This is a genomic window from Agromyces sp. GL_144 (assembly GCF_057834305.1).
The window spans coordinates 4,151,133-4,208,803 of the sequence record NZ_CM174399.1 but is presented as its reverse complement, the minus strand read 5'-3'; the positions used below and the strand labels follow the sequence as shown (position 1 = coordinate 4,208,803).

At 68.8% G+C, this 57,671-nt stretch carries 47 protein-coding genes, 1 tRNA gene and 1 other annotated feature (2 of these 49 cut by a window edge); of the genes, 38 read left to right on the top strand and 10 right to left on the bottom strand.

The window, feature by feature from the left end; all coding sequences use genetic code 11:
- From AC3IPY_RS19350 to AC3IPY_RS19300, 11 genes are all read left to right on the top strand, one after another.
- On the top strand, positions 1-402 hold the 3' end of the coding sequence (locus AC3IPY_RS19350; protein ID WP_489185907.1) for a metal ABC transporter permease. It extends 558 nt beyond the left edge of the window; the window shows 402 of its 960 coding nt (coding positions 559-960); its start codon lies off the left edge, out of view; the stop codon is at positions 400-402.
- Positions 399-1,241 carry a metal ABC transporter permease gene (locus AC3IPY_RS19345; RefSeq protein WP_489185906.1) on the top strand — a complete coding sequence of 281 codons (843 nt, stop codon included), beginning with the start codon at positions 399-401 and terminating at the stop codon, positions 1,239-1,241. Before AC3IPY_RS19350 ends, AC3IPY_RS19345 begins: the two co-directional genes overlap by 4 nt.
- Positions 1,238-1,642 carry a Fur family transcriptional regulator gene (locus tag AC3IPY_RS19340; protein WP_489185905.1) on the top strand — a complete coding sequence of 135 codons (405 nt, stop codon included), beginning with the start codon at positions 1,238-1,240 and terminating at the stop codon, positions 1,640-1,642. Before AC3IPY_RS19345 ends, AC3IPY_RS19340 begins: the two co-directional genes overlap by 4 nt.
- A 329-nt stretch (positions 1,643-1,971) precedes the next feature.
- On the top strand, positions 1,972-3,471 hold the full coding sequence (locus tag AC3IPY_RS19335; RefSeq protein WP_489185904.1) for a quaternary amine ABC transporter ATP-binding protein: 1,500 nt from the start codon (positions 1,972-1,974) through the stop codon (positions 3,469-3,471).
- On the top strand, positions 3,468-4,427 hold the full coding sequence (locus AC3IPY_RS19330; RefSeq protein WP_489185903.1) for an ABC transporter permease: 960 nt from the start codon (positions 3,468-3,470) through the stop codon (positions 4,425-4,427). The genes AC3IPY_RS19335 and AC3IPY_RS19330 overlap by 4 nt, the downstream gene beginning before the upstream one ends.
- 138 nt (positions 4,428-4,565) lie before the next feature.
- Positions 4,566-5,462 (top strand): glycine betaine ABC transporter substrate-binding protein, encoded by an 897-nt coding sequence (locus AC3IPY_RS19325; protein ID WP_489185902.1) that lies wholly within the window; start codon positions 4,566-4,568, stop codon positions 5,460-5,462.
- Between the two features lie 262 nt (positions 5,463-5,724).
- Complete coding sequence (gene rpmB, locus AC3IPY_RS19320; RefSeq protein WP_489185901.1) at positions 5,725-5,961, top strand: 50S ribosomal protein L28; 237 nt, start codon at positions 5,725-5,727, stop codon at positions 5,959-5,961.
- Complete coding sequence (gene rpmG, locus AC3IPY_RS19315) at positions 5,961-6,128, top strand: 50S ribosomal protein L33 (protein WP_156998431.1); 168 nt, start codon at positions 5,961-5,963, stop codon at positions 6,126-6,128. The genes rpmB and rpmG overlap by 1 nt, the downstream gene beginning before the upstream one ends.
- 3 nt (positions 6,129-6,131) lie before the next feature.
- Entirely contained in the window at positions 6,132-6,437 is a 306-nt protein-coding gene (rpsN, locus tag AC3IPY_RS19310; RefSeq protein WP_489185900.1) for a 30S ribosomal protein S14, read from the top strand.
- Positions 6,438-6,791: 354 nt separating this feature from the next.
- Positions 6,792-7,079 carry an HU family DNA-binding protein gene (locus AC3IPY_RS19305; protein ID WP_489185899.1) on the top strand — a complete coding sequence of 96 codons (288 nt, stop codon included), beginning with the start codon at positions 6,792-6,794 and terminating at the stop codon, positions 7,077-7,079.
- A gap of 313 nt (positions 7,080-7,392) precedes the next feature.
- On the top strand, positions 7,393-9,363 hold the full coding sequence (locus AC3IPY_RS19300) for a bifunctional copper resistance protein CopD/cytochrome c oxidase assembly protein (protein WP_489185898.1): 1,971 nt from the start codon (positions 7,393-7,395) through the stop codon (positions 9,361-9,363).
- A gap of 125 nt (positions 9,364-9,488) precedes the next feature.
- Here the strand turns inward: AC3IPY_RS19300 and AC3IPY_RS19295 are convergent, their stop codons facing one another.
- Positions 9,489-10,544 carry a hypothetical protein gene (locus AC3IPY_RS19295; RefSeq protein ID WP_489185897.1) on the bottom strand — a complete coding sequence of 352 codons (1,056 nt, stop codon included), beginning with the start codon at positions 10,542-10,544 and terminating at the stop codon, positions 9,489-9,491.
- A 248-nt stretch (positions 10,545-10,792) separates the two neighbouring features.
- On the opposite strand from AC3IPY_RS19295, the gene AC3IPY_RS19290 reads away from it, so the two are divergent.
- From AC3IPY_RS19290 to AC3IPY_RS19240, 11 genes are all read left to right on the top strand, one after another.
- Complete coding sequence (locus AC3IPY_RS19290; RefSeq protein ID WP_489185896.1) at positions 10,793-12,097, top strand: ATP-dependent DNA helicase; 1,305 nt, start codon at positions 10,793-10,795, stop codon at positions 12,095-12,097.
- A gap of 55 nt (positions 12,098-12,152) precedes the next feature.
- Positions 12,153-13,472 (top strand): serine hydrolase domain-containing protein, encoded by a 1,320-nt coding sequence (locus tag AC3IPY_RS19285; RefSeq protein ID WP_489185895.1) that lies wholly within the window; start codon positions 12,153-12,155, stop codon positions 13,470-13,472.
- Positions 13,473-13,555: 83 nt separating this feature from the next.
- Entirely contained in the window at positions 13,556-13,939 is a 384-nt protein-coding gene (locus tag AC3IPY_RS19280) for a heavy-metal-associated domain-containing protein (protein ID WP_489185894.1), read from the top strand.
- The gene (locus AC3IPY_RS19275; protein WP_489185893.1) at positions 13,936-16,230 is read left to right on the top strand and encodes a heavy metal translocating P-type ATPase; all 2,295 of its coding nucleotides are present in this window, start codon (positions 13,936-13,938) and stop codon (positions 16,228-16,230) included. The genes AC3IPY_RS19280 and AC3IPY_RS19275 overlap by 4 nt, the downstream gene beginning before the upstream one ends.
- A gap of 185 nt (positions 16,231-16,415) precedes the next feature.
- Positions 16,416-17,609: an ROK family transcriptional regulator gene (locus tag AC3IPY_RS19270; protein ID WP_489185892.1), complete on the top strand. Its 1,194-nt coding sequence runs from the start codon at positions 16,416-16,418 to the stop codon at positions 17,607-17,609.
- A gap of 270 nt (positions 17,610-17,879) precedes the next feature.
- Complete coding sequence (locus AC3IPY_RS19265; protein WP_489185891.1) at positions 17,880-19,163, top strand: ABC transporter substrate-binding protein; 1,284 nt, start codon at positions 17,880-17,882, stop codon at positions 19,161-19,163.
- 148 nt (positions 19,164-19,311) lie between these two features.
- Entirely contained in the window at positions 19,312-20,253 is a 942-nt protein-coding gene (locus AC3IPY_RS19260; protein WP_489185890.1) for a carbohydrate ABC transporter permease, read from the top strand.
- Positions 20,250-21,224, top strand: a complete 975-nt coding sequence (locus AC3IPY_RS19255) for a carbohydrate ABC transporter permease (protein ID WP_489185889.1) — start codon at positions 20,250-20,252, stop codon at positions 21,222-21,224. Before AC3IPY_RS19260 ends, AC3IPY_RS19255 begins: the two co-directional genes overlap by 4 nt.
- Positions 21,221-23,932 (top strand): hypothetical protein, encoded by a 2,712-nt coding sequence (locus tag AC3IPY_RS19250; protein ID WP_489185888.1) that lies wholly within the window; start codon positions 21,221-21,223, stop codon positions 23,930-23,932. The genes AC3IPY_RS19255 and AC3IPY_RS19250 overlap by 4 nt, the downstream gene beginning before the upstream one ends.
- Before the next feature lie 46 nt (positions 23,933-23,978).
- Positions 23,979-27,716 carry a discoidin domain-containing protein gene (locus AC3IPY_RS19245; protein ID WP_489185887.1) on the top strand — a complete coding sequence of 1,246 codons (3,738 nt, stop codon included), beginning with the start codon at positions 23,979-23,981 and terminating at the stop codon, positions 27,714-27,716.
- 198 nt (positions 27,717-27,914) lie between these two features.
- A complete protein-coding gene (locus tag AC3IPY_RS19240; RefSeq protein WP_489185886.1) occupies positions 27,915-29,405 on the top strand; it encodes an MATE family efflux transporter in 1,491 nt (496 codons plus the stop codon).
- A 31-nt stretch (positions 29,406-29,436) separates the two neighbouring features.
- Here AC3IPY_RS19240 and AC3IPY_RS19235 read toward each other — a convergent pair whose 3' ends face one another.
- Positions 29,437-31,641, bottom strand: a complete 2,205-nt coding sequence (locus AC3IPY_RS19235; RefSeq protein ID WP_489185885.1) for a heavy metal translocating P-type ATPase — start codon at positions 31,639-31,641, stop codon at positions 29,437-29,439.
- Positions 31,642-31,755: 114 nt separating this feature from the next.
- Here AC3IPY_RS19235 and AC3IPY_RS19230 point away from each other — a divergent pair, with 114 nt between their 5' ends.
- From AC3IPY_RS19230 to AC3IPY_RS19205, 6 genes are all read left to right on the top strand, one after another.
- The gene (locus AC3IPY_RS19230) at positions 31,756-32,763 is read left to right on the top strand and encodes a LacI family DNA-binding transcriptional regulator (protein WP_489185884.1); all 1,008 of its coding nucleotides are present in this window, start codon (positions 31,756-31,758) and stop codon (positions 32,761-32,763) included.
- 233 nt (positions 32,764-32,996) lie between these two features.
- Complete coding sequence (locus AC3IPY_RS19225; RefSeq protein WP_489185883.1) at positions 32,997-34,214, top strand: sugar ABC transporter substrate-binding protein; 1,218 nt, start codon at positions 32,997-32,999, stop codon at positions 34,212-34,214.
- A gap of 150 nt (positions 34,215-34,364) precedes the next feature.
- The gene (locus AC3IPY_RS19220) at positions 34,365-35,987 is read left to right on the top strand and encodes an ABC transporter permease subunit (RefSeq protein WP_489185882.1); all 1,623 of its coding nucleotides are present in this window, start codon (positions 34,365-34,367) and stop codon (positions 35,985-35,987) included.
- Position 35,988: 1 nt separating this feature from the next.
- Complete coding sequence (locus AC3IPY_RS19215; protein ID WP_489185881.1) at positions 35,989-36,942, top strand: sugar ABC transporter permease; 954 nt, start codon at positions 35,989-35,991, stop codon at positions 36,940-36,942.
- 123 nt (positions 36,943-37,065) lie between these two features.
- Positions 37,066-39,495, top strand: coding sequence for a glycoside hydrolase family 31 protein (locus tag AC3IPY_RS19210; RefSeq protein ID WP_489185880.1), 2,430 nt, complete (start codon positions 37,066-37,068; stop codon positions 39,493-39,495).
- An 88-nt stretch (positions 39,496-39,583) separates the two neighbouring features.
- Entirely contained in the window at positions 39,584-42,502 is a 2,919-nt protein-coding gene (locus AC3IPY_RS19205; RefSeq protein ID WP_489185879.1) for a glycosyl hydrolase family 28-related protein, read from the top strand.
- A gap of 55 nt (positions 42,503-42,557) precedes the next feature.
- Here the strand turns inward: AC3IPY_RS19205 and AC3IPY_RS19200 are convergent, their stop codons facing one another.
- The gene (locus tag AC3IPY_RS19200) at positions 42,558-42,770 is read right to left on the bottom strand and encodes an SCO4848 family membrane protein (RefSeq protein WP_489185878.1); all 213 of its coding nucleotides are present in this window, start codon (positions 42,768-42,770) and stop codon (positions 42,558-42,560) included.
- A 115-nt stretch (positions 42,771-42,885) separates the two neighbouring features.
- Between AC3IPY_RS19200 and AC3IPY_RS19195 the strand changes: the two genes are divergently transcribed.
- Positions 42,886-43,080, top strand: coding sequence for a hypothetical protein (locus AC3IPY_RS19195; RefSeq protein ID WP_489185877.1), 195 nt, complete (start codon positions 42,886-42,888; stop codon positions 43,078-43,080).
- Positions 43,080-43,805 (top strand): hypothetical protein, encoded by a 726-nt coding sequence (locus AC3IPY_RS19190; RefSeq protein WP_489185876.1) that lies wholly within the window; start codon positions 43,080-43,082, stop codon positions 43,803-43,805. Before AC3IPY_RS19195 ends, AC3IPY_RS19190 begins: the two co-directional genes overlap by 1 nt.
- A 9-nt stretch (positions 43,806-43,814) precedes the next feature.
- Here AC3IPY_RS19190 and AC3IPY_RS19185 read toward each other — a convergent pair whose 3' ends face one another.
- From AC3IPY_RS19185 to AC3IPY_RS19170, 4 genes are all read right to left on the bottom strand, one after another.
- A complete protein-coding gene (locus AC3IPY_RS19185) occupies positions 43,815-44,666 on the bottom strand; it encodes an aldo/keto reductase (RefSeq protein ID WP_489185875.1) in 852 nt (283 codons plus the stop codon).
- A 112-nt stretch (positions 44,667-44,778) separates the two neighbouring features.
- Positions 44,779-46,188, bottom strand: a complete 1,410-nt coding sequence (locus tag AC3IPY_RS19180) for a dihydrolipoyl dehydrogenase family protein (protein ID WP_489185874.1) — start codon at positions 46,186-46,188, stop codon at positions 44,779-44,781.
- The gene (locus tag AC3IPY_RS19175) at positions 46,185-46,751 is read right to left on the bottom strand and encodes a hypothetical protein (RefSeq protein WP_489185873.1); all 567 of its coding nucleotides are present in this window, start codon (positions 46,749-46,751) and stop codon (positions 46,185-46,187) included. The genes AC3IPY_RS19180 and AC3IPY_RS19175 overlap by 4 nt, the downstream gene beginning before the upstream one ends.
- Before the next feature lie 30 nt (positions 46,752-46,781).
- Positions 46,782-47,213: an organic hydroperoxide resistance protein gene (locus AC3IPY_RS19170; protein ID WP_489185872.1), complete on the bottom strand. Its 432-nt coding sequence runs from the start codon at positions 47,211-47,213 to the stop codon at positions 46,782-46,784.
- A 157-nt stretch (positions 47,214-47,370) separates the two neighbouring features.
- On the opposite strand from AC3IPY_RS19170, the gene AC3IPY_RS19165 reads away from it, so the two are divergent.
- A complete protein-coding gene (locus tag AC3IPY_RS19165) occupies positions 47,371-47,925 on the top strand; it encodes a TetR/AcrR family transcriptional regulator (protein WP_489185871.1) in 555 nt (184 codons plus the stop codon).
- A gap of 780 nt (positions 47,926-48,705) precedes the next feature.
- Here the strand turns inward: AC3IPY_RS19165 and AC3IPY_RS19160 are convergent.
- Positions 48,706-48,966 carry a hypothetical protein gene (locus tag AC3IPY_RS19160; protein WP_489185870.1) on the bottom strand — a complete coding sequence of 87 codons (261 nt, stop codon included), beginning with the start codon at positions 48,964-48,966 and terminating at the stop codon, positions 48,706-48,708.
- A gap of 191 nt (positions 48,967-49,157) precedes the next feature.
- Here AC3IPY_RS19160 and AC3IPY_RS19155 point away from each other — a divergent pair, with 191 nt between their 5' ends.
- The 5 genes from AC3IPY_RS19155 (at position 49,158) to AC3IPY_RS19135 (ending at position 54,785) form a co-directional block, all read left to right on the top strand.
- Positions 49,158-49,352 (top strand): hypothetical protein, encoded by a 195-nt coding sequence (locus AC3IPY_RS19155; protein ID WP_489185869.1) that lies wholly within the window; start codon positions 49,158-49,160, stop codon positions 49,350-49,352.
- Positions 49,353-49,500: 148 nt separating this feature from the next.
- Complete coding sequence (locus tag AC3IPY_RS19150) at positions 49,501-50,973, top strand: ATP-binding protein (RefSeq protein ID WP_489185868.1); 1,473 nt, start codon at positions 49,501-49,503, stop codon at positions 50,971-50,973.
- A gap of 1,180 nt (positions 50,974-52,153) precedes the next feature.
- Positions 52,154-52,930 (top strand): hypothetical protein, encoded by a 777-nt coding sequence (locus AC3IPY_RS19145; protein WP_489185867.1) that lies wholly within the window; start codon positions 52,154-52,156, stop codon positions 52,928-52,930.
- Positions 52,931-53,153: 223 nt separating this feature from the next.
- Positions 53,154-54,418, top strand: a protein-coding gene (locus AC3IPY_RS19140; RefSeq protein WP_489185866.1) for an IS3 family transposase whose coding sequence is annotated in 2 segments (ribosomal slippage) — positions 53,154-53,445 and positions 53,445-54,418 — 1,266 coding nt in all. Because the reading frame shifts where the segments join, the coding sequence is not laid out codon by codon here.
- Positions 53,438-53,566, top strand: a sequence feature (AL1L pseudoknot). It overlaps the preceding gene by 129 nt.
- A 100-nt stretch (positions 54,419-54,518) precedes the next feature.
- Complete coding sequence (locus AC3IPY_RS19135; RefSeq protein WP_489185865.1) at positions 54,519-54,785, top strand: hypothetical protein; 267 nt, start codon at positions 54,519-54,521, stop codon at positions 54,783-54,785.
- 171 nt (positions 54,786-54,956) lie between these two features.
- On the opposite strand, the gene AC3IPY_RS19130 is transcribed toward AC3IPY_RS19135, so the two are convergent.
- Both AC3IPY_RS19130 and AC3IPY_RS19125 read right to left on the bottom strand, forming a co-directional pair.
- On the bottom strand, positions 54,957-55,994 hold the full coding sequence (locus AC3IPY_RS19130; protein ID WP_489185864.1) for a hypothetical protein: 1,038 nt from the start codon (positions 55,992-55,994) through the stop codon (positions 54,957-54,959).
- A gap of 486 nt (positions 55,995-56,480) precedes the next feature.
- Positions 56,481-56,554, bottom strand: a tRNA-Gly gene (locus AC3IPY_RS19125).
- A 142-nt stretch (positions 56,555-56,696) separates the two neighbouring features.
- On the opposite strand from AC3IPY_RS19125, the gene dcd reads away from it, so the two are divergent.
- Together dcd and AC3IPY_RS19115 are read left to right on the top strand one after the other, a co-directional pair.
- Entirely contained in the window at positions 56,697-57,302 is a 606-nt protein-coding gene (gene dcd / locus AC3IPY_RS19120) for a dCTP deaminase (RefSeq protein ID WP_489185863.1), read from the top strand.
- Between the two features lie 78 nt (positions 57,303-57,380).
- Positions 57,381-57,671, top strand: the start of a protein-coding gene (locus tag AC3IPY_RS19115; RefSeq protein WP_489185862.1) for a carboxylate-amine ligase. It continues 852 nt past the right edge of the window; the window shows 291 of its 1,143 coding nt (coding positions 1-291); it begins with the start codon at positions 57,381-57,383; its stop codon lies beyond the right edge, outside the window.

Here is a 57,671-nt window from a genome sequence, read left to right as displayed (position 1 = left end):
GCCGTGGCGCTCGTCGTCGTGGCGGGGGCGAGCACGGTCGGCTCGCTGCTGGTGCTCGCTTTCCTCGTGGTGCCCGGCGCCGTCGCGCGGCTCGTGTCGGTGCGCCTCTGGCTCCTCTTCCCGATCGCCGCCGTGTTCGCGGGACTCGCGTCGTGGATCGGCCTCGCCGTCGGCTTCGCCGCGAGCGTGGGCGCGGGTGTCGACCTGCCGGCCGGCAGCACCGTGGTCGCCGTGTTCGTGCTCGGCTACGCCGTGGTGCTCGGCGTTCGCCTGCTCCGGGATGCGTCGGGTCGCGGCATCCGCTCGGGTCGTGCGACGGCCGTCGGCGCGCGCGCGGCGGATGCCTCGGTGCCGACGTCCGTGCCCGCGTCGGCTGCGAACGCGGGGGAGGGGCGCGCATGAGCTATTTCGAGCGGGCCCTCATCGCGGCGATCGTCATCGGCGCCGTCGGCGGATTCGTCGGCTGCCTCGTCGTGCTGCGCCGGCGCACGTTCTTCGCCCAGGCGCTGACGCACGGCACCTACCCGGGGGCCGTCGCGGCCGCCGCGCTCGGCGTGAGCGTGCCGCTCGGTGCGGCCGCGGCATCCGTGGTGCTCGTGCTCGTGATGACCGGCATCGCGCGCGTGCGAAACCAGGGTGCGCAGGTGGCGGCGGGCATCGTGCTCACCGGCGGCTTCGCGGTCGGCGCGATCCTGGCGGCGATCGTGCCGAACCTCCCCGTGCAGCCCGAATCCCTGCTCGTCGGGTCGATCCTCACCGTGACGCCCGCAGATATTCTGCTGGCGGCATGCGTCGGCGTGGTCGCGCTCGTGCTCGTCGCGGTCTACGGGCGGCGCATCGTGTTCTCGACCTTCGACCAGGCCGGGTTCCGCGCCGCCGGGTACCGCGAATGGCCGATCGAGCTGCTCGTGCTCGGCCTGACCGCGGCCACCGTGGTGAGCGCGCTGCCCGCGGTCGGCGCGATCCTCGCGATCGCCCTCATCGCCGCACCCGCCGCCGCGGCGAGGGTCGTCACGACCACGTACCGCGGCATGCTCGTGGCCGCACCCGTCATCGGCGCGGCATCCGGCGTGCTCGGCGTGCTCGCCTCCAGGGCGTTCGCGGTCGCCGCGGGGCCTGCGATCGTGCTCACGGCGACCGCGTTCCTGGTGCTCGCACTGGTCGGCTCCAAGGTTCGCGCACTACCGTGGAGGGCGTCCGCGATACCCGTGGAGACCGCAGAGGACGCCCGCACCGCATGAAGCGCAACACCTGGCAACGCGAAGCCGTTCGCGAAGCCCTCGACGACACCGAGGGGTTCATCAGCGCCCAGGCGCTGCACTCCACGCTGCACGCCAGCGGCTCGCCGATCGGACTCGCCACGGTGTACCGCGCACTCGGCGACCTCGCCTCCAACGGCGAGGCCGATTCGCTGCAGTCCCCCGACGGCGAGGCGCTCTACCGGGCCTGCAGCACGACGGGTCACCACCACCACCTGATCTGCCGCAACTGCGGGCTCACGGTCGAGATCGCCGCCGACGAGGTCGAGGCCTGGGCCAAGGGCATCGCCGCCGAGCACGGGTTCACCCAGGCCGCCCACGTGGTCGACGTGTTCGGGCTCTGTGCGAACTGCACCGTGCTGGCTGCCGCCGACTCGCGCTGAAAGCCCTGTTCAGGCGACGAATCCTCGGGATCGATTTGGCGGGCGTCACGCCGGGGCCATACGGTGGTCAACGGCCCTCACGGGCCGACCACCCAGTCCGCGCCCTCGGCGGAAGCCCGTTTCGGCGGCCGTCCGACGGGGTCGTACGGTTCCGCGCGTGGTGCATCGCCCCGATGGCGGTGCGCGCTGGATCCGGCATTCGCCCGACGTGCCGTCGAGCTTGAGTCCCGGATCCCGGATCGCCAGAACCCGGCCGTGACGCGTGCGTTCACGCTGCCTCCGAGCACCTCGGCAGCGATTCACCGCACGCGCCTTTGGAGCGCCCTGCGATGCCCGAACATCACAGCACGAACACGAGCACGACCCCCAGCATCACCCCCGGCACCACCCCCGGCACGACCCCCGCCGCGATCCTCGCGGCCGGCGGCGTCCCCAACGCCCTCGAGGTCAGGAACCTCACCAGGTTCTTCGGCCGCAAGCCGGCCGAGGCGCTCGAGCGGCTGAAGGCCGGCGCCTCCCGCGAGGACCTCGCCGCCCTCGGCACCGCCGCGGTCATCGACGTCGACTTCGACGTGCGACAGGGGGAGATCTTCGTCGTCATGGGCCTGTCGGGCTCTGGAAAGTCGACGCTCATCCGCATGCTCAACGGCCTCGTCGAGCCGAGCGCGGGCACCGTGACCGTCATGGGCGAGCCCATCACGGGCGTCGGCCCGGCCAAGCTCCGCGAGGCACGGCGCAAGCACATCGCGATGGTGTTCCAGCACTTCGCCCTGCTGCCGCACCTCACCGTGCTCGACAACGCCGCCTACGGCCTCGAGGTGCAGGGGATGCCGCCGGCCGAACGCCGTGCGAAGGCCGAGCGCGTGCTCGAACGCGTGGGTCTCGGCGGCTGGGGCGACAAGCTGCCCTCCGAGCTCTCGGGCGGCATGCAGCAGCGCGTCGGCCTCGCCCGGGCGCTCGCCGCGGACGCCGACATCCTGCTCATGGACGAGGCGTTCAGCGCCCTCGACCCGCTCATCCGACGGGAGATGCAGGAGCAGCTCGTCGAGCTGCAGCAGGAGCTCGGCAAGACCATCGTCTTCATCACCCACGACCTGAACGAGGCCATGTTCCTCGGCGATCGCATCGCGGTCATGCGCGACGGGCGCGTCGTGCAGATCGGCACGGCCGAGGAGATCCTCACCGACCCCGCCGACGACTACGTCGCCCAGTTCGTGCAGGACGTCGACCGGGCCCGCGTGCTCACCGCAGGCAACGTCATGGAGGCGCCGCGCGCCGTGGCATCCGCTTCGGCAGGCCCCCGTGCCGCGCTGCGCGCCATGCGCGACCTGCAGACCTCGATGGTCTTCGTCGTGGCATCCGGTCGCAAGCTCGTCGGCGTCGCGCACGACCGCGACGTGCTGCGCCTCGTGCGCCGCGGCGAACGCTCGCTCCAGGGCGCGATCACCGACGACTACGCCGCCGTCGGCCCCGACGTCGTGCTCACCGACCTGCTCGAGAGCTCGGTCGAGCAGGCCCTGCCGCTCGCCGTCGTCGACGACGAGGGGCGCCTGCTCGGCGCCGTGCCGCGGGTGACCCTGCTCGCCGCGCTCGGCAACGTGCCGACCGACACGGCCGAGCTGCAGGCGGTGCAGAATCCCGCGACCGTGCCCGTCGACGTCATCACGGCGACGCTGCGCGAGACCGCGGCATCCGCCCCGCCCGACACGCCGCTGCCGCCCGACGAGCTCGCCATGACGGCCATGACGGTCACCACCGTCACCGGCGCGAGCGCCACGCCCGCCGCGCCCGCCACGACGTCCACCACGACCGACGGGAGCCGCGCATGAACGACTTCCGCATTCCCCTCGGCGACCTCGCCGACGGCGTCATCGACGTGCTCACCGACACGCTCGGCTGGTTCTTCGCCATCGTGCGCGCCGTCTTCCTCGCGTTCTACGACGCGGTCGAGTTCGTGCTCATCACGCCGCCGTTCTGGGTCGTGATCATCGCGCTCGCCGCGATCGCGTGGATCGTGAAGGGCTGGAAGCTCTCGCTCGGCACCGTGATCGGCCTGCTCGTGATCGTCGGCGTCGACCAGTGGGACAACGCGATGGAGTCCCTCGCCCTCGTGCTCGTCGCCAGCACGATCGCGATCGCGATCGCCGTGCCCGTCGGCATCTGGACGGCCCGATCCGACCTCGCGTCCAAGATCGTGCGCCCAGTGCTCGACTTCATGCAGACGATGCCCGCCTTCGTCTACCTGATCCCCGCGCTCATCCTGTTCCGCGTGGGCGTCGTGCCCGGCATCGTCGCGACGATCGTGTTCGCGATGGCCCCCGGCGTGCGCCTGACCGAGCTCGGCATCCGCGGCGTCGACCGCGAGGTCGTCGAGGCCGGGCACGCGTTCGGCGCCTCGCCGGCCCGCATCCTGCGCCAGATCCAGCTGCCGCTCGCGATGCCGAGCATCATGGCCGGCGTCAACCAGGTCATCATGCTCTCGCTCTCGATGGTCGTCATCGCCGGCATGGTCGGCGCGGGCGGGCTCGGCGGCGACGTCGTCGCCTCGCTGAACCGCATCGACGTGTCGCTCGGCTTCGAGGCCGGCCTCTCGGTCGTGATCCTCGCGATCATCCTCGACCGCATCACGGGCGCGCTCGGCGCGGGCCGCGGGCGTCGCACCCGAACCAAGGGGCGATCGGATGCCTCGAGCACGACGCCCGACGACGAGCGAGCGGATGCCGCGACCCAGGTCGAGCGCGAGATCGCATCGCCGAGGCGCGCACCCATGCCGACCGGGCTCTGACGAGGCACCCGCTCGGCTCACTCAACCTCCGACTTCGGGAGCGGCGTCCACGCGACGCCGTGCCCGGAACCTCGTCGCGCAGCTCGCGCGGCGTTCCCCAACACCCGCGACCACAGCCGCGGGAGGAAAGGAAACACCATGAAGAAGTCCATCCTGACGGGGGCTCTCGCCCTCTCCGCGGCATCCGCCCTGGTGCTCACCGGCTGCTCGACCGACGGCGGCAGCGCCGAGGCGCTCGAGAACGGCGACCAGCAGAAGGTCACCATCGCCGTGTTCAACGGCTGGGACGAGGGCGTCGCCGCGAGCGAGCTCTGGAAGGCGATCCTCACCGAGCAGGGCTACGACGTCACGCTCGAGTACGCCGACCCGGCGCCCGTCTACAGCGGCCTCGCGAGCGAGGACTACGACGTGACCCTCGACACCTGGCTGCCCATCACGCACGCCGACTACGTCGAGGAGTACGGCGACGACATCGTCGACCTCGGCTCGTGGAACGACGACGCCAAGCTCACCATCGCGGTGAACGAGGACGCCCCCATCGACTCGCTCGCCGAGCTCGCCGACAACGCCGACCTGTTCGACAACCGGCTCGTCGGCATCGAGCCCGGCTCCGGCCTGAACCGCGTCACGACCGACGAGGTCATCCCGACCTACGGGCTCGAGGGCATGGAGTACCTCACCAGCTCGACGCCCGCGATGCTCTCCGAGCTGACCGCGGCGACCGACAAGGGCGAGAACATCGTGGTCACGCTGTGGAGCCCGCACTGGGCCTACGACGCGTTCCCGATCAAGGACCTCGCCGACCCCGAGGGCGCGCTCGGCGGCGCCGAGGGCATCCACTCCTACAGCTCGGCGTCCTTCGCCGACACGCACCCGACCCTCGCGGGCTGGCTGGAGGACTTCACGATGGACTCCGAGCTGCTCTACTCGCTCGAGAACGCCATGTTCAACGAGAACGACACCGACGACTACGCCCCCGTGGTCGAGCAGTGGATCTCCGAGAACCAGGACTACGTGGACTCGCTCACGTCCTGACCCCGATCGGCCGGCCACGAATCGGCCGATGAGCCGAGCGAGCGGATGCCGCGGCGCAGTGCTGCTGCCCGCGGCATCCGCTCGATTCGGCCGTGATCAGCCTCTCTGGTAGGCTGTTCCTTTGGCTGGGCACATCCACTGCCCAGACCGCGACAATCCCCTTCGAACTTCGCGAGAAATCGCGGGCTTCGGGCGTGTGGAGGGTCAGCAGACAAGAGACCTTGGGAGGGGCATCCGCCCCTCGGTATTGGAGGAAAGACCAATGGCAGCAGTGTGCCAGGTGACTGGAGCCGTTCCCGGCTTCGGGCACAACATCTCGCACTCGCACCGCCGGACGAAGCGCCGCTTCGACCCGAACGTGCAGAAGAAGACCTATTACGTGCCGTCGCTTCGTCGTAGCGTCACCCTGAACGTGTCCGCCAAGGGCATCAAGGTGATCGACGCCCGCGGCATCGAGTCGGTCGTCAAGGACATCCAGGCTCGTGGGGTGAAGCTCTAATGGCGAAAGCACAGGACATCCGTCCGATCATCAAGCTCCGCTCGACGGCCGGCACCGGGTTCACCTACGTGACCCGCAAGAACCGTCGCAACAACCCCGACCGTCTCGTGCTCAAGAAGTACGACCCCGTGGTGCGCAAGCACGTCGACTTCCGAGAGGAGCGCTAAGACATGGCGAAGAAGAGCAAGATCGCGCGCAACGAGCAGCGCAAGGTGATCGTCGACCGCTACGCGGCCAAGCGCCTCGAGCTGAAGAAGGCGCTCGTCGACCCGAACGGCACCGACGAGTCGCGTGAAGCGGCTCGCGTCGGCCTGCAGAAGCTGCCCCGCAACGCCTCGCCGGTGCGCGTCCGTTCGCGTGACGCCATCGACGGCCGCCCCCGTGGCATGCTCACGAAGTTCGGCGTCTCGCGCGTCCGCTTCCGTGACATGGCGCACCGCGGCGAGCTGCCCGGCATCACCAAGTCGAGCTGGTAGGCCTCAGGCCCCAGCAGGCTTCACGCTTCACGCTTCACCGAAGGGGCGTCCCGGTTCGCCGGGGCGCCCCTTTCGGCGTCCGCTCGGCGTCCGCCGGGCCGTCGTCGGGGCCCGGGTGTTTCCGTTTGCGCCCGATGTTTCTTCCCGACGGGGAACATCCGGCGCGAACGGAAACGCCCGTGTCCCATCGCGACACGCCGGGTGGAGTTACCCGAAAGTGCCGGAAATCCGCGAGTTTCCGGGGTTCTCTGCTACATTCGAGGCGGCCCGATCGGCCACGGGGGCGGTTGAACGATCGTTCCCGAGAACTCACAAATGCTGTACAGAACAGCGAAGGTCCGAGGAGGACATTCAATGGCTGACAAGTCGCTCAACAAGACCGAGCTCGTCGCGAAGGTCGCTGCGTCGACCGGACAGAGCCAGGCCACCGTCGACGCCGTTCTCGGCGGCCTCTTCGAGGCGTTCGCAGAGGCCGTCTCGTCCGACACCAAGGTCTCGATCCCGGGCTGGCTCGCCGTCGAGCGCACCTCGCGCGCCGCGCGCACGGGCCGCAACCCGCAGACCGGCGCCGAGATCCAGATCCCGGCCGGCCACTCGGTCAAGGTCTCGGCCGGCTCGAAGCTGAAGGCCGCCGCGAAGTAGTCTTCGCGACAACGCAAGGGCGCTCGGCTTCGGCCGGGCGCCCTTCGTCGTCCCCGTCGCGCCGTGCCCCCCCCTCCGGCACGTCGGCCGGATTCGGAGTTCCGGCGACATGCCGCGCAGTGAGGCGCCGGCGGACGGCGTGTCGCCGAATCTCCGAATCCGGTGGACTGCGGATGCCGCGGAGTCGGCGTTCGGCCGGCGCGTGTCGGGTCCGCCGACGGCGGGGCGTGCGCCGGCCGGCATTCGGCCGCCCGCCGGCCGGGGCCAACCGCCCGTGGGCGGTCACGCGGCGCGCGGCGCGTAGGCTTGTGCGGTGCCCCGCTCAGTCCGCGTGTTCGGCCCTGCCGTCCTCATCGCCTTCGCGCTTGCGGCGACGGTCGCGGCACTGGCCTACGGCGGGGGAGCGGCGCCGCAGCTGATCCAGGACCCGGGCGCGTTCTCGCGGTGGGGCCTGCCGGTCGCTAAGCTCTTCGTGAACCTGGGCGCGGCCGGCATGATCGGCGCGCTGGTGCTCGCGGTGTGGGCGCTCGCCCCGAAGCGACGTGAATTCGACGTCGCCCTCGACGTGGCCGCGGCATCCGCTGCGGTGTTCACGGTCGCGAGCGCGGTGACCGGCCTGCTGACCTTCCTCGTCGTGACGGGCGTGCCGCTCACCCTGACCGACACGTTCGGTGCGCAGATCGGCCAGTTCCTCACGTCGATCCCGCTGGGGCAGTCGTGGCTCACGACGACGCTCATGGGTGCGGCCGTCACGGTGCTCTGCTTCGCGGTGCGCAACCACACGGCCGTGCTGTTCGTGACGGTGCTCGCGGTCGCCTCGCTCGTGCCCATGGCGCAGCAGGGGCACGCGGCCGGAACGGCGGGCCACAACGCGGCGATCACGGCGCTCGGCCTGCACCTGATCTTCGCGGGCGTCTGGCTCGGCGGCCTGCTCACGATCGTGCTGCTGCGCCGCGAGCTCGACACGAAGCGCCTGCCGGTCGTGCTCGCGCGGTACTCCACGGTCGCGCTGATCAGCTTCATGGTGGTCGCGGTGTCGGGCTACGCGAGCGCCGCCCTGCGCATCGGCGCCTGGGACCAGCTCGCGAGCCAGTACGGCGTGCTCGTCATCGTCAAGCTGCTCGCCCTGCTCGCCCTCGGCGCGTTCGGCGCGTTGCAGCGCCGCTACCTCATCGGGCGGATGTCGCGGGCCGGCGTCTCCGGCGTCAAGGAGTTCTGGTACCTCGTCGTCGCCGAGCTCGCGTTCATGGGCATCGCGTCGGGCGTGGCCGTGGCGCTCGGGCGCACGGCGACCCCGGTCGGCGAGCAGCCCGGATCCATCGCGCAGACGCCGGCCGAGATCCTCACGGGCGAGCCGCTTCCGCCGTGGCCCGAGCTCTGGCGCTACTTCACCGAGTGGAACCTCGACCTGCTCTGGATCTTCGCCTGCGCCTTCGGCATCTTCTTCTACCTGGCGGGCGTGTGGCGGCTGCGCCGTCGCGGCGACTCGTGGCCCGTGTACCGCACGGTGCTCTGGGTCGCGGGCATGCTGCTGCTCGCCTACATCACGAACGGCGGCGTCAACGCCTACGAGCAGTACCTGTTCTCGGCGCACATGGCCGCGCACATGGTGCTGACCATGGCGGTGCCCGTGCTGCTCGTGCCCGGCGCCCCGGTCACGCTCGCGGCGCGTGCCATCCGTCGCCGAAAGGACGGCTCGCGCGGCGGCCGCGAGTGGATCCTGCTCGCCGTGCACTCGAAGTTCGCGGGCATCATCGCGAATCCGATCGTCGCCGCGGTGCTCTTCGCCGGCTCGCTGTGGGTCTTCTACTTCACCGGGCTGTTCCGCTGGACGATGGTCGACCACCTAGGCCACGAGTGGATGATCGTGCACTTCCTCATCACGGGGTACCTCTTCGTGCAGTCGCTCATCGGCATCGACCCGGTGCCGTACCGGTTGCCGTACCCGTTCCGGCTGGTGCTGCTGCTCGGCACCATGGCGATGCACGCCTTCTTCGGGCTCGCGATCATGTCGAGCACGGGACTGCTCCTCGCCGACTGGTACGGCGCGATGGGCTGGGGCACGAACGCGCTCGACGATCAGATCATGGGCGGCGGCATCGCCTGGTCGATCGGCGAGATCCCGACCGTCGCGCTGGCGATCACCGTGGCCGTGCAGTGGCGGCGCAGCGACCAGAAGGAGTCGACGCGCCACGACCGGCACGCCGATCGCACCGGCGACGCCGAGCTCGAGGCGTACAACGCCCGACTCGCGGCGATCGCCGACCACGACCGCCAGGGCTGAGGCCGGTCGAGTCGCGACGAAGGAGCGTATCGAGACCCGAGCGCGGGCGGGCTGGTCTCGATACGGCGCCGGCGCGCCTCCTCGACCGGCGACCTGCGATCGGCGATCGGCGACCGCACCGCCCGTCAGTCGGTCGGCTGCAGCTGGATCGCGATGCTGTCGTCGGGCCGGATGGTCGCGGTGAGGGCGACCTTGAACGGGCGATCCTCCTCGAACTGCGTGATCTCGCCGTCGAAGAGCGACTGCACCTCGACCGAGATGTGCGCGAGTCCGTCGGTGGGCGGCATCTCGAACGCGTTCTCGCCGGCGGTGAGGGTGACGACGGGGTAGGTCACGATCGACCACGCCGGGTCGCCGAGCACGCGGTCGTCGATCTCGACTCCGAACGGGCAGTTCGCGGGCTGCAGCACGAGCTGCGTGGCGCACTGGTCGAGGTAGTCGTCGACCTGCGTCTGCACGCGCTTGACGAAGTCGGCCGTCGGCTGGGCGTCGACGGTGACCTCTGCCGCCTTCGCCGGCTCGACGCCGATCGTGACGGGGATCGCCTCGACCAGGGTGTCGGCGTAGCCGAACTCGTACACGGCGGGGGCGATCGCGAGGTACGGCGCCGTCTGCGTGAAGGCCTTCAGGTCGTCGCCGCTCTTGGTCGCACGCGTGTCGAGCGTGAGCGCGCCGACCGTGAAGACGGGGTTGTGCGCGGCGGTCACGTCGACCACGGTGATCGGGCTCGTGACGAACTCCCACCGGTTGAGCAGCCCGTAGAGGGGGGCGATGGGGCGCACGTCGAAGGTGGACTGCAGGATCGACGTGTCGAGCCGGTAGCTCACCGACACCGAATGCGTGCCGTCGTCGTTGGCCACGTCGTCGACGATCTGCACGTCTTCTGGGCCGGCCTCGATGACCCCCGACCGCAGCATCGCGCTCGAGATGTCGGTCGGCAGCCCGAGCTCGGCGATCTCGGCCGCGTCGAGTGCGACGCCCGGCGTCGTGGTGGCGGTGGCCATGTCGTCTTCGGCGACCGCGTCGAGGTAGCGCTGCACGAAGTTCGCGGCGCCGTAGGTCGTCTGGTTCAGCCCGCCGAGCGCCGCGAGGAACGCGCTCGCGAGCAGCACGGCGAGCCCGGCCCACCCGACCATCGCCAGTACGGAGAGCCGGCCGCTGCGAACTCCGGCCCCGGTCACCACGCCAGTCTAAGCGGGGGCGGATGCCGCGAGCCGAACGTGCCCGCCGGGCCGCGGCCCTGCCGCGAGCAGTCGCCGTGTCGTGGCATCCGCTCGCTCGAATGCCGTCGACCCGTCGTCCACAGGCGGGTGGTTCGCGGATGCGGCACGGCGGGCTCGCGCGGTCCCGGAGAGCGGATGCCGCGCGGCTAGGGTTGGATCGCGCCGACCGGCGGCGCGCCAGCCCGGAGAACAGACCGGAGAACCCCGTGCCCCCTCTGACCCTCACCCGCGAGCAGTCCGCGGTCTTCGAGGCGATCGAGGGCACCCGCGATCACGTGTTCGTCACCGGTCGTGCCGGCACGGGCAAGTCGACGCTGCTCAACCACCTCAACTGGAACACGCAGAAGCAGATCGTGATCTGCGCGCCCACGGGTGTTGCGGCGCTCAACGTGGGCGGGCAGACGATCCACTCGCTGTTCCGGCTGCCGATCGGGGTCATCGCCGACCACCAGATCGACCAGAACGACGCGGTGCGCAAGATCCTGAACGCGATGGACACGCTCGTGATCGACGAGATATCGATGGTCAACGCCGACCTCATGGACGCGATGGATCGCGCCCTCCGACAGGCGCGCCAGCGCAGGCACGAGCCGTTCGGCGGCGTGCAGGTCGTGCTGTTCGGCGACCCGTACCAGTTGGCGCCCGTGCCGGGCGACGCCGACGAGCGGGCGTATTTCGCCGACACGTACGACTCGATGTGGTTCTTCGACGCGAAGGTGTGGCGCGAGACCGGCCTGCGCATCTTCGAGCTCGGCGAGGTGCACCGCCAGCACGACGACGAGTTCAAGTTCATGCTCAACGCCGTGCGGCACGGGCGGGTCACCGCCGAGATCGCGGGCGTGCTCAACACGGTCGGCGCCCGCCGCCCGCTCCCCGAGCACGGCGCGATCACGCTCGCGACGACGAACGGCACGGTCAACCGCATCAACGCCACGCAGTTGCACAGGCTGCCGGGGCATTCGAAGGCGAACGAGGCCGAGGTCGCCGGCGACTTCGGCGGGCGCGCCTACCCGGCCGATGAACGGCTCGAGCTGAAGGTCGGCGCGCAGGTGATGTTCCTGCGCAACGACACCGCCATCGGGCCCGACGGCCAGCGCTGGGTCAACGGCACGATCGGCACCGTCGTCGACCTCGATCGCGAGGTGCGCGTCGAGGTCGACGGCGAGGTGCACGAGGTCGAGCCGGCCACCTGGGAGAAGTACAAGTACTCCTGGGATCCGAACCGCAAGAAGCTCGAGCGCCAGATCGTGGCCGAGTTCACCCAGTTCCCGCTGCGGCTCGCGTGGGCCGTGACGATCCACAAGTCGCAGGGCGCCAGTTACGACACGGCGATCGTCGACCTCGGGCCGCGGGTGTTCAGTCCAGGGCAGACCTACGTCGCCCTGAGCCGCCTGACCTCGCTCGAGGGGCTCTACCTCAGCCGGCCGCTGCGTCCGAGCGACATCATCGTCGATCCCGCCGTCGAACGCTTCATGTCGGGGGCCGAGCGCGAGATCGGCACCGCCTCCTGAGCGTTCTCCCGGGGTCGTCGGGTTAGAATCGCGTCGACACGGCTAGGGGGGGCTGGTGGTTGATCGCCGGGGGAGTCGGCGGCGCAGATGGGGATCCGCGGCCGCGGCGTTCGTCGTGCTCGCACTCGGGTTGCAGGGCTGCTCGTTCGGCCAGGTGAATCCCGAGGCGCAGTTCGACTCCGTCGATGCGACGCTCGCGGGGGACACGTCCGACGCGCTCGCCGGCGTGCTCGAGCAGGCGATCCAGCTGAGCGGTGCGAGCGGCGGCATCGCCGGTGTGTGGGCACCGTGGGCGGGGTCGTGGACCGCGGCATCCGGAACCGTCTCGTTCGACGAGGGTGCGGCGAAGGTCACGACCGACACGCCGTTCCGCATGGCCACGGTCACCTCCGAGGTGACCTGCGCGATCGTGCTGAAGCTCGCCGACCAGGGCAGGCTCGACCTCGACGCCCGCGTCTCCGACGACGTCGACTGGATCCCGGGTCTCGGCGACGTGACCTACGAACAGCTCTGCCGGCACACCTCGGGCATCGCCGACTACTACCCGCACCTCGAGGACATCTTCGTCTCGAATCCCGAGCGGCCGTGGTCCAAGAACGAGCTCGTCGCGGCCGGCATGGCGCTGCCGCGGGTCGCCGCCGCCGGCGAGAAGGTGAGCGAGTCGCGCACGGGCGTGCTGCTCGCGGCCATGGGCGCAGAGCGCCGCGCCGGCCAGTCGTGGAAGGACCTCGCCGAGAACGAGGTCTTCGGCCCGCTCGGCATGGAGTCGACGACGCTGCCGGCGCCGGATGCCGCGGGCACGGGCCTGCTCGGAGCCTATTCGGCCAAGGTCGCGGGCAACGGCAAGCTCGACTGCTCGGTCCGGTACGACGATTCCGACCAGTCGAGCTCGAACGGCGGGGCCGCCGCCGGCGCCACGACGACCCTCGACGACCTGCGCCGCTTCAGCGAGGCGTTCGCGACCGGCGCGCTGCTGTCGGACGACACCGCGGCGACGCAGTGGAAGACGAAGCCGATGGGCGGGGATGCACCGACCTGGGTCGGCGCCGGCATCGGCGGGCAGGCCTACGGGCCGATGCGCGGCGACGCCGGGGAGACCGCCGGAGTGCTGACGGCGGCGTTCACCGACCCCGACAGCGGGCTGACGGTCGTCGTGGCGCTGAACAACTCGTCGCCGCCGCCCGACTTCGTGCGCGAGGTCGCGTTCGCGCTCGCGTCGATCGGCTCGAAGGCCGCCGCGGCCGACGGCCACGAGACCCCCCTCGTCGAGCTGCCGTGGTCGCTCGACCAGGCGACGGCGAAGATGCAGGACCTGGCGCCGTGCGCCGACGTCGCGGTCGATGCCGCCGCCGACGCCGAGACGCCCGCGGCGTAGTTTCCGCCTTGCATACCGCGCGAGTGCGCTAGTGTTGTGTCTGCAGAGGTACCCCATAGGGGTATAGGGAACAGGAGAACTCGATGTGCGACACGAATGACACGACCGGCGGATGCTGCAGCACGACGCTCTCGATCGGACGACCGGGCGAGCACCCTGAGGGCGTGGCGTTCTCGGCCGGACCGAGCGCGCCGCCCGCCGCTTCAGCCGCCTCCGTCTCGGGCGACGTGCTGGCCGCAGCAGGGGTCACGACCGCGTTCGGCGTCGGGGGAATGACCTGCTCGCACTGCGTCGCGAGCGTCACCGAGGAGGTCGGCCGCCTGGACGGCGTCACCGGCGTGCGGGTCGACCTCGTCGTGGGCGGCGTCTCCACGGTGACCGTCGAGAGCACCACGATGCTCGACGCGCAGGCCGTGGCCGAAGCCGTCGACGAGGCCGGGTACGAGCTGGCCGCAGCCGCCTCGTGAGCGCGCAGCACGTCGACCTGCTCGTCGGGGGCATGACCTGCGCCTCATGCGCCGCGCGCGTCGAGAAGAAGCTCAACCGCATGCCGGGCGTCGAGGCCACCGTCAACTACGCGACCGAGAAGGCGCGCGTGCTGCTGCCCGAGGGCGTCACCGTCGAGCAGGCGATCGCGACCGTCGAGGCGACGGGCTACACGGCCGAGCTGCCGGCCCCTCCGGCGCCGCCTGTGCCCGCAGTGCCGTCGGCTGCCGAGCCGTCGGCCGAGTCCCGCGTCGATTCCGCAGGGGGCCGGGAGGCGGCATCCCTCCGACAGCGGTTGCTCGTGTCGACCGTGCTGACCGTGCCGGTCGTCGCGATGTCGATGGTCCCGGCCCTGCAGTTCGAGAACTGGCAGTGGCTCGCGCTCGTGCTCGCCGCGCCCGTCGCGGTGTGGGGCGCGTGGCCGTTCCACCGCGCCGCGTGGACCAACCTGCGCCACGGCGCCGCGACCATGGACACGCTCATCAGCGTCGGCGTGCTCGCGGCGCTCGGCTGGTCGTTGTACGCGCTCTTCCTCGGCGGCGCGGGCATGCCCGGCATGACCATGGAGTTCGCCCTGTTCACGGCGCCCGGCGGCGGCGCCGACGAGATCTACCTCGAGGTGGCATCGGCCGTGACGGTGTTCGTGCTCGCCGGCCGGTACGCCGAGGCGCGAGCGAAGCGCTCGTCGACCGCCGCCATCACCGCGCTGCTCGAGATGGGTGCGAGCGAGGCATCCGTGCTCCGCGACGGCGTCGAGGTGCGGATGCCGGTGGCCGACCTCGTCGTCGACGACCGGTTCGTCGTGCGACCCGGCGAGAAGATCGCCACCGACGGCGTCGTGGTCGAGGGCGGCTCGGCGGTGGATGCGAGCATGCTGACGGGCGAGTTCGTTCCCGTCGAGGTCGCGCCGGGCGACGCCGTGGTCGGGGCGACCCTCAACGTCGGAGGTCGTCTCGTGGTGCGGGCGACGCGTGTCGGCGCCGACACCGAGCTCGCGGCGATGGCCCGGCTCGTCGAGCAGGCGCAGACCGGCAAGGCCGAGGTGCAGCGACTCGCCGACCGCGTCTCGGCCGTGTTCGTGCCGATCGTGATCGGGCTCGCGCTCGCCGCGCTCGCCGGATGGCTGCTCGCGGGGGCCGACCCCGAGGTGGCGTTCACGGCCGCCGTCGCGACGCTCATCGTCGCCTGCCCGTGCGCGCTCGGCCTCGCGACGCCCATGGCGCTGCTCGTCGGCACCGCGCGCGGGGCGCAGCTGGGCATCCTCATCAAGGGGCCGCAGATCCTCGAGTCGACGAGGCGCGTCGACACGATCGTGCTCGACAAGACCGGAACGGTCACGAGCGGGCGGATGTCGCTCGCCGAGGTCGTTCCCGCGTCGGGGGAGCACGGGGCCGAGGTGCTGCGCTTCGCCGGGGCCGCTGAGGCCGGGTCGGAGCATCCGATCGCCGCCGCGATCACGGCTGCCGCCGCTGAGGCTGTCGGGTCGCCCGCGAACGGTGCGGACGCCGCGCTGCCGCCGATCGAGTCCTTCGCCTCGGCGCAAGGGCTCGGCGTGCAGGCCGTCGTCGAGGGCCGGCTCGTGCTCGTCGGCCGTCCGGCCTGGCTGTCGGAGCAGTGGGCCGTCGACGTGCCGAGCGAGCTCTCCGAGCGTCAGGTCGAGCTCGAGACGGCGGGCGGCACGGTCGTCGCCGTCGCGTGGGACGGCCGTGCCCGCGGCATCCTGAGCGTGACCGACACGGTGAAGCCGAACAGCGCCTCGGCGCTCGCGCAGCTGAAGGCGCTCGGGCTGACGCCCATGCTGCTCACGGGTGACAACGAGCGCGTCGCGCGGGCGGTCGCCGCCGAGCTCGGCATCGACGAGGTGCGCGCCGAGGTGCTGCCCGCCGAGAAGGCCGAGGTCGTGCGCGCACTGCAGGCCGAGGGGCGCGTGGTGGCGATGGTCGGCGACGGGGTCAACGACGCGGTCGCGCTGGCGACGGCCGACCTCGGCATCGCCATGGGCACCGGAACGGATGTCGCGATCGAGGCCAGCGACCTGACGCTGGTGCGCAGCGACCTCGTGGCCGTCGTCGACGCGATCCGCTTGTCGCGGCGCACGCTCGGCACGATCAAGGGCAACCTGTTCTGGGCTTTCGCCTACAACGTGGCCGCGATCCCGGTCGCGATGCTCGGCATGCTGAACCCGCTCGTCGCTGGCGCGGCGATGGCGTTCTCGTCGGTCTTCGTCGTTGGCAACAGCCTGCGGCTGCGGAGGTTCCGCGGGGTGCGCTGACGGCAGCCGGCAGCCGGCGGCCGGCGACCGCTCCTGCCCGCGCTGCCCTCGCGATGCCCTCGTCGGGGTGCCGCGAGGGCACGCTCGCGTGCCAGACATCCGTCCTCTAACGGGTACCCTCGACTCGAACCCCCGGCCGCTCGTTCGGATCGGGCTTGAATGTCGGATGATTCGAAGGAGGCCGGATGCGACGGGGCACGAACCTTCCCGCCATCGGCTCGTTCAATCAGACGGTCATCCTCGATCTCATCCGCCGCTCGAATGAGGGGATCAGCCGCCCCGAGATCGCGTCGCTCACCGGCCTCTCGGCGCAGACCATCTCGAACGGCGCGAAGCGGCTGATCGAGGACGGCCTCATCGAGGAGGCCGGCACGTACATCCAGGGGCGCGGCAAGCCCCCGGTCATGCTCCGGCTCGTGCCGACCGGCCGCTTCGCCGTCGGCGTGCATCTCGACCCCGCGGTGGTCACGTACGTGCTGCTCGACCTGACGGGCGCGATCGTCGCGCACAGCCGTTCACGCACGCCACTGCCTGCGGACCCCGTAGCCGTCGTCGATGGCATGGCGGCCGCGGTCGATGCCCTGCTCGCCGAGTCCGGCGTCGAGAGGAGCGCGGTGCTCGGCATCGGCATCGCCTCTCCCGGCCCGATCGATGTCACACGCGGCATCGTCCTGGATCCGCCGCTGCTGGAGGGCTGGCGGGATGTCCCGCTTCGCGATGCGCTGGCGACGGCGGCATCGCTTCCCGTGCTGTTGGAGAAGGACGTGAACGCGGCCGCCGTCGCGGAGCTCTGGGTCGGCGACGAACGTCGGCGCGACTTCGCCTTCTTCTACCTCGGCACCGGCATCGGCATCGGCCTCGCGTTGGATCGCGAGGTGCTCCGCGGGGCGACCGGCAACGCCGGCGAGGGCGGCACGCTCGTGGTCCCCTCAGCCGGGCTCCCGTCGGGGCGGCGCAGCGAGATGATCGGGCATCTGGCGACGCCCCCGTACCTGACCGCTCAGGCGATCGACGAGGGCGTGCTGCAGGCCGGTGACTCGTTCAACGATCTCATCGAGGCGGCCACGGGGAATGACCCGGGTGCGCTTCGGATCCTCATTCGGGCGGGTGGGGTCATCGCCTCGGCGATCGTGTCGCTCGTCAATCTGCTCGACGTCGACGAGATCGTCTTCGGGGGACCGTACTGGGCCCTGCTCGAGCCGTTCGTGCTGCCGACGATCCGTGAGAGGGTGGAGAGCTCTCCCGACCGGGTGACGCACCATCCCGTGCGCATGGCCTCGGCCTCCGCCGGCGATGATGTCGCCGCCGTCGGCGCGGCGAGCCTCGTGCTCGACGGCACGCTCTCGCCGCGGCCCTCGTCGTTGCTGATCTCTGAATAACCCTCCCGTCGCCCGCTGCCCCCGCGGTGCCGTCGCAGGGATCCGGGAGATTCCCGCTGTGCTCCCTCTGTCGCACTGACCGGTATTGACATCGGATGTTTGTGGGATTAGTCTCGCCACCAATACGCCAATCGTTTTGGTATATTCCGAAATCGGCGCAGGCATCACCGCAATCCCACCAGTTCCACCCACACCGCCCCTCGCGAGACATCGGACCCATCGGGCACGGTTTCGCCGCGGCTCCGGCCGCACATCATCAAGGAGGATGACATGAAGCGATCGCGTCTGGTGACGGCCGTCGCACTCTCGGCCGGCGCCGCCCTCGCGCTCTCGGCCTGCTCGACCAGCGCCCCCAGCGATGGCGACGCAGAGGCGCTCACGTTCATGGTGTTCGAGACGCCCGCGCTCGACGCGACGTTCTGGGACGCCTCGATCGACAACGCACTGAAGGACCTTCCGGGCGTCAGCGTCGAGAAGATCGTGAGCCCCGACGCCGACCGCAACGCCTACGCCAAGCAGTTGCAGGCCAGCGGCCAGTTCCCCGACATCCTGTCGTCGATCAACCCGAAGGACTTCCTCGACGCGGGCCTGCTCCAGCCGTTCGACAAGTCGTGGCTCGAGGAGAACTTCCTGCAGCCCACCGGCAACGACATCGACGGCGAGACCTACATCCCTCCGACGAACTCGCAGGTGATCCCGCTCGTCTTCTACAACAAGCAGATCTTCGCCGACAACGGCCTCGACGTGCCCAGCACGTGGAGCGAGTTCGTCGATGTCATCGGCAAGTTGAAGTCCGCCGGCGTCACGCCGATCGAGATGGCCGGCGCCGAGCCGTGGGCCGGCAGCATGTCGCTCGTCGGCCTCGCGAGCGCCGACGTGCTCGGCCAGGACCCGAACTGGATCCAGGAGCGCTACGCGGGCGACGTGCAGTTCGCCGACCCGCTGTTCGCCGATGCCATGCAGAAGGGCGTGGACCTGGTGCAGATGGGCGCATACGATCCGGCTGCGCTCAGCGTCGACTTCGCGACCGCGAACCAGAACTTCCTCGCCGGCAAGAGCGGGATGTACCCGATGGGCAGTTGGTTCACGGGCTCGAGCTACCTGACTCCTGAGCAGGCCGAGAACATCGGCGCCTTCCCGTGGCCGACCGACGACGGCTCCGTCGTGATCCCCTTCAACATCGGCGGCACCACCTCGGTCAGTTCGCAGTCGAAGGATGTCGCGAGCGCCACGAAGTTCGCCCAGGCATGGTCGCTCGATCCCCAGAACCTCGCGGTGCTCGTCGAGACCGACGGCGCGTACCCGATGATGAGCAAGCTCGGCCTCGAGGACTTCGGCGTCGACGTGAGCGAGCTGTACACCGACACGTACAGCCTCGTCACCGCCGACAACACGAAGGTCTCGTCGTTCGGCTGGGTCAACAACGATGACGCGCTCGCCCCGGGCCTGAACGACCTGTTCTATGCCCTGTCGCAGTCGTTCTTCTCGAACTCCGATGTCGCGGGGCAGCTCGCCCAGCTCGACTCGGACTGGGACGCCGCCGCAGGCAACTGACACCGCACCCGGGCCGGCACGCCGCCGGCCCGGGCCCGCCCGCGCCGGATCGACGCTCCACTCGAGCGGCGCCGCGGGTCCCGCAGCGGCTCTGTGCCGTCAGCGGGCCTGCGGCGCCGCCGCCACCACTCCGTCCGAAAGGATCCCCATGTCCACCCAGGTCGCCGCCCCGCGGCCGTCGCGCAGCATCGACCGCCCCGAGGTGGGCCGTCGACGCAGCGGACGCCGCGGAATGGGCCTCGCCCCGCTCGCGTCGATCGCGATCGTCCTGTACGTCGCGTTCCTGCTCTACCCCATCGTGCAGAGCATGATCACGAGCCTCACCGATCGCAACCCGCTCAAGCCCGAGAGCGAGTTCATCGGCCTCGCGAACTACGCCGAACTGTTCCAGGACCAGCGCCTCATGCGAAGCCTCGGGTTCACGCTCGTCGTCGTGGTGTTCGTGACGGTCGTCGCGAACGCGCTCGGCCTGGTGTTCGCGATGCTGCTGAACCGATCGAGCACGAACTACAAGGTCATGCGCACGCTGATCTTCATCCCGCAGGTGCTGTCGGGCGTCATCGTCGCCTTCATCTGGAGAAGCATCCTGACGCAGAACGGCCTGCTCAACTCGACGCTCGAGAACCTCGGCCTCACCGACTCCGCCGTCTCATGGCTCGGGACCCCCGAGCTCGCGACCCTGTCGATCTGCATCGTCGTGAGCTGGATGACGATCGCCTTCTCGACGGTCGTGTACACGGCGTCCCTGCAGACGGTGCCCTCCGAGCTGTACGAGGCCGCGCGCGTCGACGGCGCCGGTGCCCTCAGCCGGTTCAGGAACGTCACCTTCCCCATGATCGCGCCGGGCATGACGATCAGCGTCACCCTCTGCCTCATCACCACGCTCAAGCTGTACGACGTCATCGCCGTGCTCACCGGTGGAGGCCCTGCGAACTCGACGAAGTCGGTCGCCTACTACCTGATCGATGTGGCCTTCACGAGCAACCGGTTCGGATACGCCAGCGCGATCGCGATCTTCCTGCTCGCCCTGACCGCCGTGGTGGCCTACTCCACGACCGGCCTGCTCCGCCGACGGGAGGCGCACCTGTGAGCACCACCGACATGCCGATGACCTCGGATGCCTCGAGCCCCGCCGGACGTGGCACGGAGTCGCCGTCCGAGCGCGAGGCGGAGACGATCCTGACGACCTTCGAGGATCCGGCACCGCGCCGGATCGGTCCCCGCAGCCGCCGACGCCTGCTGCGTGACGGCGGTCGCCTGGCCGGCGCCTGGCTCGTGACGCTCGCGTTCGTGCTGCCGATCTACCTCGCCCTCTCGAGCGCGTTCAAGACCCAGGAGCAGATTCTCGCGAATCCGCTCGCACTCCCGGCGCCGTTCACGTTCGACAACCTCATCACCGCGCTGCAGCGCCCCGACCAGCTCGTGCAGGGCGGCCTGCTCAACTCGGTCCTGGTCACGACCCTGACACTCGTCATCCTGATCCCGCTCGCCTCGGCGGTGAGCTTCTGGATCACCGAGCGCGGACCCCTGCTGCGCGGGGTCCTGCTCGCCGTGTTCGCGTTGGGCCTCATGGTTCCGCCGCAGGTCGTGCTGCAACCGATCATCACGCTGCTGCAGGCCATCGGGCTGCAGAACAGCTACCCCGGCCTCATCCTCTCGAACGTGGGCGGCGGCTACATGTCGTTCGCCGTGTTCGTCTACGTCGGGTTCCTGCGCACCGTGCCGCGCGAGATCATCGAGGCGGCCCGCGTCGACGGGGCATCCGACCTGCGCATCTGGTGGTCCGTCGTGATGCCGCTTGTTCGGCCGGCCACCGCGACCGTGGGAATCTTCCTGGGTCTGTGGGTGTGGAACGACTTCCTCAACCCGCTCTTCATCCTCGGCCCGCTGCAGGGCCAGACCATCACGACGGGCATCTACCAGTCCCTCGGAACCTACTCGACCGACTACGGGCAGCTCTTCGGCATCATGTTCCTCGCTGCGATCATCCCCGTGGTCGGGTATCTCGTCACCCAGCGTGAGTTCATCCACGGGCTCATGTCGGGAGCCTCGAAAGGATGACCGTGCTGCCTTCCGGCGTGCCCTCGCTCGACCGTCTCTCCAACGAATGGCTCTACGCCGACGATCTCCAACATCTGCATTCCTTGCGCAACCAATGGGGGCAGGCGCACGTGAACGCGGACCTGACGTCGATCTCGTGGCTGGCGGTGCCGCCGTTCGCCGGCGGATACCGCACCGGCGTCCTGCGTATCGACGGTGCCCTTCCGAGCGCGGAGGAGTTCAACTGGGCACCGTGGGGGGTGCGCCGGCGCGCGCGCATCGACGGAGTCCGGGTCGAGACCGACACCCGCCTCGGCTTCGAGTCGACCGAGGCGTTCTGGCGCGTCAGCGTGGCGAACGACACGGATGCCCCGCGCACGGTCGAGCTCGAGCTCGAACTGCTGGCACCGATCGCGCACGCCGACGTCGACTGGGGATGGCTGCACGGCACGCCGTGGAACTCGGGCCACCACCACGACTACTACGCGACCGAGCGACTGCGCGCCGACGCAGCTGAGGGTGCGCCCCGACAAGTGCAGCTCGTCGCGGAGGATCCGAGGCATGTGCGCCTCGGGCGCCCGAGAGTGCCCGGCATCCAACGCGACGAGGAAGACGCGCCGATGCTGCTCGAGACCGCGCTGCCGTCGCACTTCACCCCGGACTCCCCCTCGTGGGTGCGACCACCGGCTGCCATCGCCGAGATCGCATGGGTCGAAGTGCTCTCCGCCGAACGTGAGCGGGTGCGTCTCGACGGTCCATGGAGCCTCGATGACGCGACGACCGAGCATCGGCTCGCGGTGGCCGTGCTGGGAGACGGAGGACGGCTCGAGTTCGAGGTGCGCGTCGGTGATCCGGGCAAGGCCGACGCCGCCCACGACGGCGTGCTGCTCACGCACGGGAACCACCCCGACTCGCTGCAGTTCGCGATCGTCGACGGATGCCTCGTCGCCCGCGTGGGCGGCGAGCCGATGACCACGGAGCTCCGCATGGAGCGCGGCGCCGTGCACCGCGTCGCCGCCACAGTGTCGAGCACGGGCGCGACGCTCGAGGTCGACGGCGTGGAGGTCGCCCGCACCGCGGAGTGGTGGGCATCGACGCGCTGGTCGGCCGCGGAACAGGGCGGGGCGGTGGTCGTGGTGGACTCCGCCTCGCCCGCCAGGTCGGCGTTCGCGTTCTCGCGCGGGCTCGACCGGCTCGAGGTCGAGGGCCAGCGTGGCGTCGCGACATGGCGACTTCTGTTGGCGCCGGGTGAGTCGGCGGACATCGGTGTCGTGCTCGAGTTCGGGGTCGACGAAGCGCAGGTGCTGCGCCACGCCCGGTGGGCGGCCCGCCGGTTCGAGGCGAGGTTCCAGTCGATCGCCGAATCGTGGCGCAGGCTGTGGGCCAATGCGTTCACGCCGGGCAACCCCGACCATTCCGGCTACCTGCCGGTCTTCGAGTCGCCCGACGAGGGACTCGAACTCGGGTACTACTACGGGAACCTGCTCGCCCTCTACCTGCGAAACACGGGTGTGAGCTCCATCGGCCCGGTGTTCCTCACCGGTGGGCCGCGGCTCGGGGCGACGACGACGTTCTACTGGGATCAGTCGGAATGGGCGCGCGTCGGCGCGATGCTCGAGCCACGCGGCATCCGCGCCTGGATCGTCGCCGCGCTCGCGCAGCCATACGATGCATCGCATTCCTTCGACACCCGATCGCTCACCCCGGTCGGCAACCACTATGCGGCGAACGACCACGCCCTGTTCACGATCGTCGAGCACTACGTCGGCGTGACCGGTGACGCGACGGTGCTCGACGAACTCGCCGCGGGGCGCACCGTGCTGGACCACCTTCGCGGAATGGCCGGACGTGCACGCATGAACCGTGCCGGCTTCGGCGGCGGCGTGCTCGTCGACCTCGGCCGTGACGCGTGGGAGCTGCTCGAGTGCGTGCCGAACTACCGCGACGCGGTGGTCTCGTTCAACGCCGGTTACGCGGGCATGCTCCGCTCGCTCTCGGTGCTCGTCGAACGCCTCGGGCACGTCTCCGAAGCTGAGTCGCTGGCTGCTGAAGCCGATCGCCTCACTGCGGCCGTGCTCGACCAGTACGCCGGAGACGGTCGGTGGCGCATCGCGCATCCCGAGGGCGAAGACCCGATCGGGCACTGCCTCGATTTCGAGCTGGTCGCCGCGCACCTCGCCGACGAGCTCGACGAGACGCGCCGACGCGAGATGGTCGCGTTCGTCGAGGAGCACCTGCTCGACGGGGACTGGATGCGCGCCCTCTCGCCCGACGACCCGATCGCGCCGTTCTCGGATCGACCCGATCACGGTGCCGCGGGCGCCTTCGCCGGTTGGCCGGGTGCCACCTCGTATGGCCTCGCCCGCCTCGGCCGGCCCGACCTGGCGGCCGCCTTCCTGGCCCGGATCCACCGCAGCCGCTCGGGCGCGCTGTGGGGGCAGGCCGTCGAGGCGGTCGGTGACGGCCGCTTCCACGTCGCCGAACGCGGCGTCTCGAACCGCGACTCGAACGCCGCGGCCGCCGTCAGCGAGGCGATCATCGCCGGGCTCTTCGGCATCGCCGCAGGGTTCGAGCACGCGGGAACCGGATCGCGCACGTCGGACTGGGGCACCCTCCGCAACGTGCGCGCGGTCGGATTCGACCTCCCCAAGCCACCACACGGGGCATTCCGCCCCACCGTCAAGTCAACGACGACGAAGGAATTCATCGATGCAGAGACAACAACATGAAACGAGGCGGCGCGAGCCGGTGCGGCTGCTGACCGTAGGAGCCGCCGTGGCCGCGCTGGTGCTCGGTGGTGCACTGCCGGCGGCGCCGGCCATCGCCGCTCGCCCGGCTCTCGCACCTGCCGGCGCCGAGGCCGGCTGGCCGGCCCTCGCCGAGAAGCTCGCCGGCATCACCGGCGAATGGAGCACCGAGACGTACCAGAACGCGATCGGGTCGACGATGCCCGACACCGCGATCCTCGGCAACGGCGACGTCGGCGTCATCAGCGCCGGGCGTCCGGGCGAGAAGACGTTCATCATCTCGAAGGGCGATTTCTGGAACGGCAACGGCGGCGTGCGCAGCGCCGGCCTTGGCGGGGTCACGCTGAAGGCCGCGACGCCCGACGAAGTGCCGGCCAACCTCGCGATCGGGGCGACCGCGACCTCGTCGACGAACGACGGCCCGTTCCCGGCATCGCGTGCGATCAGCGGCACATGGGGCCCGGGCTACGAAGGCTGGGTGTCGTCGGTCGGGAAGCCGCAGTGGCTGCGCATCGACCTCGGCGCCGCGACAGAGATCGGCCGGATCGTCGTGCGCCACGACGCCGACGCCCGTCCTGCGCAGGCCGCGAACGTGCCGAAGGCGTTCGAGATCCAGGTCGGCGACGATGGCGAGAACTGGACGACCCTGCGCGCCTTCACCGGCAACACGGCCGCTCGCACCGAACTCGACGTCGATGCCGTGTCCGCCCGGTGGGTACGGGTGCTCCTGACGACGCCGACCCAGGAGTCCACGGCCGACTCGACGAACAACCCGCGCGCCCGCGTCGGACAGGTCGAGGTGTACGCGCCCGCGCCGAACGTCGATCTCGCGCAGGGATCAGCCGCGACCTCGTCGAGCAACCACCCGAGCTTCCCCGCATCGCGCGCCGTGAACGGCGAGTGGGCCGAGGGCGGTTACGAGGGCTGGGTCTCCGAGGTCGGCAAGCCGCAGTGGCTGCGGCTCGACCTCGGCGAGGCACGCACGTTCTCGCGCTACGTACTGAAGCACGATGCGGCCTCGCGGGGTGAGGGTCAGGCGTCGAACACGGCGAAGGACTTCACGGTGTCGGTCAGCCAGGACGGCGCGGCGTGGACGGTGGTCGACACGGTCACCGCCAACACCACGCCGACGACCGACCGCGAGATCCCCGAGCAGACTGCGCGCTACGTTCGCGTCGACTTCCAGACCCCGACCCAGGAGTCCACGCCTGACTCGACGAACAACCCGCGCGCCCGCGTGGGCCAGTTGCAGCTGTTCGCCGGGCCGGGCGGGGAGACGCCTGCTCCGGAACCCGACCCGTTCCACGAGACGATGCACATCGACGATCCGCGCATCGACACCGAGATCGTCCTCGGCGGCGCGCCCCTCGAGTTGCGCACCTGGCAGGGCATCGACGAGTCCATCGTCGTAACGGAGGTCACCTCGAAGGCGGATGCCCCGGTCGAGCTCGAGTTGTCGACTTGGGCGGGTGCGGCGAACGCGAACGCGAACTACCTCAGCGAGGCGGGGAACGACGACGACACCCTCTGGGCGACACGTACCACGCAGTCGGGCCAGAACTGGGTGTCCCGCGCTGCGCTGGCGACCGAGGTCCTCGGTGCCGACCTGACGGATGCGTCCGCGAGCGGCGCGACTGCACGCGGCACGTTCCTCCTCGAGCCGGGTGCGACCGCCTCGGTCGTGACCGCGGTCGACGGAGGACCGGACTCGACGACCTTCCTCGACCATGCGCGCGCTCTCGCCGCCGAGCAGGACGTCGACTCGCTGCCCGAGATCGCGCAGCTGAAGGCCGACTGGTGGAAGGACTTCTGGCTCGCGTCGCGGGTCGACCTCGGCGACCAGAAGCTCGAGCGCTATTACTACGGCGCGCAGTACCACCTGGGCGCGTCGTCGCGGCCCGGTCACCTCGCACCCGGCCTCTACGGCATCTGGTACACGGCCGACAACCCGATGTTCTCGGGCGACATGCACCTGAACTACAACTTCCAGGCGCCTTGGTATGGCACGTACTCGAGCAACCGGCCGGATGTCTCGCTGCCGATGTACGACCTCATCGAGGACTACGTCCCCGAGGCCGAGCGCCGCGCCGCCGAAGATCTGCGCCGGGTCAAGCCCGACTATGTCGACAGCCGTCCCGACCTCGCGGACGGCGCCGACGGCGTACTGTTCCCGGTGGGCATCGGACCATGGGGCTCGACGACCGACAACCAGTACTGGAACCAGACCGTGAACGGCCTGTTCAATGCGGTGATGTACCTGCAGTACTGGGAGTACACGCGCGATGAGGCGTTCCTCGCCGACCGCGCACTGCCCTACTTCGAGCAGGTCATCGCGTTCTTCGACGACTGGCTCGACGAGGGGGAGAACGGGCAGCTCGACCTGTGGGCCGGCGCCCACGAGGGCATGTGGGGTCGCAACTCGAGCCCCGACGTGCCGCTGTTGCGCGCGGTGCTCACCACCGCGATCGACGCGAGCGCCCGCCTCGGGCACGACGCCAGCAAGCGCGCTCACTGGCAGGACCTGCTCGACCGGCTCGCACCCACGCCGACCACCGTGCGCGACGGGCAGTCGGTGTTCGCACTCTCCGACGAGGGCACGGTGGTCGGCAACGGCGGCCGGGTGTTCAACCCTGGCGACAACACGGTGAACCTCGAGGTCGTCCACCCGGCCGAGGAGGTCGGCCTGCACTCCGATGCCGTGGTGCTGCAGCGCGGTCGCGACACCGTCACGCAGATGAACTCGTGGGGGCAGAACAACGCGTTCCCGAAGGTCTTCACGCAGGCCGTGCGCGTCGGGTACGACCCCGAGACGGTGATCTCGCGACTCACGCAGGAGATCGACGAGAACATGGCCGGCAACCTGCGCATCCACGATCCCTACCACGGCATCGAGAAGTCGGGCGCCACGGAGGCGATCAACAGCATGCTGGTGCAGTCCGAGGGCGGCGTCATCGACCTGTTCCCGGTCTGGCCGGAGGCTCGGGACGCCTCGTTCTCGACGCTGCGCACCAAGGGGGCATTCCTGGTCTCGGCCGCGCAGACAGCGGGGACGGTCGGCCCCGTCGAGGTCACCAGTGAGGTCGGCGGCACGCTCGCGCTGACCGTGCCGTGGAGCGAGGGGCCCGTGAATGTCGCGGGCGCCGACGGCCGCACGGTGCCGTTCACGGTCGCCGACGGCGTGGTGCGGGCGGCGACGACCGCCGGCGTCACCTACACGGTGGCGAACAGCGAGCCCGACGAGGTCGTTCCGGCGTCCGTGTCGGTCTCGGCCGACACCGTCGCGGCGGGTGGTGTGGTCACAGTCACGGGTTCGCAGTTCGAGCCGGGCTCGACGCTCTCGGTCGAGTTGCACTCCGACCCGGTCGTGCTCGACGAGGTCACCGCCGATGGCGAAGGCGGCTTCGGGGCCGAGGTCACGATCCCCGCATCGACCGACGCGGGCGAGCATCAGGTGGTGGTCACCGCGGACGGCGCCGAGCTTGCGCGCACGGCCCTCACCGTGGTCGCGGCGCCCGGTCCGGGCGGCGGTCCCGGCGGCACGCCCGGCAGCGAAGGCGGTACTCCAGACGGGTCGGAGGACGGTACTCCCGGCGGTTCCGACGGCGGCAGCCCCGACACCGCAGAGTCCCGGACGGGCGGTGGGGATCTCGCTTCGACCGGCGTGCAGCTGACGGGATGGCTCGCACTCGCCGTGCTGCTGCTCGGCGTCGGTTCCGGCACTGTGGTGCTTCGTCGCCGACGGCGCCGGTTCGGAGCGCGCGGCTGACGCAGACGAGTGATCGCGACGGAGGGGGTTCGGCATGACGCCGGGCCCACTCCGTCGGTTCGCCGCGACGCAGGTGAATGCCGTCCTCCCTCATCGCGGGTGAATTGCGCAGACGCCGTCGAATCGATTCGATAGGATGTCTCGGGCCGTCGTTCGCGGCGCCCCTTCCTGCCTCGTTCGATCCGCCCGGAGAGCCCCATGGCCACTCGCCTCACCACCGGCGCGCCCTGGCGCGTCATCCTCATGTTCGCGGTGCCGCTGCTCATCGGCAACGTCGTGCAGCAGCTGTACCAGGTGGTCGATGCGATCGTCGTCGGCCGGCACCTCGGCATCGACTCGCTCGCGGCCGTCGGGGCGACGGGCGCGCTGCTGTTCCTGCTGCTCGGGTTCGCGTGGGGCGTGACCTCGGGCTTCGCGATCCCGACCGCGCAGGCGTTCGGCGCGCGCGATCACGACGCCGTGCGGCGCTCGGTCGCCACCGGCACGCTGCTCACCGGGGCGATGAGCATCCTGCTCACGGCCGTCGCACCGCTCATCGCCGAGCCCGCGCTCCGGCTGCTGCAGACCCCCGAGGAGCTGCTCGTCGAGGCGACCGTGTTCACGCAGATCAGCTTCCTCGGGGCATCCGCCGTGATGTTCTTCAACTACCTGTCGGCCATCATCCGCGCGATCGGCGACTCGCGCACCCCGCTCATCTTCCTCACCGTGTCGTGCGCGCTGAACGTCGGGCTCGTCGTGCTCATGGTCGGGCCGCTCGGCTGGGGCGTCGCGGGCGCGGCGCTCGCGACCGTCGTCGCGCAGGCGGTCTCGGTCGCCCTGTGCCTCGACTTCGTGCGCCGGCGCGTGCCCGTGCTGCACCTGCGCCGCGAAGACTGGCGGATGTCTCGTGCCGACCTCCGCGAGCACCTCAGGGTCGGCCTCCCGATGGGGTTCCAGGCCTCGATCATCGCGATCGGCACGCTGACCGTGCAGGTGGCGCTCAACGGCCTCGGCGCCGATGCGGTCGCCTCGTACACGACGGCCTCGCGCATCGACTCGCTCGCGGTCGCCCTGCTCGCCTCGCTCGGCCTGGCCGCCTCGATGTTCGCCGCGCAGAACTTCGGCGGCCACCGCCCAGACCGGGTGCGTCGCGGGGCCGTGCAGGCGACCTGGATGTCGATCGGCACGGCCGTCATCGTCGGCGTGCCGCTCATCCTCTTCGGCGAGGATCTCGTGCGGCTCTTCGTCGGCGCCGGATCCGATGCCGTCGTGGCCGACGCCGGGCTCATGCTCGCCGTCAACGGCTTCACCTACTCGGCGCTCGGCGTGCTCTTCGTGCTGCGCGGCACGCTGCAGGGGCTCGGGCACACCGTCGTGCCGACCGTCACGGGCGTGATCGAGCTGGTCATGCGCGTCGGCGCGGCGATCGTGCTCGGCGCGGCGTTCGGATTCGTCGGCGTCGTCTGGAGCAACCCGCTCGCCTGGTTCGGCGCGGCCGCGCTGCTCATCCCGGCCTACATCCGCGAGCATCGACGGCTCGGACGCATGCGGGTCGAGCCCAGGACGGCCACGCCCACGACGCCGATCGCCGTCGTCGGTCCGGTCGACGGCTCGATGAACGTCGATGCCGTCGTGACCGGGTCGATCCCGGTGCAGGATGCCGACACGTCCGGGCGCGCGCGTCGTCGAGGCATCCGCTCGGCTCGGTGAGCCCGCGACCGCGACCGCGCTGTGACCGGTGTCAGGCGGCGCGCTCGAGCACGGCGCGCGCGCTGACCTCGGGGGAGAGGTCGAGGCGGCGCAGGAACTGTGCGTTGACGGCGACGACGATCGTCGACAGCGACATGAGGATCGCCCCGACCGCCATCGGCAGCACGAACCCGATGGGTGCGAGCACGCCCGCCGCGAGCGGCACCGAGATGAGGTTGTAGCCCGCGGCCCACCACAGGTTCTGCTTCATCTTGCGGTAGCTCGCGCGTGAGAGCTCGATGACCGAGAGCACCGAGCGCGGGTCGTCGCTGGCGAGGATCACGCCCGCCGAGGCGATGGCGACGTCCGTTCCGGCGCCGATCGCGATGCCGACATCGGCCTGGGCGAGCGCAGGCGCGTCGTTCACGCCGTCGCCGACCATCGCCACGCGGTGCCCCTCGCCCTGGAGCTCGGCGACCTTGGCCGACTTGTCTTCTGGGCGAACGCCCGCGAACACGCGATCGATGCCGAGATCGGCGGCGACCGAATGCGCGACCGCCTCGGCGTCGCCCGTGATCATGACGACCTGCACGCCGAGCGCGTGCAGCGCGTCGACGGCCTCGCGCGACTCGGGTCGCACCTCGTCGGCCAGGGCGAGCGCGCCGATCACCTCGCCGCCGGCGAGCACGTGCAGGATGATCGAGCCGTCTTCGCGCCACGCGGATGCCGCGTCGAGTTCACGCTGCTCATGCCGGGCCAGCATGCTCGGACCGCCGACTGCGACCGTGGTGCCCTCGACGGAGGCCGTGACGCCCTCGGCCGGCGAGGCATGGAACCCGCCCGCACGCGGAATCGCGAGCCCGCGTGCGACGGCCGCCTGCACGATCGCCCTGGCCAGCGGGTGCTCGCTGTCGGACTCGGCGGCGGCCGCGAGGGCCAGCACGTCGTCCTCGCTGCGGCCGGCGACGGTCGCGACATGCGTCACGACGGGTTCGCCCTTCGTGAGCGTCCCGGTCTTGTCGAACAGCACGGCCGACACGGTGCGCATGCTCTCGAGGGCGAGGCGGTCCTTGACGAGCACGCCGCCCTTCGCCGCGCGCTCGGTCGCGATGGCGACCACGAGCGGGATCGCGAGGCCGAGCGCGTGGGGGCACGCGATCACGAGCACGGTGATGGTGCGGATCACGGCATCGTCGGGCTGGCCGACGAGGGTCCACACGATCGCGGTCAGGGCGGCTGCGCCGAGCGCGAACCAGAAGAGCCAGCCCGCCGCGGTGTCGGCGAGCCGCTGGGCGCGCGAGGTCGAGTTCTGCGCCTCGGCGACGAGGCGCTGGATGCCGGCCAGCGCGGTGTCGTCGCCCACGGCCGAGATGCGCACGCGGATGGCGGTGTCGGTCGCGACCGTGCCCGCGACGACCGTGTCGCCGGGGGCCCGGCTGACGGTGCGGGACTCGCCCGTGATCATCGACTCGTCGACTGCGGCCGTACCCTCGGTGACGACGCCGTCGGCCGGAACCCGCCCGCCCGGGCGCACGATGACGAGGTCGCCGACGACGAGGTCGGAGGGCGCGACCTTGACGATCGCGGCACGATCGCCGGCATCGCCGGAGGCATCCGCAGTGCTGTCATCGCCCTCGATGCGCTCGGCCTCGTCGGGCAGCAGTGCCGCGAGCGACTCGAGCGCCGACGAGGTCTGCGCGAGCGAGCGCATCTCGATCCAGTGGCCGAGCAGCATGATGACGATGAGGAGGGCGAGCTCCCACCAGAAGTCGAGCTCGTGGTGCAGGAGGCCGAGGCTCGCACCCCACGACGCGAGAAACGCGACCGTGATCGCCAGCGCGATGAGCAGCATCATGCCCGGCTTGCGCGCCTTCAGCTCGGAGGCGGCGCCCGTGAGGAACGGCCTGCCGCCCCAGACGTACATGACGGTGCCGAGCACGGGAGAGACCCACGCGACCCACGCGGCATCCGGAAGCGGGTAGCCGAGGATCGAGGCGAACATGCCGCTGAAGCCGATGACGGGCACGGCGATGACGAGCATGATCCAGAACAGACGGCGGAACTGGCCGACGTGATCGCCGTGGCCTGCGTGGCCCGAGTGCTCCGCGTGGCTCGCATGCTCGTCGTGACCCGTGTGTTCGTGGTTGCTGTGACCGGTGTGCTCGTGGCTGTCGTGTGCGTCGTGGTCCACGTGCTCGTCGTGGGAGCCGTGCTCCGCGTGCATGGTGTGGTCGTGACGACCGTGCGTCTCGCTCATGCCATCGAACATATACCCCCTAGGGGTATTGCGCAAGCGATCAGGAGGGCGCGGGGGACTGCGGATGTCTCGGATCGGACCGGACTACGCACGCCGCGCCCGTAAACTGCGACGGTGGCGAGCAGACTGAGCGACGTGGCGCGCAAGGCGGGCACGAGTCCCGCGACGGTGAGTCGCGTGCTGAACGACCGACCCGGCGTGTCCGAGGTGAAGCGGCAGGCCGTGCTCACCGCGCTCGACGTGCTCGGATACGAGCGTCCGTCGAGTCTGCGCGGCGACCGTCCCCGCTTCGTGGGACTGGTGATGCCCGAACTGCAGAACCCGATCTTCCCGGCGCTCGCCGAGCTCATCGGCGGCACGCTGACGCAGAACGGGTTCAGCCCGTTGCTGAACACGCAGAACACGGGCGGCATGACCGATTCGGACTTCGTCGAGCTGCTGCTCGAGCAGCAGGTCAGCGGCGTCATCTACCTCGCCGGTGTGACCCCCGACGGCGCGGCGGCCCGGCCGCACTTCATCCGCCTGCAGGAGTCGGGCCTGCCGACCGTCGTGATCAACGGCACGGTCGACGCGCTCCCGTTCCCCACGGTCTCCACCGATGACGTCGCGGCGGCCGAGCAGGCCGTCACGCACCTGCACCAGCTGGGCCACCGCCGCATCGGCCTGCTCATGGGCGGGCGTGGCCACCTGCCGTCGCAGCGCAAGGTGTTCGGTGCGCAGCGCAAGCTCGCCGAACTCGGGTGCGAGGTCGACGACGCGCTCGTCGTGCGGGGCATGTACTCCATCGAGGCGGGACAGGCCGGCGCGGCGAAGCTGCTCGGCGAGGGCGCGACGGCGATCGTCTGCGCGTCCGACATGCTCGCGCTCGGTGCGATCTGGGCGGCGCGGCGCGCCGGACTCCGGGTGCCCCAGGACGTCTCGGTCGTGGGGTACGACGATTCGCAGCTCATGAGCTTCATCGATCCTCCGTTGACGACCGTGCGACAGCCGATCGATGCGATGGGTCGGGCGGCCTTCGACCTGCTCATGGCCCAGATCGAGGGCACCGACGAGCCGGTCAGCGAACTGCTGTTCGAGCCGGAGTTCGTGCTGCGCAGTTCGACGGGCCCCGTGCGCGCCTGAGTTCACCCGCTGTTCCGCCGCGGCATCCGGAATCTGATGGGTGCCGCGCCGTGCCTTCGGCGTGCCGTTCGGCGTGCCCTTCTTCGCGCCGCGAACTGGAATGAACGGCCGACTTTATGGAATCTTGTGCAGATTCACTGAAATTCCTTTCCAAACGTCCCCTGCGCCGCTATCTTGAGATCATTCAGACCCGCTGACCCCCGGCGGGTGACGAACTCGAAGAGGAGTGGATGATGCGAAGGAGCATCACGATCATCGGCGCGGTCGGCGTTGTGCTGGCGCTCGCCGGCTGTGCGGCCGGCTCTGGTGACACAGCGAGCACGCCCGACGCCGACCAGACCCTGACCCTGTGGGTGGACCCCAACCGTGCTGTGGAGATGAAGCCGCTCGTGGCCGACTTCAAGGAGAAGACGGGAGTCACGGTCGAACTCGTCGAGAAGGCGGTCGACAAGATCGGGCCCGACTTCGTCGCCCAGGTGCCGACAGGCGAGGGCCCCGACCTGATCATCTCGGCGCACGACGGTCTCGGCGAATGGATCAAGAACGGCGTCGTGGCCCCGGTCGAGCTCGGCGATGTCGTCGACGACTTCGTGCCGGTCGCCGCGGCGGCCATGGCGTATGACGGCCAGTACTACGGCGTGCCGCTGGCGATCGAGAACGTCGCGCTCGTGCGCAACAACGCGCTCCTCAAGGAGACCGAGGCCACGACGTTCGACGAACTGATCGCCGAGGGCCGGACCGCCGGCACCGAGTTCCCGGTGCTCATCCAGCAGGGCGAGTCGTCGGATCCGTACCACATGTACCCGCTGCAGACCTCGTTCGGCGCCCCCGTCTTCGCGCAGAACGCCGACGGCTCCTACACGAGCGAACTCGCGCTGGGCGGCGACGCCGGCCACGCCTTCGCGAACTACATCGCGAAACTCGGCCAGGAGGGCGTGCTCGACATCGCCGTCGACGGCGCGATCGCCGGCCAGGCGTTCGGAGACGGCAAGTCGCCGTACATCATCACCGGCCCGTGGGGCATCCCCGGAATGGAAGAAGCCGGCATCGACTTCACGGTACTCCCCGTCCCGAGCGCGGGCGGCGAGCCGGCCCAGCCGTTCGTCGGGGTCTCGGGCATCTTCATCTCGTCGAAGTCGAAGAACCCGGTGCTCGCCAACGAGTTCGTCGTGAACTACATGGCGACCGAGGAGGCGCAGGACCTGCTCTACGAGTCGAGCAAGCGCAGCCCCGCACTCATCGCCTCCGCCGACAAGGTCACCGACCCGGTGATCGCCGGGTTCAACGCCGCGGGCGCCGAGGGCGCCCCAATGCCCGCCATCCCCGAGATGAGCGCGGTCTGGGGCTTCTGGGGCACCGCAGAGGCGCAGATCATCGACGGTCAGGTCGACCCGATCACCGGTTGGGACACGATGGTGGCCAACATCCAGGACGCCATCGACAAGGGCTGATCGCGTGACGCCGCCTCCGTGTCGTCCGACGCGTACGGAGGCGGCGTCACCGTCCGGAACCGGAATCCGCGCCGCAGCGCGCACGGGCCGGCATCGCCCCCCGACATCGCCACCCGACTTCACCCCCGCTCGCATCGCACCGAGGATCGCATGACCATCTCACCCCCATCCGCGCCCACGGCCGAGACGCCGGCGCCCCGAGAACCGGGCTCGGGTACGCCGCCGCCGCGCCGCCACGAGTTCGGCGGACGCAGGCTGGCGCTCAGCTTCTGGGTCAAGCTCGTGCTCGTCGGCATCGCGAACGCGCTCGGCCTCTACGGCATCCTCTCGGCATGGGCGGTCGGCCAGTGGGCGATCCTGATCTTCCTCGTCGTGACGCTCGTGCTCGTCGACTGGGCCTACATGTCGCGGCGGGCGGTCGCGGCGAAGTACCTCGTCCCCGGCCTGATCTTCCTGTTCGCGTACCAGATCTTCGCGATGGCGTACACGGGCTACGTGGCGTTCACCAACTACGGCGACGGCCACAACTCGACGAAGCAGGACGCCATCGAGCAGATCTCGATGCAGAACGAACTGCGCCTCGACGGGTCGCCGACGTTCCCGCTCACGGTACTGTCGCAGGGCGACGAACTGGGCTTCGCGGTCGTCGACGACGGCCTGGTCGAGGTGGGATCCGCCGATGAGCCGCTGGCGGCGGTCGACGGGGCGACGGTCGACGACGGCCGCGTCACGGCGGTGCCCGGGTGGGACGCGCTCACGTTCCTCGACGTCGCGAACCGGCAGGCCGACGTCGTCGCGCTCCGGGTGCCGATGTCCGAAGACCCCGCCGACGGATCGGTGCGCACGCAGGACGGCTCGACCGGGTTCGTCGCGGTTCCCGTGCTGCAGTACGACTCCGAGACCGACACGTTCGTGAACACCGACGACGGCACGGTCTACCGCGTCAGCGACACCGGCAACTTCGTGTCCGACGACGGCACCGCACTCACCCCGGGCTGGCGCGTGGGCGTCGGCTTCGCGAACTTCACCTCGATGGTCACCGACCCGCGCATGGTCGGCCCGTTCGCCGAGATCTTCACCTGGACGTTCGTGTTCGCGCTGCTGTCGGTCGTGCTGACCTTCGGGCTCGGCATCTTCCTCGCCGTCGCGTTCAACGATCCGCGGCTGAAGGGCCGCAAGGTGATCCGCTCGCTGCTGATCCTCCCGTACGCGTTCCCGGGTTTCCTCTCCGCGCTGGTCTGGGCCGGCATGCTGAACGACCGGTTCGGCTACATCAACGTGGTGCTGCTCGGCGGAGCCGACATCCCCTGGCTCACCGACGCGCTCATGGCGAAGGTCTCCGTGCTCCTGGTCAACCTGTGGCTGGGGTTCCCGTACATGTTCCTGATCTGCACGGGCGCGCTGCAGGCCATCGACGCCGACACGATGGACGCCGCGCGCATCGACGGTGCCGGCCGGCTCCAGATCTTCCGCCATCTCACGCTGCCGTTCGTGATGGTCTCGGTGGCGCCGCTGCTGATCTCGTCGTTCGCGTTCAACTTCAACAACTTCGCCCTGATCTACATGCTCACCGGCGGCGGGCCGAACTTCGTCGGCACACCGTACGTGGTCGGGCACACCGACATCCTGATCTCGATGGTGTACTCGGTCGCCTTCGAGAGCGGCAGCAAGCAGTACGGGGTCGCGAGTGCGCTGTCGCTGCTGATCTTCATCCTGGTCGGCCTGATCTCCTGGCTCGGCTTCCGTCGCACGCGTCGTCTCGAGGAGATCTGACATGGCACACGTCACGACACCGGATGTCGCGGCCGTCACGGCTGCGGATGCCGCGACGTCGGGCTCCTCCTCACGAGCGGCGTCGATCAGCCCCGGCGGTCGTCGCCTGCGCGGTGCGAGGTGGTGGTCGGAGATCGGATGGCGTTACGGCGTCGCGGCGGTGATGATCGTCGTCTGCGTCTTCCCGCTGCTCTACGCGCTGTCGGCCGCGCTGAACCCGGCCGGCACGCTCACCGGTTCGTACGACCTGTTCCGGGTGGTGTCGGCCGAGAACTTCGCCGCCCTCTGGAGCACGCCGTTCTGGGTGTGGATGAAGAACTCGATCATCGTCGCGTCGTTGACTGCGATCGGCACGGTGCTGATGGGGGCCGCGGCCGCATACGCGTTCTCGAGGTTCCGCTTCGCGGGCCGCAGGGCGGGGTTGACCACGCTGCTGCTCCTGCAGATGTTCCCGCAGATGCTGGCGTTCGTCGCGATCTTCCTGGTGCTGCTCGCGATCGGCGACGTCTTCCCGGCGCTCGGGCTGAACTCGCATCTCGGCCTCGTCTGCGTGTACCTCGGCGGCGCCCTCGGCGTGAACACGTTCCTCATGTACGGCTTCTTCAACACGGTGCCCCGTGAGCTCGACGAGGCGGCGAAGATCGACGGGGCGAGCCACGCGCAGATCTTCTGGCGCATCATCATGCGATTGGTGACGCCGATCCTCACGGTCGTCGGGCTGCTGTCGTTCATCGGCACCTACAGCGACTTCATCATCGCCAGGGTCGTGCTGCAGCGATCCGAGCAGTTCACGCTCGCGATCGGGCTCTACAACTGGGGCTCCGATGAACGCAACGCCCCGTGGGGACTGTTCGCCGCGGGGGCCGTGCTCGCCGCGATCCCGGTGGTGCTGCTGTTCCTCGCGCTGCAGCGCTACATCGTCTCCGGGCTCACCGCCGGCTCGACGAAGGGCTGAGCCGACCCCGCCTCGTCCTGAACCCCGTTCCGACCACGACTCGCGCTCCGGCGCCGACGACCGGCATCCGACCCCGGCGTCCGGTCCGGCGATCGCGAAGACTCCCTGAGAAAGGCCACTCTCTTGACCATCACCACCGCAACCGCGCTGCGAACCGCCCGACCGGACTCCGTCATCGAGGGCGACCACTACAGATTCACCGTGCTCACCGAGCGGCTCATCCGGATCGAGTGGAGCGACGAAGGGGCCTTCGTGGACCTGCCGACGGCGGTCGTCGCCGATCGCGACTTCCCGCCCGCCGACTTCACCGTGACCCGCTCCGACGACGGCGGCCTCGTGATCCGCACGAGGTACCTCGAGTTGCAGTACGACGGGCGCGAGTTCTCGTCGTCCGGCCTGTCGATCACGCTGCACGCCGCACCCGACATCCACTACTCGACCTGGCGGTACGGCGAGCAGATCCCCCGCCTGTACGAGACCAGGGGCAACCTGGGCGGCACCGCGCGCACCCTCGACGAGGTCGACGGCGCGTGCCCGCTCGAGCCCGGCATCCTCTCCACCTACGGCTTCGAGGCACTCGACGACTCGGGTTCGGTGCTGCTCGGCGAAGACGGGTGGCCGCGGGCGCGTCCGACCGGCGGTCGTGACCTCTACGTGTTCGCCCACGGCCGCGATTACCAGGGGGCGCTCGACGACTACTTCCGGCTCACCGGGGCGCCGGCGCTCGTGCCCAGATATGCGCTCGGCAACTGGTGGAGCCGGTACTGGCCGTACGCCGCCGGCGAGTTCCTCGAACTCATGGACGGGTTCGCCGCCGACCGCCAGCCGTTCTCGGTCGCCGTGCTCGACATGGACTGGCATCTCGTGGACGTCGACCCGGCGATCGGCACCGGATGGACCGGCTACACCTGGAACCCCGAGCTGTTCCCCGACCCGGCCGCGTTCCTCGCCGAGCTGCACCGCCGCGGGCTCGCGGTCACGCTCAACGTGCACCCGGCCGACGGCATCCGCCGCCACGAGGCGAGCTACCCTGCGGTGGCGCGTGCCCTCGGCGTCGACCCGGAATCGGGCGACGGCATCGTGTTCGACATCAGCTCGCGCGAGTTCGTCGACGCGTACCTCGCCGAGGTGCACCATCCGATCGAGGAGCAGGGCGTCGACTTCTGGTGGCTCGACTGGCAGTCGGGCGGCGTCTCGCGCATCGACGGACTCGACCCGTTGTGGATGCTCAACCACGTGCACGTCACCGACCTGCAGGAGTCCGGCCGGCGCGCCGTGACCCTGTCGCGGTACGCCGGCCCGGGGAGCCACCGATACCCCGTCGGGTTCTCGGGCGACACCCACGCGACCTGGGCCTCGCTCGACTTCCAGCCGTACTTCACGAGCACCGCGGCCAACATCGGCTACTTCTGGTGGAGCCACGACATCGGCGGCCACATGCGCGGCCGCACCGACCCCGAGCTGACGCTGCGGTGGATGCAGTTCGGCGCGCTGTCGCCGGTGAATCGCCTGCACTCCTCGGCGAGCCCCTTCGGCTCGAAGGAGCCGAACCTGCTCGGCACCGAGCTCGGCGGCATCGCCGCGCGCTACCTGCGCCTGCGCCACGTGCTCGTTCCCTACCTCTACACCGCGGCCCACCGTGCGCACGCCGACGGGGTGCCCGTCGTCCGGCCGATGTACCACGCGCATCCGTACACCGACGAGGCGTACCTGCACCGAAACGTCTACCTGCTCGGCCCCGACCTGCTCGTCGCGCCGATCACCACCCCGGTCGACGGCGAAGCGCAGGTCGGCGCCACGGCCGTGTGGCTCCCCGAGGGCGAGTGGACCGACCTCTTCAGCGGCAGACGGTACCGCGGCGGGCGCACGACCGCCGTGCACCGCGCGCTCGATGCGTACCCCGTGCTCGTGCGGGCCGGTGCCGTGCTCCCGCTCGCGATGGACGCGATGGCCGCGGTCGCCGAGAATCCGGCGCGCCTCGTGCTCCGGGTGTTCGAGGGGACGTCGACCTCGACGATCGTCGAGGATGACGGATCCGCCCGCCCCGAGCCGTGGACCACCGAGGCCACGCAGACGGCGACTCGTCGCGAAGACGCCGGCAGCGACATCCGACTCGTGCTCGCAAGCGAGGGAGACCTGCCTCCGCGCGCGCTCGAGACCCTCGCGTTCGACCTCGCCGGCATCGCGTCGATCGAGGGTGCCGTGCTGCTCGTCGACGGCGTCGAGCGGCCGATCGTCCACGTGCAGGAGCCGACGGATGACGCGGCCGACCTGTTGGCGGCGGCGCTCCGGCTCGAGGTGCACGACGTGGACCTGCACGCGGCCATCGAGCTCCGGATCCTCGGCGCCCGACGGCACGTGCGATCGGCGACGCACGACGCCTTCGTGCTCCTGCAACGGGCTCGGATCGACCTCGACCTGAAGGATCGCGCCCTGGCGGTCATCGAGCGAGCGCAGGGCATCGCGCTCGCCGACGAACTCGCGGGCATCGGCCTGCCGCCGGTGCTGCTGAGCGCGCTCCTCGAGGTCTTCGCAACGGCCGACGCCGACTGAACGTCGGGCGGGCACGACCCGCTCGGCACCACCTGCACCACCCCACCCATCGGCACCACGAACGCACCATCGATCGAAGGAGATCCCGATGTCGCACCGAACCCGAATCGCCGTGATCGGGGTGACCGTCGGCGGCGTGCTCGCCGCGGGCCTCGCCCTCGCACCGCCGGCGGTCGCCGCCGACCCGCCGCACGAGTACGAGGCCGAGGCGGCCGCGCTCTCGGGCGGGGCGGGCATCAACGCCAACCACCTCGGCTACTCGGGCTCCGGATTCGTCGACGGCTTCGTGCTCGACAACCGGGGCACGGCGTCGGTGACGTTCACCGTCGACGTGCCGGCAGCGGGGGAGTACGGGCTCAACCTCCGGTACGCCAACGGCCTCGGCTCCGACATGACACTGTCGCAGGTCATCGGCGACGAGGACCGGCAGATCGTGCTGCCGTCGGCCGCGGGCGCCTCGTGGAGTCGGTGGTTCGTGCATCAGGAGGCGGTCGAGCTCACGGCAGGCGTGCAGGACGTCACCCTCCGCTTCGACGAGGACGACACCGGCAACGTGAACCTCGACGCGATCTCGCTCACGACGGTCGGCGACCTGTCCACTCCCGGCGGCGGGGCGACCGATCCTGGCGAGATCCCGGGCTCCGGTCCCGACACCCGGTGGGATCGGATCACGGACGCGCTCGCCGCGGTGCCGGCACCGAAGCGGGCTCAGACGTACCTGTCCGAGGGCGCGTTCTTCGCGAACGGCGCGACGACGCTCGAGCGGGCCGGTCGAACGGGCATCGACCTGACCGCGCCCCGCGCGCGCATGGCGGTCTCGACATTCGCCACGACCGACCGTGCGCAGAAGGTGTCGATCCGCTACGTCAACGAGGGCTCCGCACCCGCTCGGGTCGTCGTCGGGGTCGACGGGCTGCCCGTCGGCAGGATCGACCTGCCGCCCGCGCAGGACTGGCGCGAGATCGCCGTCGTGCTGCCGCTCCGGGCCGGCCTCGGCACGTTCGAAGTGCGGCGCACCGCCGACGGACACGACGGCGACGTCGTCGTCGACGCGATCAGGGTCGAGCACGCGAACCCGGCGGCGGCACGCGGAGCCACGACCGGCACGGTCGTCTACGAGGCCGAGCACGGCCGGACCACGGGCGACATCCTCGCACCGAGCCGCACCTTCCACGACCTCGCGGCCGAGGCATCCGGTCGACAGGCGGTCACGCTGACCGACGCGAAGGACTCCGTCGAGTGGGTGCTGGCCGAACCGGCCGATGCGCTCGTGCTGCGGGCGTCGATCCCCGACAGCGCCGACGGCACCGGGCAGTCGGGCACGCTCTCGCTGTACGCGGGCAAGCGGAAGATCGCCGACGTGCCCGTCTCGAGCGCGTACTCGTGGGTGTACGGCGGATATCCCTACGGCAACGACCCGTCGCAGGGCGGCGCACAGCGGTTCTTCGACGACTCGCGGGCGACGTTCGCGAAGCTGCCGGCGGGCACCGTGCTGCGGTTGCAGAAGGACGCGGCGTCCGGAGCCCTCCCCTACACGGTCGACCTCGTCGAGACCGAGGTGCGCGCCCAGGCGATCTCGGCACCCGCGGGTTCGATCGACGTGACCGCGTTCGGCGCGACACCCGACGACGGCACCGACGACACCGTGGCGATCCAGGCCGCGGTGGATGCCGCGAGCGAGGCGGGCGCGAGCGTCTGGGTGCCCCGAGGGCGATTCACCGTCACCGAGGCGGTTCGCCTCGTGGACGTCTCGATCCGGGGTGCCGGACCGTGGTACTCGGCACTCGCGGGCCGGGACGGCACGGGCGGCCTCTACGCGATGGGCACAGGGGTCACGATCACCGATCTCATGATCGACGGCGACGTGCGATACCGCGACGACCGGCTCTTCGACACCGGCATCGAGGGCAACTTCGGCCAGGGATCGCTCATTCAGAACGTCTGGATCTCGCACACCAAGACCGGCTTCTGGGCCACCGCGGGAACCGACGGGCTGTACGCCGTCGGGCTCCGCGTCAGCGACACCTTCGCCGACGGCGTGCACCTCGACGGCGGCGTGGTCGACACCCGCGTCGAGCACGCGAGCATTCGCAACACCGGTGACGACGGCATGGCGATGTGGTCGTCGGGCGGCGCGGTCGTGCGCGGCACGTTCGCGCACAGCACCGTGCAGAGCCCGCTGCTGGGCAACGGCGCGGCCGTCTACGGCGGCGATTCGAACCGCATCGTCGACTCGGTCATCGCCGACACGCTCACCGCACCCGCCGGCATCGCGATCAGCACCCGGTTCAACCCCGTGCCGTTCTCCGGAGTGACCACGGTGTCGGACAACGACATCTTCCGGAGCGGCGGATGGGAGCCGAACTGGAACACCTCGTTCGGCGGCATCTGGGTGTTCGCCGACACGAGCCACATCACGACGCCCGTGCTCGTCGAGCACACGCGCATCATCGACTCGACCTACGAGGGCCTGCTCGTCAGCGGCAGCCACTGGGTCAACGACCTGCGCGTCAGCGACGTCACGATCGAGGGCACGGGATCGTACGCCGTCGCTGCGCGAGTCGGCGGCGACCACCGTTTCCGCGACGTGCGGGTCTCAGGGGTGACCGAGCCCGCCGACGGCCGGAACCACCTCTGGGGCACGTTCATCGACGAGGGCGGCAACACGGGCCTGCTCGCCGCGGCGACGGCGTCGTGCGCGGTGACGCAGCGCGCCACCCCCGTGGTGCTCGGCGGGTACGCCTCGACGGTCACGCTGAAGAACACGGGTACCGCGGACCTCGCGGTGGGCTCGCTCGCCTGGCATGTCGGCAGCGGCGAGGCGGCGCTGCTCGCACCCGGCAGCGCGCTGTCGCAGAACGGCACTCGCGTCGAGGTCGGCCTGGGCGACGCCGTGCTGAAGCCGGGCAAGAGCCGCACGATCGTGGTCGCCGGCACGGCGAACGCGAAGTCCGTCGCGAAGCCCGACGCGTTCACACTCGACGGGGTGCGCTGCGCGATGCCGTAGTCGCCCCGTGTGCGAGCCGCCCGCCCGGCGAACGGGCGGGCGGCCGCGGGTCGCGTCAGAGGAGGACGAGCACTCCGGCGACGGCGGATGCCGCGGCGAGCACGAGTGCGATGACGATGAGCACCACGTGCACGGTGTAGAACGCGGTGCGCCGTCCGTCCGCATCGCGGGCCCGCGGGTCGGCGGCGATGCGCGGGTAGAAGCGCGGCCAGGCCACGAGGTTGAAGAGGGCGTTGGCGAAGAGCACCACGGCGGCGAAGACGGTCACGGTTCGATCGTAGGTGCGTGTCAGACGGCCACGGTAACGTGCCTGGGAATGAACGAGACCTTCTGCTGAGACCGCCATAGTATTGGTTTGAGCAGGCAAGAACGGGGGATGAGTCATGGCGCCAGTCATCGAACTTTCGAGCGACAGACTGATCGTTCGACGAGCCGAATTGTTGGAGTCGGTTGGCCTATCGACGAACGACGAGTTTCTCGAGCGAGCCAACCTTGGGCTGCTCAGCGATAGCGAATGGGCGATTCGCGACGAGTTGGACGGGATCTCCTTCCTGCTCGGCGACGACACCTCCGACTAGTGCAGGCGTCTGACAAGACGCTCGGGCAGGCGCGTGAGCTCGCCGATCGTCTCACGGAGACCCTCAGAGCATCGCTGCCCGAGCAACCGCAGATCGTTGCGCTCTGGGAGGCGAAACGTCGACGAGCGATCATCACTGCAGCCGATGATGCTGGCGCTCCCGTCGTGATGCCGTTGCTGGTTTCGGGCGAGCAAGTCGGAAGCTGGTCGGTCGCTCTGTACTGCACTCTCGACGACTGGGAGCAGCGCTTCCTCAAGGTCGTGAAGTCCAACCTCGCCGTTCGGTCGGTGTGGGAGAAGACGCCCTTGGTCCGATTGGAGTACGACTCGAAGCTGCAGACTTCTCCTGCATCGCATTGGCAGTTTCACGGTGAACGTGGCGCTTTCTCTCACTGGCTCGCTCGCGCACACGCGAGTCATTCGTATGTCACGGCGAGCCCACATTCCTTGTCGACACTGCACTTCCCGACGGGCGGTGTGCGCATGCGTCCAGCGATTGAAGACTTCATCGAATTTCTCATCAAGGAATGCGGCGTCGACCACATGCCGGAATGGCAGAACGCTGTGAGCGACGGGCGCGACATCTGGCGTCGCATGCAGTTCCGGGCGCTCGTCGGTGATCTCCAGGAAGAGGCCGCAGAGAGACTCAAAGACCTCGGATGGGCGGTCGCACCGCCGCCGGGTCACGAGCCGTACGTCCGAGAGCGTACGCTGCGAGATTGGTGACCGCCCTCCTCAGCCCCCGAGCCGACGGGCACTGAGGTGCCGCACCACGTCGGGGTCCCGGTGGTCGAAGAACTGCGAGCTGGCCTCGTCGAGGGTGGCGATGCGGTCCATCTCGTCGTCGGAGAGGGTGAAGTCGAACACGTCGAGGTTCTGCGACATCCGCTCGGGGCTGACGGTCTTGGGGATGACCACGACGTCGCGCTGGATCATCCAGCGCAGCACGACCTGCGCGACGGACTTGCCGTGGTCTGCGCCGATCTCGGTGAGCAGCGGGTTGGCGAACAGGCCGTTCCTGCCCTCGGCGAACGGTCCCCACGACTCGTGCTGCACGCCCTCGGCGACGAGCACCTCGTGCGCGCCGCCCTGCTGGTGGTACGGGTTCGTCTCGATCTGGTTGACGGCCGGCGTGATCTCGGTGTTGACGATGAGGTCGATCAGTCGGTCGGGCGGGAAGTTCGACACCCCGATCGCGCGGGCGCGGCCCTCGCGGTTGATCTTCTCCATCGCCCGCCACTGACCGTAGTAGTCGCCGAAGGGCTGGTGGATCAGGTACAGGTCGACGTGGTCGAGGCCGAGCCTGCGCAGCGAGTCGTCGAAGGCGCGAGCCGTGTTCTCCTCGGCCGGGGCGCTCTGCACCCAGAGCTTGGTGGTGATGAAGAGCTCTTCGCGCGGCACGCCGCTCTTGGCGATCGCCGCGCCGACGGCCTCCTCGTTGCCGTATGCGGCGGCCGTGTCGATGAGTCGGTAGCCGGCGGTGATCGCCGAGGTGACCGCGGCCTCGGTCTCCTCGGGTCCGACCTGATAGACGCCGAAGCCGAGGATGGGCATCTCGATGCCGTTGTTGAGGGTGACGGTCTGCATGGGGTGTTCCTTTCGGTGGGCCGGCGGACTCAGTCCACACCCGCGGCGGGATCCGCGGAAGGGGGTGGCGTTCCGGGTACTGACAGGCCCTCCCTCTCGCGGCGCATGCGGCCTACGACGGCCTGCCGTACGCCTCCAGCAGGCGCAGCCATGCTTCGCTGAGGGTCGGGTACGCCGGGACCGCATGCCAGAGCCGATCGATCGCGACCTCCCCGACGATCGCGATCGTCGCCGCGTGCACCAGTTCCGCGGTGTCCTGGCCCACGAACGTCGCGCCGACGACGACTCGGCGGTCCTCGTCGACGACGAGCTTCGCCCGACCGGTGTAGCCGTCCGCGTGGAGCTTCGCTCCGCCGACGCCGCCGAGGTCGACCTCCACGACCCTGACGCGGAGTCCGGACTCGCGCGCAGCCTTCTCGGTGAGGCCGACTGCGGCGACCTCCGGGTCGGTGAACACCACGCGGGGCACCGCCGCGTGGTCGGCTGATGCGACGTGCCGGCCCCATGCGCCGTCGTCCAACGTGTTCCCTTGCAGCCGGGCCGCGATGGCCTCGCCCGCGGCCCGAGCCTGGTACTTTCCCTGGTGGGTGAGCAGCGCGCGGCCGTTGACGTCGCCCACTGCGGAGAGCCAGTCGCTGCCCTCGACGAGCATCGTGTCGTCGACCACGAGCTTCGTGTCCGCGCCCACCGTCTCGAGACCGAGGTCGTCGGTCGCGGGCCGACGCCCGGTGGCGACCAGCAGTTGCTCGGCCCGAAGCATGGTCCCGTCGTCGAGGGCGACGCTGACGATGCCCTCGGCGTCGCGATCCACCCGAGTGGGCGCGGCGTCGATGCGGACGTCGACGCCCTCCTCGGTCAGCGCGGCGGCGACGAGTTCGCCGACGAACGGCTCTTCACGCTCCAGGAGCGCGGTGCGCGAGAGCACCGTCACCTGAGAGCCCAGCGACGAGAACGCGAAGGCCAGCTCCGAGCCGGCGACACCGCCGCCGATGATGATGAGGCGAGGAGGGACGTGGTCGGCCGAGGTCGCCTCGCGCGTGCCCCAGGGCGACGCATCCGCAAGACCGGCGATCGGCGGCAGCACCGGCACGGAACCTGTGGCGATCGCCACCGCCCGTGCGGAGTAGACGCGGTCGCCGACCTGAACCCGACGCGGGCCGACGATCCGGCCGCGGCCGCGGATCAGGTCGATGCCGGCCGAGGCGAGCCACGACACCTGGCCGTCGTCCCTCCAGCCGTCGGTGAACGAGTCGCGCCGCGCGAACACCGCGGCGGTGTCGATGCCGCCGACCGCTTCGCGGGCTCCGGCCAGGCGCCGGGCCGCGCGCAGCGCGTGGCCGCTGCGCAGGAGGGCCTTGGACGGCATGCACGCCCAGTAGGAGCACTCTCCGCCGACGAGTTCTGCTTCGATGATCGCGACGCTGATGCCTCGCTTGGCGGCGTAGTCCGCCACGTTCTCGCCGACGGGACCGGCGCCGATCACGATCAGGTCGTAGTCCGCAGCGTGCTCACGGCCGCTCATCGTGCACCCTTTCGAAGGGCGACGCTGAGTCGGATCGCGGAGAGCAGGAAGAAGATCGCTCCGAGCGTCGCGTAGCCGGCCACGCCGACGATGGCCTCCGAGCCCTGAAGCCCCTGGAACAGGAACGCAGCGCCTGCGAAGACCGAGATGCCGCCGCTGAGCATCTGCGGCACCTGCCCGCCCGCGCGGCGGTTGCGGATCGCCGAGATGAACTGCGGGATGCCCGCACCGATCGCCCAGACGCCCCATACCGCGAGTGCGCTCGCCGGCGAGAACGTCGAAGCGACGCCGAGGGCGATCGCGACGAGGACGCTGACGACGACGTTGATCCATTCGCTCGTCGTGGATCGATCGGAGTCGGGCGCAGCGCGCAGTTGCCACAGCACCGCGCCCGCGTCGAAGAGCGGATACACGATCAGCAGCACGGTCAGGAGCGGACCGGCGCCGGCGGCCGCGGCGAACAGGAGCCCGGCCCAGAGGAGGGCGAAGGCGAAGCGGATGAAGTACAGCCGTCGAAGTGACCGGCTGAACGACAGGGTGGGCGTCGTTGCGGAATTCGTCACGAGGGTCTCGCTTTCGTGGGCTCGTCGCGTTCAGGCGACGGTGGTCGTGAGGGTGACAGGCACGTTGCCGTGGACTGCGTTCGAATACGGGCACACGTCATGTGCGGCGGCGGTGAGCGCCTCGGCAGTCTCGAGGGCGATGCCTCCGCCGACGGTCACCATGAGTGCGGCGGTGAGGGCGAAGCCTCCGGTCTCGGTCGGGATCACGGAGACCTCGGCAGTGACCGTGGAGCCGACGAGCGGCACCTTGCGCTGCGAGGCCACGAGCTTCAGCGCCGAGTGGAAGCACGAAGACCATCCGGCGGCGAAGAGCTGCTCGGGGTTGGTCGCGCCTCCGGGGCCGCCCATGGATGTCGGGATCGCAAGCGTGACATCGAGCAGCCCGTCATCGGTGACCGCTCGACCTCCCGCCCGGCCGTCTCCGGTCGACGTGGCGGTGGCGGTGTAGAGGGATGCAGACATGGTTCTCCTTCGGTTCTCGATGTAGAGTTACTAGTACGTCTACATCGAGAACCGTAGACTGCAGAGAGCGCCGGCGCAAGCCGACCGATCGGAACCGGAGCACGAAATGCAGGCTGACGCCATCGATCCCCCGACTGCATCTGCGCCGCGGGCCGGCATGCGTTCCCGGATCCTGGATGCCGCGAGCGAGCTGTTCTACAGCCAAGGGATCCGCGCGACGAGTGCCGACCGCATCATCGAGCAGGTGGGCATCACGAAGGTCACCTTCTATCGCCACTTCCGCACGAAGAGCGACCTCGTGGTCGCCTACCTCGGCCAGCAGGCGGCCAGGGAGCAGGCATGGATGGCGAGCGTGGTGCGGGCAGGGGAGCCCTCGGCCACCCTGCGCGCGCTCGCCGCAGGGATCGGCGATGCGAGTTGCGTGTCAGGGTTCCGCGGGTGCGCATTCATCAATGCGGCAGCGGAGTTCGGCGACCCCGAGGATCCGGTGCGTCTCGCCGTCGATGCACACCGTCGGTGGATGCGCGACTACTTCGCCGAGATCGCGATCGAGGCCGGATCGAGCGACGCGGAATCCGCGGCGGAGCAGCTCATGATCCTGCGCGATGGCGCGATGGTGAACGGCTACCTCGGCGAACCCCAGGCGTTGGCCGCAGCCCTCGAGGCGGGGTTCCTCTCGGTCCTCGCGACGAAGGGCGGCAAAGGCGGCTAGCCGAGCCACTCGGGCCGGCGAGGAGCGCTCGGTGGAAAATGACAATGAGTTTGTCAGAACACCTTCACTGTATGCGCCCAACCGCCTCGACCCGCTTGTTCTTGGGATTTTTGCGAAGTCGAGCGTGCCAACAGGTTGTCCTCTCCGCAATACTCGCTGAGCGAGTCGCCGGTTTTCGTAAAACGGTGCCAACGAGTTTGACATTCCAAGCCGTACCCGCACGCCTGGACCGCAGGTCGTGTAAGTAGAGGTTCTCGCGCAACCTGTCATATTCTCAGACCACTTGTCACGCACTTGGCAAAATGACAAGTGCCCGAGAATCGGCTCGGCGCCTCCGACAGGAGTTGCCGCTCATCCTTTCGCGGATCCCATCGATGGATGAGCAATCGGTGCCCAACGCCGTTGCAGTAGACGCATCCCTGCGGGCGTTCTCAGCGGGCCGGGTAAACGGGCACCTCACTCACCAGACCCGGCCGACGCTCACTCGGCGATCGACTCACGTCCGCTGCGCGACCGTCTTGCGGGCGATGTCGGAGAACTGACACTCTTGGCGAGGCTGCACTCGGGTGATCGGAGTTCAAATGCGAGCGTCTCGAAAGCAACTCGTTGCGGCCGCAATCGCTGGAGTCGTGGTCTGCGGAATCGGTCTCATCATTTTTCTGTCAGGTGAGTTCTGGGCTTTGCTCATCGCGCTCATTGGTGCGTCCGTGGCGATCATCAGTTTTAGCTTCAGTCGGACCAGGTAGGCGTCTCGTCGCTGAGCAATCCGTTTGCAGGTGGTCACTCTCCGTCGACCCCTGTCGGGTCCTGATTGTGTTGGGCCTGGAGGGCGCGGAACGAATAGATCCGCGCCGCTACCGCGGCGATGAAAGCGAGGGTGAGGATCACGAGCACCACGATCGCGCCGGCTGACCAGTGATTGAGAATCCCGTAGAGGAGAAATCCCGCAGCGCTGGCTGCGACGAGGACGCTGATCGCGAGGAAGGTCAAGAGTCGGCGCCGGATCTGTTGGAACGGTCGTGGAACTGTGGCGTCTCTCATTTGACCAGTCTTAGCGCGATCGCTGCGCCCGCGATAGGGGTGCGATGCGCGGATGAGTGCGCCCGCTGGCGGATCCCAATGCGCACACGTTGCCGGATTCATCGACGGGCGCTTGGGGCAGCTGACTCTCTTCGCTCGGCGAGGCTTGTGAAGACCACTTCGTACTCGCCCTGCGGCCAGAGGAGCACCCTGTGCACGAATCGACCGTCGGCTTCGACGTCAACTTCGTCGTAGATGATCTCGCCCGTATTGCGGCATTGCCCTTAGCCGCCGAGGAACGTTCGTTGCAGTGGTGCCGTGACAATCTGCGGCAGCAGGGCAGCAGTATCTCCGGGTCGCGACTCGACGACCAATCGCGAGCGCGTGGTGCTCGGCATGCGCGATGATCGACTGCGAGCACAGCGTTCAGATTCGCGCGGTGTGAGCGCTCGCTTCGGCCAGCGGATGACCGCAATCGTGGGGTGCTGCAATGAGCGGCGCTTGAGTCTGCGATGCCGAACAGAAAGGGGAACGCCGAGCCTTGGCTGATCGACGATGCTGACTCCGGATCGAAAGCTCCTCGCCAGACTCTGTGCCGAGCCCGCCGAGCGGCCGTGGCTGGAGTTCAAGGAGAACCTCGACAACCCTCAGGAGATCGGCGAGTACATCTCGGCGCTTGCCAACGGCGCCGTCCTCGCCGGGAGGACGCATGCTTACCTCATTTGGGGGGTTCGGGACAGCGACCACCTGATCGTCGGTACCAAGGTTGACCCATGGGCCACCAAGGGCGCGGGGAACGAAGACCTCATTCCGTGGCTGACGCGCGGCCTTGAGCCACAGGTGTACTTCGTGTTCCGCCGGATCGATACAGGCCCTTCCATGTCGGCGGTCATCCTCGAGATCGATGCGGCCCGAGCGCGCCCAGTCTCCTTCCGCGGCGAACGGTTCATACGAATCGGCAGTTACAAGAAGCCGCTGCATGAGCATCCCGAGCACGAGGCAAAACTCTGGGAAGCCTTCCGAGGCAGCTCCTTCGAATCCGGTATCGCCCAGCACGGGCTCAGCGATGAAGGGGCGATTGCATCGCTCGCGTATAGCGCCTACTTCGATCTCACGGGCGCCAGACTTCCAGAGACTCGGCGTGGCATCGCTGACCAACTCGTCTCTGAAGGACTCCTCGTGCGATCTGACAGCGGCACCGCGATCACGAACCTCGGCGCCCTCCTGTTCGCGCGCGACCTCAGCGAGTTTCCGACGGTTTCCCGGAAGGCTGCCCGCGTAACTGAGTACCGAACCAACAGTCGGGCGGAGGCGCTACACGAGCAACGAGGAGGGCGGGGATATGCGGCAGGTTTTGAAGGGCTCATGGAGTATCTGTCGGCGCTACTGCCGAGAGTCGAAGCAATCGAGAGTGGCCTCAGGCGCGACCAACCCCTCTACCCCGACGCGGCCGTTCGAGAGCTCACGGCGAACATGCTGATCCATCAAGACTTCACAATCGCAGGCAGTGGACCGATGATCGAGGTCTTTCCGAACAGGGTCGAGTTCACCAACCCTGGTGAGCCGCTCATCAGCGTGCGGAAATTCCTCGGACCGCGGCCCCCCTCGCGAAACGAGGCGCTCGCTTCGTTCATGACCCGCGCGCACATCTCTGAGGAACGCGGATCCGGGTGGGAGAAGATCGCAACCCAGGTCGAACTCCACCAACTGCCGGCACCCCGGATAACAGTGGAGTCCAACCACACCAAGGTGGCCCTGTTTGGCCCACGGACCTTCGCGGAGATGACCCGCGTAGAGCGCGTGGAAGCCGTCTTCCTCCATGCCGCCCTCCGGCACGTCTCGGGTGAGCCGACGATGAACTCCTCAGTGCGCGAACGATTCGGGATCCCTGACGCCAATAGCGCCCAAGCCTCACGGGTTCTCCGAGACGCGTTGAGCAGTGGACTGCTCGTGCTCGAAGACGAAGCGGCCGGCGCGAAGAGCCGTCGATACCTGCCGTACTGGGCGCAGGACGAGTCAAGTGATTGACCGGTGCTTGACTCAATCCCACGATTCCCTCATCGACGCATACCCGTGACCGCGATGAAATGGCTCTGATCAGGAAATTCAAGATCCCGACGGCGGGCAGTATTGCTTGACCCATGTTTGACTGGGGGTGCGGCGGCGGTCGATCCCGCGCGTTTCGACGTGGGCGCGCTGCATGAGCGTCTCAAGCTCGCTAGTTGAAAGGCCGCTCGATCACGCACGCTCGTCAGTCGTCGGCAGGATTCCCATCCGCACCTGTACGTGGGGGAACTCCCATCTAGCCGACCGCGTCAACGGACAGGACCCCCAAAATAGGGGGGGCTGTAAACCCCCGCGCGTCCCACGGGCGACACCGTCGGGGGTATATCGTTCGTGCCATGCGGAGGAGCGAACGTTGAGAGTCCCGAGCCCCCTTCCAGGTGGTTCCAAGCGCGGCCGACGAGTTACGCCGGCCCTCATGTCAGACATCGACCGTGTCTGGCTCGCACCAAACCACCCGAGCGTCGGGTGGGACCTTCTACAGTCCGCCGGACATCTCTCGCCGGACAAGGCAGCATGCCTGCTCCTTGAGCACATGCCGCAAACCAACCATGATGTGAGCCTCGAGCGACGCCTTGACAGCATCGGTATCGCCCTGGGGACGCTGCGTCCCTCGTTTTCCGCGCGCGACAACGCGCGCTCTCTATGGAGATCCACCCTCCCTGTAATGCTGGTGAGTGACCGCCCTCGACGAAGACACGCTCAGCTCGCGCGAGAACTCGCTGAGCAGGTCGGTTACCTCGTCTACGGTTCCGCCGAGGGGTCGACAAGCCACCGAAGGGTCCGCGATTTCGCGGACGAGTTTGAGCAAGCCTTCGCGGGAGTTTGAACGGAAAGTGGTCGACGCGAACGCCGTCGTCCGCACAATGAAGTCCCGCGCAAATGCCGCGGGTTCAAGTGACGGGGGAACATGGTCAAGTCCAATAGATCGAAGTATCGGTCTGTCCCGAAACCGGTGAGTACCCCTCTGTCCATCCCGCTTACCCGACCCTCGGCATGGCACGGCAACGGTGACCCGAATGGCCCATTCGACGTCCTGCGTTTGAACTTCCTGGTCAAAGAGAAGCGACTCAGTCAGACTGGATACGGCGACGCGACCGCTTCCATGGTGAGTCCGACGAACGCGCAGATGCAGACCCGCCACATGGTCCGATTCGTGTACGAAAAGGTGGACACCGCCACCCTTGTTCAGGACCACCTGCTCTGCTCTGGTTTCACCGCCAAGATTGGCGCGGACGTCCGCCTCGGTTGCGACAAGTTTGGAACTGCAGACTTCACAAGCGCACTTGAGGAGCACTTCACAGAGACGCTCCAGACGACGCGGACGGTCACGTCGGCGCGCACACGGCACTTCGAAAGCGAAGAGGAGGTGACAGTCACTATCCCTGGCGGTAAGGAACGGGCAGTGCACGCCGCCCCCTACCGCCTCCACGAACTGTCAGTCCGACTCAGTCACGTCGACCACCTCATCGTGTCCTACGAATCGAGCCACGCGGGCCTCCGTGTCCGCCGAGTTAAGAAGCCGGCGCTGCACGACGGGGACAAATCGCATCGCGGCAACTGGACCCAGTACGGACTACTACTCGGCGCCTACCAGTACTGGGTCCGTGAAGGGGACGCGAGCCGAAATCTGGTCAGTGTGAGCGAGCACGAAGCGAACAACATCAACCCTGAGCACGTCAGCTTCATACCAGCCAAGAAAGTTGATCGAAAGTTCTACAATCTGGATCCATTCAACGGAACACCGAGTCTCTACAAGATCGCCAACGCCGCGTTCCCGTTGAAGGATAGGCAGCGGCGGGAGGTCTGGACGGAGGAGGAGTTGCTCGCCCTCCCTGACTGGGATGTTGACTCCGCCTGGTCGTGGGAAAACCTGCGGCGAAAGCGGCGCGCAGCGTACCGGCTGGCAGGGCCGGCCTAGAACTTCCGCGGCAGATTCGGCATCGTCAGACGTCGACCTGGAGGTTCGGCCGAGGGCCGAAACTCGCGCGCAAGTGGCTGTGTGCGACCGCCGGCAGATGTTGTCCGATTAATGAAGGCGGATCGGAACGCGACCATGGTCGCGGAAATGCAGGAGTTCATTGATGAGATCTGAAGCGCCCCGGGGTTCGTGGAGGGCCTGATTCCCCGAGAGGATGATTGTTATGCCGGCACCGAGGAAGTATCCGCAGGAGTTGCGGGAGCGGGCCATGCGGCTCGTGCAGGAAGCGCGTAGGGAAGATCCGGAGCTGTCGTTGAACGCGGCGGTGGTGCGGATCGGTCAGCGGACGGGGGTGAACCCGGATACGTTGCGCGGCTGGTGCAAGCAGGGTGCGATCGACGCGGGCGAACGTCCCGGGACGACGACGACGGACGCGGTCAGGATCAAGCAGCTCGAGGCGGAGAACCGCGAACTCAAGCGTGCGAATGAGATTCTGTTGGCGGCGTCCTCGTTCTTCGCGCGGGAGCTCGACCCGCGACTGCCCTGGTAGTGGCGTTCATCGACGACCACCGTGACCGGTTCGGGGTCGAGCCGATCTGTCGTGTGCTCACCGAGCATGGCGTGCCGATCGCCCCGTCCGGCTACTACGCGTTCAAGAAGCGGCCGCCCTCGGCCCGGGCGATACGGGACGCGGAGCTGGTCGTTCAGATCGAGCGGGTGTTCTGGGATCGCAACCTCGGTCGTGGGATCAGCGGTGCCCGCAAGGTCTGGCGCCTGCTCAAACGTGAAGGCATCATCGTGGCCCGCTGCACGGTGGAACGCCTCATGCGCCAGCTCGGGCTGCGTGGCATCCGCCGCGGCAAGCAGTTCGTCACGACCCGGCCCGAGGACTCATCGACGCGGCCGGCGGATCATGTGAACCGTGAGTTCCGCGCGGACCGTCCGAACGAGCTCTGGGTGGTCGACTTCACCTATGTGCCGACGTGGTCGGGAATGGCGTTCACGGCGTTCGTCACCGATGTGTTCTCACGACGGATCGTGGGATGGCGGACGATGCCCCGGATGCCGACCGATCTGCCGTTGGACGCGCTCGAGATGGCGCTCTGGATCCGCGACACCGCTGGCGAGGACGTCACGGGCGTCATTCAGCATTCCGATGCCGGGTCGCAGTACACCGCGCTGCGCTACACCGACCGGCTCGCGGAAGCCGGTGCGATCGCATCGATCGGGACCGTCGGCGACAGCTACGACAATGCCCTCGCGGAAACCGTTGTCGGGCTGTACAAGACCGAGTGCGTCAAGATCGATGGCCCGTTCCGCACGGCGGACGAGCTCGAGCTTGCGACCCTGTCATGGGTGCACTGGTTCAACGAGAACCGGCTGCACTCCTCGATCGGATACCTCACCCCGATCGAGAAGGAGAACGAGTACTACCGTGAGATCAACCCCCAGCGGCACCCGTCGCTGGGAGAACTCGCCCTCCACTAAATCCGGGGCGCTTCAATCCGACGATTCATGGATGACGCAGAATTGGCCGGTGCGGACACTGGCCGCGTCGCGACCGTCTACGACATCAACATGCAGTCCCGTGAAGAAGACGACGAGCGCCGACCTCGTCGTCGCCGTTTCATCGAATTCAGACGGTCAGATCGTGCACCGGAAGATCGATCCGAACCAAACCCACCCGTACGGCGCCACGGAACTGCTGCAGAAAGTCAGCGCGAAGCGCGCCGGTCGCAAGCTAACGACCTGCGATCACCAGGCGATCTGCTGGAAGGAAGCGATGCGCGACAACCCGAGACACGCATGGAAGTACAGTAACGGCGTGGCTCACGTGTGCTCAGGGACGCCGTGAGCTACCTCGTTAGTGTCACCGACATCGGTTCGATCAGATTCGGGTTGAGTACGACGCCAGTCGCTCAAGGTCGAAGCCGACATCCTGGAAATGTGCTCGAGTTTGCGCACGCGGCACGTGTGTATAAGAGTGCGTCGCGTCTGAAGATTCGGGCGTGCGCGTAAGGTTCGCTTAAGCCGCGAGACCCAATTCGCTGGCGGATCGATCATCTCCCCAGAGACTCGAATCGATCAACATGCTTCGGGCGAACCTGCTTCCACGCGGATCCAACTGCCCCTTTAGGGCATCCATACCGATCGTCGCACCAAGGCCAGCCACAAAGTCTGCGATCTGGATCCGAGCGTCGCTCTTGGAATCACCGGTCAAGATCTGACCCACTCTGACGGGCGGCGCGAGTCGACGAAACTCTGGGGAGGGGCTGCGGAGAGCATTCGCCATGTGCTCCATCGCAGTGGAGGACGGAACGGGGCCGACATCATGAATGACGTTGATGATCTTCGATCGGTCGCGATCGTGCCATTCGCGAATCGTCTGCGCCAGGCTTGGAATTAGCGGGTCGAGGGCTGGTATTTCACTCTGGCCCGGATCGAGCTTCGACACCAGCGTGTCGGCGATCCCGCGCGCACCAAGGAGCTCCGTCAGGACATCCTCGACGTTGCGCCTGGTGGCCTTGAACCGTGCATTCTCCAGCTTTAGGAAGAAACCCTCGACTGTCTCCTTTGGCACCGCTTTTCTCTGCTGGTTTCTGGAATCCACCCGAGCAAGGGAGTTAAACGCTTGAAGTAGTTCAGCCCACCGTTCGTCGCCCAACGCGCGCGCACCATCCCGGTACAGGGCGAACGCCAGACGCCGTGCCTCACCGCTGCCGTACATGTCGTCACCACGCTCATGCGCAAGCTCTTCGAGGAGGAGATCCACAACCTTGCCGACCAGTACGAAGCGTTTCTCCGAGAGATAGAACATGGCGCGGCCTGACAGTCGTACCTCGAACAGTTCGTCAACGAGGTCGGCGTCGTCCTTCAGATGTTTCCACTTGATCTCGGTCGCCTTGCGTGTGGTCCTCTTCAGCACCCATTCAAGGAGTTCTTCGGATTCATCCATCGACAGGTCGTGGCTGCCCTCACTGAAAACTCCGAGCTCGGATCCCGTCAGGTTCTCGCCCGTGTTTCCGGATTCATCACAGGCAATCCAGTGGTTTTCACCGAGCATCGTTCTTCCTCTCTTTCGGGCAGCCTGCTGCATGATAGCCAACGACGAAGCGCGGTTGAGCTGGTTGAGTCAGTGGAGCGTTGCGGGGGTTTTGCTTGCCGCCGGCGCCCCGCTTTCGCGGTGCGATCCGATGCCCCAAATGGAGCGGGTCTGGGTCTCTCCGTCACATCAAGGGGCGCGGCAATGTGGAGAAAGCGTTTCAGCATCAGCCACCCTGTGGGGCGGCCCGCCTACGCTTCCGCTCTCCGACGAGTGACGACGAGGATTGTGATGCCCCGCCCATAGGAGTCAGAGAGGCGCAAGTGCGTTGACGATGCTGACACTGTCTGACTGCTCCCAATTAAGCCAAACTGACCTGATCTTGAGCCATCTCGATCGGGCTAATCAGGGTGCTTGGTTTCGTGACAAGTTTGTCACTGAAAACGGATCGAATGACAAACTCGTTGGCAAGATTGTCAAACTCGGTGTCATTCTCCACCGATGACATGGAGCGGATGACGGGAATCGAACCCGCGCTATCAGCTTGGGAAGCTGAAGTTCTACCATTGAACTACATCCGCATGCGGCATCCGATCGGATGCAGCGGTGACCATCGTATCAATGGTCTCGACACGCTTCGCTACTCGATCGGCGGTATGCACGTCGATTCGCTTCGCTACTCGACCGACCGATCGGATCCGAGCGCGTTGCTACGCTGGCACCGTGCTTCTCTCGGATCGTGACATCAGGGCCGAACTCGACGCGGGCCGCATCGGCCTGGAGCCCTACGAACCGGGCATGATCCAGCCGTCGTCGATCGACGTGCGCCTCGACCGGTACTTCCGCCTGTTCGACAACCACAAGTACCCGTTCATCGATCCGGCCGAAGACCAGCCCGAGCTGACGCACCTCATCCAGGTGAAGCCCGAGGAGCCGTTCATCCTGCACCCGGGCGAGTTCGTGCTCGCCTCGACGTACGAGGCGGTCACGCTGCCCGACGACGTGGCCGCGCGCCTCGAGGGCAAGAGCTCGCTGGGCCGCCTCGGCCTGCTCACGCACTCGACGGCGGGCTTCATCGACCCCGGGTTCACGGGCCACGTCACGCTCGAGCTCAGCAACGTCGCGACCCTGCCGATCAAGCTCTGGCCGGGCATGAAGATCGGCCAAATGTGCTTCTTCCGCCTCTCGTCGCCGAGTGAGCGGCCCTACGGCTCGGCCGAGTACAGCTCGCGTTACCAGGGCCAGCGCGGCCCCACGGCATCGCGGTCGTTCCACAACTTCCACCGCACCGACGTCGGCGCGACCGACGCGGGTTCGCTCGGGGGCTGATCGGCTGCCGCCCCGCACCGTCGGGACGGTCGGCGTCAAGCCCTCGTTTCCACGCGTTCGAGCGGGTAGGCATAGGTCATGCCGACATCGGAGTCCAGCGCGCAGAGCGCGAACCGCCCCGCCGATCCGGCCGGGACGACCTTCGGCATCGAGGAGGAGTTCGTCCTCGTCGAGCCCGAGACGCTGCGGCCCGTCGCTCTCGGCGCCGAGGCGCTCGCCGTCCTGAAGCCCGAGTTCGAGGCGGCGACCACCGAGTTCCTCGCCTCGCAGCTCGAGGTCGCGACCGGCATCTGCCGTGCGGCCGATGAGGCGCTCGGGCAACTCGAGACGTTCCGAGCCGCGCTCACCGAGGTCGCCGGTGATCTCGGC

Coding starts and splice junctions, on each gene's coding strand:
- AC3IPY_RS19130 (WP_489185864.1), bottom strand. CDS start 55,994: ATGCTCGGTGAAAACCACTGGATTGCCTGTGATGAATCCGGAAACACG.
- AC3IPY_RS19345 (WP_489185906.1), top strand. CDS start 399: ATGAGCTATTTCGAGCGGGCCCTCATCGCGGCGATCGTCATCGGCGCC.
- AC3IPY_RS19265 (WP_489185891.1), top strand. CDS start 17,880: ATGAAGCGATCGCGTCTGGTGACGGCCGTCGCACTCTCGGCCGGCGCC.
- AC3IPY_RS19215 (WP_489185881.1), top strand. CDS start 35,989: ATGGCACACGTCACGACACCGGATGTCGCGGCCGTCACGGCTGCGGAT.
- AC3IPY_RS19150 (WP_489185868.1), top strand. CDS start 49,501: ATGCTGACTCCGGATCGAAAGCTCCTCGCCAGACTCTGTGCCGAGCCC.
- rpsN (WP_489185900.1), top strand. CDS start 6,132: ATGGCGAAGAAGAGCAAGATCGCGCGCAACGAGCAGCGCAAGGTGATC.
- AC3IPY_RS19325 (WP_489185902.1), top strand. CDS start 4,566: ATGAAGAAGTCCATCCTGACGGGGGCTCTCGCCCTCTCCGCGGCATCC.
- AC3IPY_RS19260 (WP_489185890.1), top strand. CDS start 19,312: ATGTCCACCCAGGTCGCCGCCCCGCGGCCGTCGCGCAGCATCGACCGC.
- AC3IPY_RS19145 (WP_489185867.1), top strand. CDS start 52,154: ATGGTCCGATTCGTGTACGAAAAGGTGGACACCGCCACCCTTGTTCAG.
- AC3IPY_RS19250 (WP_489185888.1), top strand. CDS start 21,221: ATGACCGTGCTGCCTTCCGGCGTGCCCTCGCTCGACCGTCTCTCCAAC.
- AC3IPY_RS19225 (WP_489185883.1), top strand. CDS start 32,997: ATGCGAAGGAGCATCACGATCATCGGCGCGGTCGGCGTTGTGCTGGCG.
- AC3IPY_RS19330 (WP_489185903.1), top strand. CDS start 3,468: ATGAACGACTTCCGCATTCCCCTCGGCGACCTCGCCGACGGCGTCATC.
- AC3IPY_RS19170 (WP_489185872.1), bottom strand. CDS start 47,213: ATGTCTGCATCCCTCTACACCGCCACCGCCACGTCGACCGGAGACGGC.
- AC3IPY_RS19305 (WP_489185899.1), top strand. CDS start 6,792: ATGGCTGACAAGTCGCTCAACAAGACCGAGCTCGTCGCGAAGGTCGCT.
- AC3IPY_RS19180 (WP_489185874.1), bottom strand. CDS start 46,188: ATGAGCGGCCGTGAGCACGCTGCGGACTACGACCTGATCGTGATCGGC.
- rpmB (WP_489185901.1), top strand. CDS start 5,725: ATGGCAGCAGTGTGCCAGGTGACTGGAGCCGTTCCCGGCTTCGGGCAC.
- AC3IPY_RS19280 (WP_489185894.1), top strand. CDS start 13,556: ATGTGCGACACGAATGACACGACCGGCGGATGCTGCAGCACGACGCTC.
- AC3IPY_RS19270 (WP_489185892.1), top strand. CDS start 16,416: ATGCGACGGGGCACGAACCTTCCCGCCATCGGCTCGTTCAATCAGACG.
- AC3IPY_RS19340 (WP_489185905.1), top strand. CDS start 1,238: ATGAAGCGCAACACCTGGCAACGCGAAGCCGTTCGCGAAGCCCTCGAC.
- AC3IPY_RS19160 (WP_489185870.1), bottom strand. CDS start 48,966: ATGAGAGACGCCACAGTTCCACGACCGTTCCAACAGATCCGGCGCCGA.
- AC3IPY_RS19195 (WP_489185877.1), top strand. CDS start 42,886: ATGGCGCCAGTCATCGAACTTTCGAGCGACAGACTGATCGTTCGACGA.
- AC3IPY_RS19220 (WP_489185882.1), top strand. CDS start 34,365: ATGACCATCTCACCCCCATCCGCGCCCACGGCCGAGACGCCGGCGCCC.
- AC3IPY_RS19335 (WP_489185904.1), top strand. CDS start 1,972: ATGCCCGAACATCACAGCACGAACACGAGCACGACCCCCAGCATCACC.
- AC3IPY_RS19235 (WP_489185885.1), bottom strand. CDS start 31,641: ATGAGCGAGACGCACGGTCGTCACGACCACACCATGCACGCGGAGCAC.
- rpmG (WP_156998431.1), top strand. CDS start 5,961: ATGGCGAAAGCACAGGACATCCGTCCGATCATCAAGCTCCGCTCGACG.
- AC3IPY_RS19205 (WP_489185879.1), top strand. CDS start 39,584: ATGTCGCACCGAACCCGAATCGCCGTGATCGGGGTGACCGTCGGCGGC.
- AC3IPY_RS19165 (WP_489185871.1), top strand. CDS start 47,371: ATGCGTTCCCGGATCCTGGATGCCGCGAGCGAGCTGTTCTACAGCCAA.
- AC3IPY_RS19240 (WP_489185886.1), top strand. CDS start 27,915: ATGGCCACTCGCCTCACCACCGGCGCGCCCTGGCGCGTCATCCTCATG.
- AC3IPY_RS19185 (WP_489185875.1), bottom strand. CDS start 44,666: ATGCAGACCGTCACCCTCAACAACGGCATCGAGATGCCCATCCTCGGC.